The organism is Modestobacter sp. SYSU DS0875, from assembly GCF_054050915.1.
In genome coordinates this window covers 55,863-112,680 of the sequence record NZ_JBJHAH010000005.1, presented here as the reverse complement: position 1 = coordinate 112,680, position 56,818 = coordinate 55,863, and the positions used below count along the sequence as shown (strand labels likewise).

The window sequence follows — 56,818 nt, the reverse complement described above, 5'->3', positions numbered from 1 at the left end:
CGGCCGAGCGCCACCGCCGTCAGCGAGGCCGCCCCCACGACCAGCGGCGCCTGCACCTGCCGGCGGCCGCCGGCGACGGCGGTGACCGTGGCGGCCAGGACCACCAGCACCAGGCGGGTCACGTCCGGCCCGGTCGCCGCCAGCCACACCGACGGCACGAAGGCGACCACCAGCCCCGGGCCCCACGCCGGCCATGAGGCCCCGGTGGCCAGCCGCCGCCCCGAGTACAGCCACAGCACCGTCGCGGCCGGCAGCGTGTACGCCTCCGGCACGCCGACGCCGGCCTGCCCCGCGGCTGTCCAGGCCGCCAGCACCAACGCGACGCACCCTCCGGCCCGGACCGGAGCCCGATCGGTCACCGAGCCGGAGGCGACGAAGCCCGCGCCGACCACGGCGAGCCCCACGGCGAGGCCGGACAGCCCCGACCCGCGCCCCAGCTCGGCGAGCCCGGCGACGGCGACCGCGGCCGCCGTCCAGGTCAGCGGCAGCTCCGACCGGTGCCCCCGCAGCGCGGTGGCGCTGCCGGCGGCGAGCAGGACCAGCACCACCAGCAGCCAGCCGGCCACCGCCGGCCCGAGGGTGCCGTCGGCCTCGGCCAGCAGCACGGCGGCGGCCAGGCAGCCCACCGCGACCGGCAGTGCCCCGGGGCGGTCGGTCGGCTGCCGGGCGGCGACCACGACCGCCGGCACCGCGGCGGAGGCGAGCAGGGCGGCCAGCGCCGACCAGTGCCCCGACCCGAGCAACTGCACCACGGCGGTGCCGGTGAGCACCCCGGCGGTGGCGAGACCGGTGGGGCGCAGCAGGGCAGCGGGTTCCGGGGAGGCCACCGCGCCGATCACCGCCGCGAGCGCGAGCCCCAGGTACCCGCTGGTCATCACCCCGACCAGCCCGGCCGCCTGCAGCACGCCCGAGACGGCCGCTCCGGCCACCAGCCCGGTGAGCACCGGAACGGCCGGCCGGGGACCGAGCATCGACCGCAGGCCCCGGCGGCGGAGGGCCAGCAGCGCGCCGGCCGCCAGGAGCATCAGTGCGGCCGGGGCCAGGGCCGTGCCCACCGCCTCCGTCGTCCAGACCACGGCGGCGCCCTCGACCACCCCGGTCGACCACCAGGCCGCGGCCGTCACCAGCGTGACCACCGCGACGGCGTGCCGCGCGGCGAACGTGACCGTGAGCCCGGCGACGGCGGTGGCCAGCACGGCGGTCGCGTGCGGGGCCAGGGACAGGCCGGACCCGGTGAGCGCGCTCAGCACCGCGCCCTGCCCGGCTCCCCAGGCCGCGATCGGCCAGGTGAGGGTCGTCCGGCCGATCAGGCCGACGACGGCGAACACCGCGGCGAGCAGGGCGAGCAGCACCCCGGTCGGGCCACCGGGGCCCTCCCCGGCCGACCACGCGCCCACCGCGGCGAGCACCACCGCGGCGGAGGCGAGCGCCTCCTCGCTGCTGCGCAGGCCCCGGCGCCCGGCCCGCAGCGAGCCCAGCGTCGCGACGACGGTCAGCAGGGTGACCACGAGCAGGCCCGGGACCGAGCCGGCGTCGGTGAGCGACGCGGCGCCGGCGGCCACCACGGCCACCGCGCCGGCGCCCAGGAGCACCTGCTGCGGGGCGACGTCCCCGGTGCCGGTCTCCGCCGGGGTCGGGCGTGACGGCAGGGGCCGCCCCAGCGGGGGCGGGTACTCGACCTCCGGCCTCGGCACGGTGGTCCTCCTCCCGCTGACGGCTGCCCTCACGCTACGGCGGCCGCCGCCGCGCGGCGGCCTGGACCGGGGGTGACGCCGAGGTCACCCGGTAATGGGGTCGGCGGATGGCGGTCGAGCGCCTACCATGGGATCAGTGATCACGACGACCGGCCTCGAGCTGCGCGCCGGCGCCCGGATCCTCATCAGCGACGCCGATCTGCGGGTCCAGCCCGGTGACCGCATCGGGCTGGTCGGGCGCAACGGTGCCGGCAAGACCACCACCCTCACCACCCTGGCCGGGGAGCGGGTGCCGCACGCCGGCAAGGTCGACGTGACCGGTGAGCTCGGATACCTCCCGCAGGACCCCCGCAGTGGGGATCTGGACATCACCGCCAGCGACCGGGTGCTCTCCGGTCGCGGTCTCGACGTCCTCAAGGCCCAGCTGACCAAGGCGCAGATCGCGATGGCCGAGCCGGCCGACGACGCTGAGCGTGACCGGGCGGTGCGCCGCTACGGCCGGCTGGAGGACCAGTTCGCCGCTCTCGGCGGGTACGCCGCGGAGTCCGACGCGGCCCGCATCTGCACGAACCTCGGCCTGCCGGACCGAATTCTCGAGCAGCCGCTGCGCACCCTCTCCGGCGGCCAGCGCCGCCGGGTGGAGCTGGCCCGGATCCTGTTCTCCGACGCCGACACCCTGCTGCTCGACGAGCCGACCAACCACCTGGACGCCGACTCGATCACCTGGCTCAAGGGCTACCTGGCCAGTCACCGCGCCGGCCTCGTGGTGATCAGCCACGACGTCGAGCTGCTGGAGGCCGTGGTCAACAAGGTGTGGCACCTGGACGCCAACCGGGCGACCGTCGACATCTACAACCTCGGCTGGAAGCGGTACCTGGACGCCCGGGAGACCGACGAGCGCCGCCGCAAGTCCGAGCGGGCGAACGCCGAGAAGAAGATCGACGCGCTGACCAGCCAGGCGGACAAGATGCGCGCCAAGGCGACCAAGGCCAAGGCCGCGCAGAGCATGGACAAGCGCGCCGCCCGGCTGGCCGCCGGCCTGGCCGAGGTGCGGGTGCAGGACAAGGTCGCCAAGCTCCGCTTCCCGACCCCCGCCCCGTGCGGGAAGACCCCGCTCACCGCTGAGGGGATCAGCAAGAGCTACGGCTCGCTGGAGATCTTCACCGGCGTCGACCTGGCGATCGACCGGGGCACCCGGGTCGTCGTGCTCGGCTTCAACGGCGCGGGCAAGACCACGCTGCTGCGGATGCTGGCCGGCACCGAGAGGCCGGACACCGGCGAGGTGAAGGCCGGGCACGGGCTCCGGGTGGGCTACTACGCCCAGGAGCACGAGACGCTGGACATGGACCGCACGCTGCTGGAGAACATGCGCTCGGCGGCCCCGGACAGCACCGACACCGAGCTGCGCCGGATCCTGGGCGCGTTCCTCTTCTCCGGCGAGGCGGTCGACCAGCGCACCGGCACGCTCTCCGGTGGCGAGCGGACCCGGCTGGCCATGGCCACCCTCGTCGTCTCCGGCGCCAACGTGCTGCTGCTGGACGAGCCGACCAACAACCTCGACCCGGCCAGCCGGGAGCAGGTGCTCGAGGCGCTGCGCACCTACGGCGGCGCGATCGTGCTCGTCACGCACGACGAGGGCGCGGTGCGGGCGCTGAACCCGGACAAGGTGATCATCCTGCCCGACGGCACGGAGGACACCTGGAGCGAGGACCTCGCCGACCTGGTCACGTTGGCCTGACGACAGCCGCGGGAGCATCGCAGGGAGCGCCAGCGACCGAGGAGCGGACTGCGGCGCGGAGTCGGGCCCGGGTCTCGCGCCTGACGACAGCCGCGGGAGCATCGCAGGGAGCGCCAGCGACCGAGGAGCGGACTGCGGCGCGGAGTCGGGCCCGGGGTCTCGCGCCTGACGACAGCCGCGGGAGCATCGCAGGGAGCGCCAGCGACCGAGGAGCGGACTGCGGCGCGGAGTCGGGTCGGGGTCTCGCTCGCGTAACGGCTCACTCTTGGTCAGCGGAGCATCCTCGGCCCTGACCTGCGGCGCTTGTCGAACTCGGCTGCGCGCGGTCTTGTTGCGGTGGCCGACCTCCGTCGGGTGGGTGATCATCGGTGCTGGGACGCCGAGGTCACCGGGACACGGCGCCGGGGGATCAGCGGGAGACCACCGACGGCGTCGGTGGTCACCTGACACGGAGGGGAGTCATGGCCGACTCGAGCACTGCGGACCTGAGCAAGGGCAAGCGCATCACTGGCGACGACCGGAGTTCGCTCGCCGACGAGCTGCGCGCCCGGTACGACGGCGGGGAGAGCATCCGGTCGCTGGCCAGCTCCACCAACCGCTCCTACGGGTTCGTGCACCGGCTGCTCTCGGAGTCGGGGGCCACGCTGCGTGGCCGGGGTGGCGCCAACCGGAACGCGAAGAAGTCTGCGTGACGTCGGCCCCGGCAACCGGGGCCGACGCCGACGGGTGGGTGCGGACGGCGCGCGACGGCGCCGTCCTCACCGTCACCCTCGACCGCGCCGACCAGCTGAACGCGCAGACGCCGGCCACCTGGGCGGCGCTGCGTGCGGTGGGGGAGTCCCTGGACGACGCCGTGCGGGTGGTGGTCGTGCGCGGTGCCGGCCGGTCCTTCTCCGCCGGGCTGGACCGCACCCTGTTCGACCCGTCGGCCACCACCGGCGGCGGGCTGGGGGAGCTGGCGGCCCTGCCGGCCGAGCTGGCCCAGGACCGGATCCGCGGCTACCAGGCCGGGTTCCGCTGGCTGCGGTCGCCAGGGATCGTGTCGGTCGCCGCGGTGCAGGGGCACGCGATCGGCGCCGGCGCCCAGCTGGCGCTCGCCTGCGACCTGCGGGTGGTCGCCGACGACGCGCAGCTGCGGCTTCCCGAGGCGAGCCTGGGGCTGGTGCCCGACCTCACCGGCACCAGCACCCTCGTCGAGCTGGTCGGCTACAGCCGGGCGGTGGAGATCTGCCTGACCGGGCGGGCGGTGGGCGCGGCCGAGGCGGTGGCCACCGGGCTCGCCAACGTCGCCGTCCCGGCCGAGCAGCTGGACGCGACGGTGAGCGACCTGGTCGCGGCGCTGCTGGCGCCGGACGCCGGGGCCGCCCGGGAGACGCTGGCGCTGCTGCGCTCGGCGGTCCGCAACGGCCCCGAGGTGCAGGACGCCGCCGAGCGGGCGGCCCAGGTGCGCCGGCTCGGCGCGCTCGCCGCCGGCTGAGCGACTGGACCGCCGAGGATCCGGAGGGGTCCTTCGTCGGACGCCCGCTCCGGAACAAGCACCGCCGGGCGCCTGTTGCCCCGCTTGATCACGCCGTCACAGCACGGAAGGCGGTGCCGCGGTGGACGGCTCGATGACCTCCATGGCCGCGATGCGGTCGTTCAGCCGGGACTCCTCGGTCACCGCCCGGGAGATCCCGAAGGGCACGGTGGGGCGGATCCTCGCCATCGCCGGGCCCTATCGGCGTGAGCTGATCGCCTTCCTCGCGCTCGTCGTCTTCTCGTCGGTGATCGGCGTGGTCACCCCGCTGCTGGCCGGGGACATCGTCAACCGGATCGCCGGGCTGGAGGGCACCGCCGGCGGCGTCGTCCGGATCGCGCTGGTCATCGCCGGCCTGGCGGTGCTGGACGCCGGGAGCTCGCTGGCCCAGCGCTGGTACTCCGCGAGGATCGGCGAGGGCGTCATCTACGACCTGCGCAGCCGGGTCTTCGGTCACGTGCAGCGCATGCCGGTCGCCTTCTTCACCCGCACCCAGACCGGCGCGCTGGTCAGCCGGCTGAACAACGACGTCATCGGCGCGCAGCGGGCGTTCACCTCCACGCTCTCCGGCGTCGTCTCCAACGTGATCGCCCTGGTGCTCACCGCCGGCGTCATGCTGACGCTGTCCTGGCAGATCACCCTGCTGTCCATCGCCATGGTGCCGCTGTTCGTGGTCCCCGCCCAGCGGGTCGGGAAGCGGCTGCAGTCGATCACCCGGGAGTCCTACGGGCTCAACGCGTCGATGAACGCCACGATGAGCGAGCGGTTCAACGTGGCCGGCGCGCTGCTGGTGAAGCTGTTCGGCCGCCCCGAGGCCGAGGCGGAGTCGTTCCGCGGCCGGGCGGCCCGGGTGCGCGACATCGGCGTGCTCTCGGCGATGTACGGCCGGGCGTTCTTCACCGCGCTCACCCTGGTCGCCGCGCTGGCCACCGCCCTGGTGTACGGGCTGGGTGGCTGGCTGGCGTTCACCGGCTCGCTGTCCGCCGGTGACGTCGTCGCCCTGGCCCTGCTGCTCACCCGGCTGTACGGCCCGCTGACCGCGCTGGCCAACGTGCGGGTCGACGTGATGAGCGCGCTGGTCAGCTTCGACCGGGTGTTCGAGGTGCTCGACCTGCAGCCGATGGTGGCCGAGGCGCCGGACGCCGTGCCGGTGCCCGCCGACGACCGCTCGGTCGAGTTCGACCGGGTCTCCTTCCGCTACCCGGCCGGCGCGGAGGTCTCGCTGGCGTCGCTGGAGGACGTCGCCGTCCCCGAGCACGGCGGCTCGGCGGACGTGCTGCACGACGTCTCCTTCCGGGCCGAGCCGGGGCAGCTGGTCGCGCTGGTGGGCAGCTCGGGGGCGGGCAAGTCGACGATCGCCGCGCTGGTGTCGCGCCTCTACGACGTCACCGGCGGGGCGGTGCGGGTCGGCGGGGTCGACGTCCGGCAGGCCACCAGCGACTCGCTGCGCGACGCGATCGGCGTCGTCAGCCAGGACGCGCACCTGTTCCACGACACCATCGGCGCGAACCTCCGGTACGCCAGGCCCGACGCGACCGAGGAGGAGCTGTGGTCGGCGCTGACCGGGGCGCGGATCGCGGCGCTGGTGCACTCCCTGTCCGACGGGCTGGACACCGTGGTCGGCGACCGCGGCTACCGGATGTCGGGCGGGGAGAAGCAGCGGTTGGCGATCGCCCGGGTGCTGCTCAAGGCGCCGGGCATCGTGATCCTGGACGAGGCGACCGCGCACCTGGACAGCGAGTCCGAGGTCGCCGTCCAGCGCGCGCTGGACACCGCGCTGGCCGGCCGCACGTCGCTGGTGATCGCCCACCGGCTGTCCACGATCCGCAACGCCGACCAAATCCTGGTGGTCGACGACGGCCGGATCGTGCAGCGCGGCACCCACGAGGAGCTGCTCGCGGCCGGCGGTCACTACGCCGACCTGTACCGGACCCAGTTCACCGACGGCGGGCCGCGAACCGTCGAGGTCGGCTGACGACTAGCGTCACTCCTGAACCACGAGCACCACGTCCCAGGAGTTGAGCGTTGAGCGCAGGCCATCCCCACGACACCCAGATCCGGGCTCTCTACGCCCGCTTCCTGGCCGGGTGGAACCAGCGCAGCGGCGCCACGGTCTCCTCGGTCTTCGCCGACGACGGCGACCTCATCGAGCTCGACGGCACGATCCACAGCGGACGGCTGCAGATCGCGTCGGACATGCGACGGCTGTTCGCCGAACGGGCCACCCCGACGTTCGTCGGGATCGTCCGATCGCTGCGCCCGCTCGGTGACCACATGGCGGTGCTGTACGCGGTCGCGGGCATGGTGCCGCCCGGCGCCCAGGCGCTGGAGCCGGCGTTGCACACCGTGCACTCCCTGGTCGCCGCCGAGGAGCACGGTCGCTGGCGGATCGCCGTCCTGCAGAGCACCCCGGCCCGGTACGGCGGCCGCGCCGACGTGATCGCCGCCCTCACCGCGGAGCTGGAGGCGGCCCGGCAGGGGGGCTCCGCGTGACGGTGCTGACGTCCGTCGCCGACCTCCTGCGCGATCCGGCGCCGGTGCTGCTCGACGTGCGCTGGCAGCTGGGGTCGGACACCGGTCGCGACGAGTACCTGGCCGGCCACCTGCCCGGTGCGGTCTACGTCGACCTCGACACCGAGCTCTCCGGGCCGGCGTCCCCCGAGGCCGGCCGGCACCCGCTGCCGTCGGTGCAGTCGCTGCAGTCAGCCGCGCGGCGGTGGGGGATCTCCGCCGGTTCGCGGGTCGTCGTCTACGACGCCGGACCGGGGATGGCCGCCGCCCGGGCCTGGTGGCTGCTGCGCTGGGCGGGCCTGACCGAGGTCACCCTGCTGGACGGCGGGCTGGCGGCCTGGACCGCGGCCGGCGGCCCGGTCGAGGCCGGCGACGTCGTGCCGGTGCCCGGGGACGTCACCCTCGCCGGCGGTGGGATGCCGGTGCTCACCATCGACGAGGCGGCGGCCCTGCCGGGCGAGGGAGTCCTGCTGGACGCCCGGGCCGGTGAACGCTTCCGCGGCGAGGTCGAGCCCATCGACCCGCGCGCCGGCCACGTGCCCGGTGCGGTCAGCGCGCCCACGACCGAGAACGTCGGCGACGACGGCCGGCTCGTTGCAGCCGCTGTACTGAAAGAGCGGTTCGCCCGGCTCGGCGTCACGCCGGGCTCCCGGGTCGGCGTGTACTGCGGCTCCGGGATCACCGCCGCGCACCAGGTGGCCGCACTCGCCGTCGCCGGCATCGACGCCGCGCTGTGGCCCGGCTCCTGGTCGCAGTGGTCGCACGACCCCGCCCGCCCGGTCGCCACCGGCGGGTGACGGTTCCGGCCGGGCCGGGGCTGGAGCCGCCATACTCGGCCGATGCAGAACGCGACCACTCGAGACTCCGGAACGCTCCTGCTCGCTGCCGTGGCCGGCGCCGCTCACCTGGTGGTCGGGTACTTCTACCTGGTGAGCGGTCTGGCGGTCCCGCTGTACGCGCTGCTGCCGCTGTGGCTGGCCTGGCTGGCGCTGGCGGTCTGGCTGGTCCGGCTGGCTGCTGCCCGGTCCTGGTGGACGCCGCTGGTGCCGCTCGCCGCTGCCGTCCTGCTCGTGCTGTCGCTGGTGGTGGGTGGCAACCTGCTGGGCTGGCAGGCCTGAGTCAGCGGGCAGGTGGCGGGTGGTCACTCACGCGTGTCGGGGGCGGCCGAGGCGGCTCGGACCTCTGCCGCGTGCGTGCGCAGGGCGTTGAGCACCGCGCGGTTGACGACCAAGTACAGCAGGAAGAAAAATGCCGCGATCAGCACGGGGTAGATGGCGGCGACGGCGAACGACAGCATGACCCCGGACCCTATCGGGCCGGGGAGGCGCCACGGTCCGCCCCGGCGAGGGCGGCGTCGTAGCGGTCAAGCAGGACGGCGGCGATCCGGTCGTCGGGCAGCAATGGCGCCGTGACGCAATCGGCCCCGGCTCCCTGCAGCTTGTCGTGGAAGTGGCCCGGGGCCAGCAGGTAGGCCGCGACCACCACCCGTTCCGCGCCGGCCCGGCGGGCGGCCGCGACCGCATCCGGCACGGTCGGCCGGGCCGCCGAGCCGTACCCGGTGGTCACCGGCCCTGCCCAGTCACGCTGCAGCAGGTCGGCCGTGCTCTCCACGTCGGCGACCGAGCGGGCGTCGCTCGACCCGGCCGCGGCCAGCACGATCGCCGTCAGCGGGTCGCCGGGATCGGTGCCCGCCTCACGCAGCCGGTCGGTGAGCACTGCGGCCAGCCGCGGGTCCGGCCCGAGCGGGCGGGCGGCCACCGCCTGCGGGTGTGCCTCGACCGCCCCGGCGATGTCCACGTGCACGTGGTAGCCGCCGGACAGCAGCAGCGGGACCACGACCGCCGGGGTGCCGTCGTCGGCGAGGCCGCGGACCACGTCGACCACGGTGGGCGGCTGGACGTCGACGAACGCCGCCGTCGTCCGGGTGCCCGGTCGCTGCGCCCGGGCCGCCAGGGCGAGCTCGGCGATGAGCCGCCGTCCGGTGGGGTTGCGGGTGCCGTGCGCGCAGGCGACCAGGACGGGGTGCGGGGGTGCGCTCACGACGGGCTCCTCAGGGGTGGTCACAGCGCGCGGGTGACGCCGCCGTCGACGGCGATCATCGTGCCGGTGACGTAGGAGGCGGCGGGGGAGAGGGCGAAGGCGGCGACCCGGCCGAACTCCTCCGGCCGCCCCACCCGGCGCAGCGGGATCGCGGCCTCCGTGCGGGCCCGGGCCGCCGCGGGGTCGCCGGAGCCGGCCTCGATCTCGGTGACCCGGTCGGTGGCGATGGGGCCCGGCAACAGGCCGAACACCCGGATCCCACGTGGGCCGAGCTCGTCGGCCAGCGCCTTCGCGGTCATCGCCAGCCCCGGCCGCAGCCCGTTGGAGATCGCCAGGTGGCCGATCGGCTGGCGCACCGACGTCGACAGCACGAAGCCGATCGCCGCGCCCTCGGCCAGGTGCGGCACCAGCGCCCGGACCAGCCGCAGCGGGCCGAGCAGCACGCTGTCCACACCTGCGCGCCAGGCGTTCTCGCCGACCTCCAGCACGGAGCCCGGCGCCGGCCCGCCCACCGAGATCAGTGCGCCGTCGACCCGGCCCAGCCGGTCCAGCACGGCGCCGACCAGCGCCTCGGCGGCGTCGGGCCCGGCCAGGTCGGCCGGGACGCCGAACGCCGCCGGCCCTCCACCCAGGGAGGACACGGCGGCGTCCACGGACTCGGCGCTGCGGGAGCTGATCAGGACCCGGGCGCCGTCGTCGACCAGGGCCCGGGCGGTGGCGAACCCCAGCCCCCGGCTCGCGCCGGTGAGCAGGATCCCGCGACCGCCCAGGCCCAGGTCCACGGCGAGGTCAGCCCTGCCGGAGCGACCGGAGGACGTACTGCATGATCCCGCCGTTCCGGTAGTAGTTCGCCTCACCGGGGGTGTCGATGCGCACCCGGGCGTCGAACTGCACGTCACCCGCCTGCACCTTCACCGTGCGGGGGATCGAGCCCTCGTTCAGCTCGGTGATCCCGGTGATGGTGAACTCCTCGTCGCCGGTCAGGCCCAGCGACTCGCGGTTCTGGCCCTCCGGGAACTGCAGCGGCAGCACGCCCATGCCGATCAGGTTCGACCGGTGGATGCGCTCGTAGCTCTCGGCGATGACCGCCTTGACCCCCAGCAGCGCCGTCCCCTTGGCCGCCCAGTCGCGCGACGACCCGGAGCCGTACTCCTTGCCGGCCAGCACCACCAGCGGGATGCCCTGCGCCTGGTAGGCCTGGGAGGCGTCGTAGATCGACGTCGTCTCGCCGGTCAGGTGGTTCTTGGTGACCCCACCCTCGGTGCCCGGCACCAGCTGGTTGCGCAGCCGGATGTTGGCGAAGGTGCCGCGGATCATCACCTCGTGGTTCCCGCGACGGGACCCGTAGGAGTTGAAGTCGCGGCGCTCGATGCCGTGCTCCTGCAGGTACTTCCCGGCCGGGCTGTCGGCCTTGATGGAACCGGCCGGCGAGATGTGGTCGGTGGTCACCGAGTCGCCCAGCACCGCGAGGGTGCGGGCGCCGGCGATGTCCTGCACCGGGGTCGGCTCGGCCGGCATGCCGTCGAAGTACGGGGGCTTCCGGACGTAGGTGCTCTCCGGGTCCCAGGCGAAGGTGTCCCCGGTCGGCGTCGGCAGGTTCTGCCACTGCTCGGTGCCGGCGAACACGTCCTGGTAGCTGTCCCCGAACTGCTCGGCCGAGACCGACGCGTCGATGACCCGCTGCACCTCGTGCGGCGAGGGCCAGATGTCGCGCAGGTAGACGTCCTGGCCGTCGGTGCCCTTGCCCAGCGGCTCGGTCGTCAGGTCCAGGTCCATCGTCCCGGCGAGCGCGTAGGCGATCACCAGCGGCGGGGACGCCAGGTAGTTCATCTTGACGTCGGGGTTGATCCGGCCCTCGAAGTTGCGGTTGCCCGAGAGCACCGAGACGACGGCGAGGTCGGCCTCGTTGACCGCCTTGCTGACCGGCTCCGGCAGCGGGCCGGAGTTGCCGATGCAGGTGGTGCAGCCGTAACCGACCAGGTAGAAGCCGAGCTTCTCCAGGTACGGGGTGAGCTGGGCCTTCTCGTAGTAGTCGGTGACCACCTTCGACCCCGGGGCCAGCGTCGTCTTGACCCACGGCTTGGTGGTCAGGCCGAGCTCGACGGCCTTCTTGGCCAGCAGCGCGGCGCCGATCATGACCGAGGGGTTCGAGGTGTTGGTGCAGGAGGTGATCGCGGCGATCACCACGTGCCCGTGGTCGACGAACGTCTCCGTGCCGTCCTCCATCACGACCTTGGTCGGCTTGTTCGGCCGGTCGGGGAGGACGTCGTCGGCCACGAACGGGTGGGGCTTGGCGTTCTCGTCGGCCTGCCCGCCCGCGGGGGCGGACATGGCGGCCGGCGGGTCGCTGGCCGGGAACGACTCGGCCGAGGCCTCGTCGGCGGGGGAGACCACGCCGTAGGGCTGCTCGTTGGACGGGACGCCGGGCTTGCGGTCCTCGCCGCCGAGCTCGTCGTCGGCCACGTAGGCCGGCAGCGCCTCGCGCCAGGCCTCCTTGGCGTCGGTCATCGCGACCCGGTCCTGCGGGCGCTTCGGACCGGCGATCGAGGGGACGACGGTGGCCAGGTCCAGCTCGAGGTACTCGGAGAAGGCCGGCTCGCGGGCGTCGTCGTGCCACAGGCCCTGGGCCTTGGCGTAGGCCTCGACCAGCGCGATCTGCTCGGCCGAGCGGCCGGTCAGCTCCAGGTAGGTGATCGTCTCGCCGTCGATCGGGAAGATCGCCGCGGTCGAGCCGAACTCCGGGCTCATGTTGCCGATCGTGGCCCGGTTGGCCAGCGGGACGGCGGAGACGCCGGCGCCGTAGAACTCGACGAACTTCCCGACCACGCCGTGCTCACGCAGCATCTCGGTGATGGTGAGCACCAGGTCGGTGGCGGTCGCGCCGTCGGGCAGCTCGCCGGTCAGCTTGAAGCCGACCACGCGGGGGATGAGCATCGACACCGGCTGGCCGAGCATCGCCGCCTCGGCCTCGATGCCACCGACGCCCCAGCCGAGCACGCCCAGGCCGTTGACCATGGTGGTGTGGCTGTCGGTGCCCACGCAGGTGTCCGGGTAGGCGACGACGCGGTCACCCTCGGGGCGGGGGAAGACGACGCGGGCCAGGTGCTCGATGTTGACCTGGTGCACGATGCCGGTGCCCGGGGGGACGACCTTGAAGTCGTCGAAGGCGCCCTGGCCCCAGCGGAGGAACTGGTAGCGCTCGCCGTTGCGCTGGTACTCGATCTCGACGTTGCGCTCGAAGGACTCCGGGGTGCCGAAGACGTCGGCGATGACGGAGTGGTCGATGACCAGCTCGGCCGGCGCGAGCGGGTTGATCTTCTGCGGGTCGCCGCCGAGGTCGGCCATCGCCTCGCGCATGGTGGCGAGGTCGACGATGCAGGGGACGCCGGTGAAGTCCTGCATGACCACGCGGGCCGGGGTGAACTGGATCTCCTGGTCGGGCTCCGCGTTCGGGTCCCAGTTGGCCAGGGCGCGGATGTGGTCGGCGGTGATGTTCGCGCCGTCCTCGGTACGGAGGAGGTTCTCCAGCAGGACCTTCAGGCTGAAGGGGAGCTTCTCGCTGCCCTCCACCGCGTCGAGCCGGAAGATGTCGTACTCGGTGCCGTCGACGTCGAGTGTCGACCGGGCTCCGAAGCTGTCCTTGCTGGCTGCCACTGCTTGCGCCTCACCCTCGCTGGTCCTGCGCGCGTTGTACTGCGCCTCGATGTGCCACCCGTCATCTTCCCAGGCCACTGCGGCGGATGCGGAGCAAGGCCACCCTTCCCTCACCCTCGGTGAGGGGTTCGCCGCGTGGTGGCCGGTCGAGCGGGCTCCTACCGTGGGACAGCGTGACCGTGCCCGAGCCCCTCCCGGACTGGCTGACCCGCGCGCGGCAGGTGTGCGTGCTGACCGGTGCCGGGATCTCCACCGACAGCGGCATCCCCGACTACCGGGGGCCCGACGGCGTCTGGACCCGGGATCCCGACGCCGAGAAGCTGGTCACGCTCTCGTACTACCTGGGCGACCCGGCGATCCGCCGCCGCTCCTGGCTGATGCGCCGGGACCTCGCGGCCGCCGACGTCCGGCCGAACGCCGGGCACGCGGCCCTGGCCGACCTGGCGCGGCAGGGCCGGCTGCGGGCGCTGCTCACCCAGAACATCGACGGTCTGCACCAGGCGGCCGGAGTGGCGGGGGTGCTGGAGCTGCACGGCACGGTGCACGAGGTGGTCTGCACCGCCTGCGGGGCGCGGACGCCGACGCCGGAGGTGCTGGCCCGGGTCGACGCCGGGGACGCCGACCCGGCCTGCCTCCGCTGCGGAGGCGTGCTCAAGACGGCGACGGTCTACTTCGGTGAGGCGCTGGACGCCGAGGTCCTCGACGCCGCCGCGCAGGCCGCCGGCGACTGCGACGTGTTCCTGGCCGTGGGCACCTCGCTCGGCGTCCACCCGGCGGCCGGGCTGGTGGAGGTGGCCGCCGCGCACGGCGCCCGGGTCGTGATCGTGAACGCCCAGCCGACGCCCTACGACGGCCTGGCCGACCTCGTCGTCCGGGAGCCGATCAGCGAGGCGTTGCCCCGGCTGCTGGCCGGCTGACCGCCCTCGGCCCCGCGCATCCGGGCTCACCGTGTGTGCTCCTGGCTCAGCGCAGACGGTGAGCCAGGAGCACGCACGATCAGCCTTCCTGATCCCGGGAGCGCACGCCGAGACCAGGTCGGGGTGCGCTCAGATGAGGTCGGGCTCCATCGTGCGGCGCACGGTGCGCGGGTCGACGGTGCTCACCGACGGCGCGCCGAGGGCGCGGCTGATCCCGCGGGCGGTCGCGGCCAGCACCGGGATGAGCGCATGGCTCTTCACCGTCTCGCGCTGCACGGTCACCCCGAGCGAGGCGACCACCTCGTCGCCCGGGCCGCGGACCGGTACGGCCAGGGCCAGCGCCCCGGCGGGCGGCAGGTGGTTCTCCGCGATCGCGACGCCGGTGCGGCGGACCTCGGCCAGCACCCGGCGCAGCTTGTCGACGTCGGTGATGGTGTTCGCGGTGTACCGGCGCAGCGGGCTCGCGAGCACCTCGCGCTGGACCTCCGGGTCGGCGTAGGCCAGCAGCACCTGGCCGGTGCCGGTGGCGTGCAGCGGCCAGCGCCCGCCGAGCCGGGACAGCACCCGGATCGCGCCGCGGGCGCGCAGCGCCTCCACGTAGACCACGTCGTGGCCGTCGCGGACGGCCAGGTGGATGTTGGCCCGGGTGGCGTGGTGCAGGTCGTCGAGGAAGGGCAGCGCCAGCTCGCGCAGCTGCAGCCCGTGCGGCGCCAGGGCACCCAGCTCGAGCAGGCGCAGGCCGATGGCGTACCGGCCGTCGGGGCCGCGCTCCAGGGCGCCCCACTGGCGCAGCTCGCCGACCAGCCGGTGGGTGGTGGTCAGCGACAGCCCGGTGCGGCGGCTGATGTCGGACAGCGAGAGGGAGGCGTGCTCGGGCCCGAAGGCGGCGAGCACCGCGAGGGTGCGGCCGGCGGCGGTGGCCGGTGAGGCGGGGGCGGCGCCCCCCGGGGCGGTGGCGCCCGTCGCGGACGGGCGGCTGGGGCGGCGGGCCCCGTCGGTGGTGGTCGAGTGCAGCGGCATCGTTGCCGGCATGTCGTCCTCCTGGCTCGGACCGGGGTGGGCAGACCGGCGGTGGCGGGTGGCGGTGATCACAATCTCCGGCCGTTCCAGGGTGCTTGTCAAGCACCGCCGATCGGACGGCGCTTCCGCCGGGGGGAAGCCATCTCGATCCGCCGACGGCGCCCGGACCACGATCATCCACAGGGCTGAGGTGACCCCGGTCACCCGCCAGACCGCGGCCCGACCGGTCACCCCGACGTCTTCGGGGTGACCGGCGGAGCTCCACCCGAGGAGGACCGTTCCGATGTCCCGTCAGAGGCAGCAGCGCCGCCGCCCCGCCCCGCGCCCCGTCTGCGTGAGGGTGGCGTGATGGCCACCCTCGCCGACGTCCTGGACCCCACCGGCCTCAGCGCGGTGCGGGTGGCCAGCAGCTCGCTCGCGCCCCGCCGCGCCGACCTGGCCGGCGCCCGCATCGGGCTGCTGGAGAACACCAAGCACAACGCCGCCCTGCTGCTGGACGAGATCGCCGGCCACCTGGAGCGCGAGCGGGGTGCGACCACCGTGCTGCGCCGCACCAAGACGGCGTTCGCGCTGCCGATGCCCGCCGAGCTGCTCGAGGAGCTCACCCGCGAGTGCGACGTCGTCCTGGTCGGGGTCGGGGACTGCGGGTCGTGCAGCGCCTCGGCCGTCGCCGACGGGATCGCCCTGGAACGGGCCGGCGTGCCGACGGCGGTCATCTGCTCCGACGCCTTCACCGCCACCGCCAGCGGCATGGCCGAGGTGCAGGGCGACCCCGACTACGCCTACCTGACCACCCCGCACCCGGTCGCGATCCTCACCCCGGACGCGGTCGCCGAGCGGGCCACCGGTCTGGTGCCGGAGGTGGTCGCCACGGTGACCGCCGCCGAGGGCGCCTCGGCGCCGCGCGAGCGCGCCTCGTGACCGCGGTCGAGTCCCGCCCGGCCGTCGACGCCGACCCGGACGCCGCACGGCTGGCGATCGAGCACTGCTACGAGCAGGGCTGGTCCGACGGGCTGCCGCTGGTGCCGGCCACCCGGCCGCTGGTCGACGAGTTCCTCGCCACCGTCGACCGGGCCCCCGACGAGGTGATCGGGGAGATGCCGCACCTGCACCGCACCGTCACCGTCGAGCTGGCCGCGATCAACGCGGCCATGGCCGGCTGCCGGCCCGAGTACTTCCCGGTGGTGCTCGCCGCCTGGGCGGCGGTCCAGCGCGACCGGTCGGCCACCGGGGGTGGCTGGCAGAGCACCAGCGGGCCCTCGCCGCTGCTGGTCGTCAACGGGCCGGTCCGCGCCGAGCTGGGGATCAACTCCGCCGGCGGCGTGTTCGGGCCCGGGTTCCGCGCGAACGCCACCATCCCCCGGGCGCTCGGGCTGATCGTGCGCAACGCCTTCGGCGTCGTCCCGCACGGCTTCGAGCAGGCGACCCAGGGGCTGCCCGGCCGCTGGCAGGTCTGCCTCGGGGAGAACGAGGAGGAGAGCCCCTGGGAGCCGATGTCGGTCGAGGGCGGCGTGCCCGCCGGCACCAGCGCGGTCTCCGCGATGCTCACCCGCACCGTCGAGTACGTCGACAACCGGCACACCGCCGACCCCGAGCAGCTGCTGGCCGACTTCGCCGACACCATCTCCCGCAGCGGGGCGCTGATCTTCAAGAACGCCCCGGCCGGGATCGTCTTCTGCCCCGAGCACGCCCAGCTGCTCGCCGGCGCCGGGATGAGCCGGGCCGACGTCCGCGCCTGGCTGGTCGAGCGGTGCGGGCGCAGCAAGGCCGACCTCGCCCGGGTCGGCAAGGACGGCGTCGGTGACAACGGCGTCCGCTTCGCCGACGGCAGCACCGCACCCGACGCCTTCGACCCCCTCTTCGCCGCCGCCGGCCCGGAGGTCCTGCCCATCGCCGTCGCCGGCGCCCGCAACGCCGGCATCTCGATGGTCGTCCGGGTCTTCTCAGGCTGGTCGGGCAGCTCGGTACCGGTCGAAGGCGCCACCACCACCGCACAAGGGAGTGCTCAGTGACCCGACCCGAAGTGACCCAGCCCGACCCGTTGCAGGACCCGTTCGGCGCCGTCGGCGACCGCTGGATGACCGGCCGCACGGCGCTGGTCACCGGCGGTGGCCAGACCAGCACCGAGCAGCCCGGCGTCGGCTTCGCCATCAGCCGGGTGCTCGCCGCGCACGGTGCCCGGGTCGCCGTGCTGGACCGCGACCGGGCCGCCGCCCAGCGCACCGTCGACCGGATCGCCGCCGACGGCGGGGAGGCCGTGGTCGTCGTCGCCGACCTGCTGGACGACGACGAGTGCCGGCGTGCCGTGGAGGAGACCGTGGCCGCGTTCGGCTCGGTCGACACCCTGGTGAACAACGTGGCCGTCGGCGACCGGGCCGGCGTCTTCGAGGTGACCCCCGAGCGGTTCCACCAGCTGATGGACCTCAACCTGACGACCGCCTGGCAGATGACCCGGCACGCCGCGCCCCGGCTGCCGCGCGGCGGGGCGATCGTGAACATCAGCTCGGTCGGCGTGCGCGCCCGCGGCCCGGCGATGGTCTACAACCTGGCCAAGGCCGGGCTGGAGAACCTCACCGTCGGCGCCGCCAACACCCTCGGTGACCAGGGGGTGCGGGTCAACTGCGTGCAGGTCGGCGCGATCTGGGGCGCCTTCGCCGCGGCCAACATGTCCGAGGACATGCGTGAGATCCGCAAGGGCTTCTCCGCGCTGGGCACCGAGGGCACCCCCTGGGACATCGCGCAGGCCGTGCTCTTCCTGGCCAGCGACCACGCCCGCTGGGTCTCCGGGCAGATCCTGTCGGTCGACGGCGGCCCGGCCGTCGGGAAGCCGCCGCGGGCCCGGCCGCCCGCGCCCGCGCAGACGGAGGTCCCCGAGACCGCCACCCCCGAGGGCGTCCCGGTGGCCGTCTCGGGAGCCCAGGCGTGAGCGCGGACCGGGTCGCCCTGGTCACCGGCTGCGGCAAGCCCGACGGCATGGGCCAGGCCATCGCGCGCCGCCTCGCCGCGTCCGGGCACGCCGTCGTCGTCACCGACCTGCAGCCGGCCGGCGTGCCCAACGCCCGGCAGGAGCAGCGCGGCGCCGGCTGGGGCGGGGTGGAGGCGCTGGCCGCGGAGATCAGCGCCGCCGGCGGGGACGCCCTCGCCGTGCTCGGCGACGTCAGCGACCCCGGCGACGCCGCGGCCATGGTCGCCGCGGCGGTCGACCGGCACGGCCGGCTCGACGTCCTGGTCAACAACGCCGCCGCCCCGCAGGGCCCGGACCGGGCCGACGTCGCCGACGTGCCGATCGAGGTGTTCGACCGGGTTCTCGCGGTCAACCTGCGCGGCCCCTGGCTGATGAGCTCGGCCGCGGTGCCGGTCATGCGCGCGCAGCGGTCGGGCCGGATCGTGAACATCTCGTCCATGGCCGGGCTGACCGCCGCGCCGTTCTCCGGTGCCTACTCCGCCTCCAAGGCCGGGGTGATCGGGCTGACCCGCGCGCTGGCGATGGACCTCGGGCCCTGGGGGATCACGGTCAACGCACTCTGCCCCGGCCTGGTCGCCACCAGCCGGGCGTTCCTCTCCGCAGCGCCGGACGCCGACGAGGCGGCGCTGATGGAGCAGCGCGGCCGCAACATCCCCGTCGGCCGACCCGGGCAGGCCGAGGACATCGCGGCCGCGGTCGCCTTCCTCGCCTCGCCCGAGGCCGGCTACATCACCGCCCAGGCCATCCCCATCGACGGCGGCGGGATGACGCCGTTCCCGCTGCGCCGTCCCGAGCCGGCCGTCCCGGCCGGTGGCTGACCCGATCCTGGAGGCACCCGTGTCCCTGTTCGACGACATCGTCGACCCCACCCGCGGCCCGGCCGGCAGCGTCAAGGGCCGGACGTCGCTCGCCGCCCGCCCCGGTGACCTCGCCGGGCTGCGCGTCGGTCTGCTGGTGAACACCAAGCGCAACGCCGAGCAGTTCGTGCGGGAGGTGGCCGCGCTGCTGGAGTCCCAGCACGGCGCCCGCATCGCGATCCAGCGGACGAAGCCGAGCATCGTGCACCCCGCGCCGGAGGAGATGCTCGCCGAGCTGCGCGCCGAGGCCGACGTCGTGGTCGTCGGGGTGGGCGACTGCGGCTCGTGCAGCGCCTCCGCCGTCGCCGACGGTCTGCAGCTGGAGGCCGCCGGCATCCCCGCCGTCGTCCTGGTCAGCGACGCCTTCCGGGTCAGCGCCGACGCGATGGCCGCCCTGCAGGGCACCGCCGGCTACGAGTACGTGACCACCCCGCACCCGGTGGCCAGCCTGTCCAGCGAGGGCGTGCGGGCCCGCGCCGAGCGCGCCGTCCCCGAGATCGTCACCCTGCTGACCCGTCCGGTCACGGCGGCCGCGTCATGACCGCCGCCCCGGAGGCCCCCGCCGGCCTGCAGGTGGTGCGGCAGGCGATCGAGCACTGCCACGCGCAGGGCTGGACCGACGGGCTGCCCGTCGTGCCGGCCACCCAGGCCGACGTCGCGGAGTTCCTCGCCACCGTCGACCGCGACCCGGACGAGGTGATCGGTGCCCAGGAGCACCTGGACCGCCGGGTCACCGTCGCCCAGGCCGCGGTCAACGCGGTGATGGCCGGCTGCCTGCCCGAGTACTTCCCGCTGGTGCTCGCCGCCTGGGAGGCGGTCCGGGAGGAGCCGTCGTCCCGCGGTGGTGCCTGGCAGTCGACCAGCGGACCGGCGCCGCTGCTGGTGGTCAACGGGCCGATCCGCACCGAGCTCGGCGTCAACTGCGCCGGCGGCGTGCTGGGGCCGGGCTTCCGGGCCAACGCCACCGTCGGCCGGGCGCTCGGGCTGCTGGTGCGCAACGGCTACGGGATCAAGCCGCAGGAGCTGGAGCAGGCCACCCAGGGCGTGCCCGGCCGCTGGACGCTGTGCATCGGGGAGAACGAGGAGCTCTCCCCCTGGGAGCCGTTCAGCGTCGCCGGGGGAGTGCCGGCCGGCACCTCCGCGGTCTCCGCGATGCTCATCCGCGACGTCGAGTACGTCGACAACCGGCACACCGAGGACGTCGAGGCGCTGCTGCGCGACTTCGCCGACACGCTGGCCCGCACCGGCGCCTACCTGGGCATGAAGCACTCGACCGGCGGGCTGGTCCTGGGCCCCGAGCACGCGCAGGTGCTGGCCGCCGCCGGGTACTCGCGGGCCGACGTCCAGCAGTGGCTGTTCGAGCACGCCGTCCGCCCGCAGGCCGACCTGGTCGCCGCCGGCAAGGAGTCGCACGACGTCGACCCGGGCCCGGACCCGATGCCGATGATGCCGTCGGCGGCCGAGATCCCGATCGTCGTCGCGGGCGCGGCCAACGCCGCCATCTCCGCGGTCTTCCGTCCCTTCGGCTGGGCCACCTGGTCCGGCCGGTCCGTCCCCGTCCCCCATTCCTGCCCGAGCCCCAGCCGTACCGAGGAGAGCGCCCCGTGACCGTCGACGAGAAGCAACTGGACCAGCTGCGGCAGACGCTGCAGGCCGACGACTACCGGCTCGACGTCGACCTGGCCGGCGACCGGGCCGACGTCCGGATCGTGGCCGGGCCGGACGCCTGCGAGGAATGCCTGGTGCCCAAGCCGCTGATGCAGCAGATGCTCGCCCCGGTGCTCGGCGTCGACCCGGCCAGCATCGAGCTCACCTACCCGGTCGACGGGCACTGAGCGTGGAGGTCAGCCTCGAGGGCAAGGTCGCACTGGTCACCGGCGTCGGGCCGAACATCGGCAGCGGCATCGCGCTGGCGCTGTCCCGGTACGGCGCCAAGGTGGCGTGCAACGACGTGGACGACGACGTCATCAAGACCGCCATGGCGCGGATCGAGCGCAACGGCGGGGAGGCGATGGCCGCCCCCGGCGATGTGACCGACGAGGCCGCGGTGCAGGGCTACGTCGACGCCGTCCTGGAGCGGTGGGGTCGCATCGACATCCTGGTCAACAACGCCGCGATGCTCGGCGGCAAGGGCGTGCTCGACGAGGACGCCGGCACCTTCGAGCGGTCGATCAAGGTCTCCGGGCTCGGCTACTTTCTGAACACCAAGATCGTCGGCCGGGCGATGGCCGAGCGCGGGATCCGCGGCTCGATCGTGTGCATCTCCTCCTCCAACGGCTGGAACGGCTCGGCCGGGGTGATCGCGTACGCGTTCAACAAGGGCGGGGTGAACAACTTCGTCCGCGCCGCCGCGATGGACCTCGCGCCCTACGGCATCCGGGTCAACAGCTACACGCCGACCGCGCCGACGATCGACAACCCGGAGCTGCTCGCCGAGCTGGCCGCGCGGGGCATCCCCGCCGACATGCTCAACGCCGGCCGCAAGGGCGGCTCCGGCGGTGGCGGGCTGGGCGGCGGTGCCGGCGAGGAGGCGTGGCGCCGTCCGGCGCGGTGGACCGGGGAGCGGCCGCCGCTGGTGCCGATGGGCAGCACCGGCACGCCGACCGACATCGGGCACGCCGTCGCCTGGCTGTGCTCGGACTACGCGCGGCTGATCACCGGCACCGACCTGGTCGTCGACGGGGGAGCGCGGGCGAAGAACTTCGCCTACTTCCCGGCCGACCCCGAGGAGCTCGCCGGCCCGGTGCCGTTGATCCCGCTGGACCAGACCCCCGCCGGCTGACCTGCCGCAGCCCGCGGGCGCACGAGAGGGCGGGGCCCGGACCGGTGACGACCGGTCCGGGCCCCGCTCTCGTGTGCGCTGCCGACGGGCGGAAATGGCCATCTCCGCCCGTCCACTCTGGGCGAAGATGGCCATTTCTGCCCCTCAACCGGCCAGGGCGGCGCGGACCCGGGCGACGACGGCGTCCAGGTCGCGCAGGTCGGTCGCGCTGAGCCGGATCACCCGCCAGCCGGCCGCCTCCAGGCACCGGATCCGCTCGTCGTCCCGGACGATCTGCGTGCCGTCGAAGTGGTGCGCGCCCTCGTACTCGACCGCCAGCCGCGCCTCCGGGAACGCGAGGTCGGTGCGGGCCAGGAACCGCCCGGCGATCCGCACCTCGTACTGCGGCACCGGCGTCAGCCCGGCGACCACCAGGGCCACCCGCACCCGCGACTCCGGCGGTGACTCCGCTCGCGGATCGACCAGCCCGAACGCCCGGCGGACCCGGACGACGCCCCAGCGGCCGGTGCCCGCGGCGAGCAGTTGCGCGAGGTCGGCCTGGTCGACGGTGCCGGCGCGGACCATCGCGTCCAGCGCGGCGACGGCCGTGGGCAGCGGCTCCAGTGCGGCGACGTCCCAGGCGGTCCGCCGCGGCGTCGTCACCGGGACGTCGCCGTGGCGGGCGACGTCGTCCGGCCCCAGCACCGCGCGGTGCACCCGGACCTCGCGCGGCCCCTTCCACTCGACGCCGGGCGGCCGGACGACGGTGACCGGATCGTGCGCGCCGGCGAACGGTGCACCGTGCCAGGCTGCAGCCGAGTGCCCACCGATGGCCGCGCCGGCCGGCAGCAGCAGTGCCACGCCCGTGCACCGCAGCTGGTGGTCGAAGGGCAGCGCCGGATCGGCGTACACGCCGTGCACGACCCGCCGCCAGCTCAGCTGCCGCAGTTGCTTCGCGGTGACGAGCCCTTCGGCGATCGCGTGGCTCCCGATGAACACACCGGTCAGGTCCCTGGACACCCGGGGATGGTGCCGGACCTCGGGGTCACTGCCCGCCGGTCATCCACAGGTCAGGGCGGAGATGGCCGTATTCGCCCCGAGCAGCCGGGGCGGAGATGGCCATCTCCGCCCGTCAGGGGACGAGGTCGGTGAGGCGGGGGGAGGGGAGGCGGTTCTCCGGCGCGTAGACGGGCGAGCTGGTGAGGAACGGGATCGCCGCGGCGCGCGCGGAGTCGATCGGCTCGTCGGGGAAGGCGGCCAGGGTGGTCTCGAAGCGCTCCCGGACGCCCTCGCGGAACTCCGGGTGGGTGAGGATGAACAGGTCGCCCCGGCGGATGCCGTTGAGCACCCGCTCGCCGGCCTCCACGTAGCTCATGTACGGCTGGGTCTTCGCGTACTCGAGGAACTCCGCCGGCGGCGGGGTGTAGCCGCTCTCGCCGTACTGCTCCGGCCGGGCGGCGACGGCGCCGGCGATGTTGCTGTGCACCGGCCCCGGGCAGTACGCCGAGACGCCGATCCCCTCGGGGGCCAGCTCGATCGCCAGCGCCTCCGACAGCGCGATCACCGCCGCCTTGGTCATCGAGTACAGCCCCGCGACGATCGGCAGCAGCCCGGCCATCGACGTGGTCGTGACGATGTGCCCGCCCTCGCCGTGCGCCCGGATGTGCGGCACGAACGCCCGCAGCCCGTTGCCGACGCCCTTGATGTTGACGTCGATCAGCCAGTCCCAGTCGCTGGCGGTGGCCCCCATGACCGGGCCGGTCAGCCCGATGCCGGCGTTGTTGACCAGCACGTCGACCCGGCCGTGGCGCTCGACGGTGGTGGCGGCGGCCGCCTCCACCGCGGCCGCGTCGGTGACGTCGAGCTGCACCGCGTCGACCGCGAGCCCGGCGGCGGCGAACTCCGCGGTCGTCTCGTCGATGTGCTCCTGACGGCGGCCGCTGATCACCACCGTCATGCCGGCCCGGGCCAGGGCGAGCCCGATCCCGCGGCCGATGCCGCTGGACCCGCCGGTGATGAAGGCGACCTTGCCCTCGACGTCCTGCATGGAGATCTGTCCTGTCTGTGAGAGGGAGGTTCAGCGCCCGGGCGGGAGCAGCCCGAGCAGCCGTGCGGCGTTGGACTTGTAGATCAGCGGCTTGACCTCGTCCTTCAGGCCGATGGTCTCCGCGTCCTTCATCCACCGCTCCGGGGTGATCACCGGGAAGTCCGAGCCGAACAGCACCTTGTTCTTGAGCAGGCTGTTGGCGTACCGGACCAGCTGGGGCGGGAAGTACTTCGGCGACCAGCCGGACAGGTCGATGTACACCCGTGGCTTGTGGGTGGCCACGGCCAGCGCCTCGTCCTGCCAGGGGAAGGAGGGGTGGGCCAGGATGATGTCCATGTCGGGGAAGTCGACGGCGACGTCGTCGACGTCCATCGGGTTGGCGTACTTCAGCCGGATGCCACCCCCGCCGGGCGTGCCCGCCCCCACCCCGGTCTGGCCGGTGTGGAACAGCGCGATCAGCCCGTGCTCGGCGATCACCTCGTACAGCGGGTAGGCCGTGCGGTCGTTGGGGTGGAAGCCCTGGGTGTTGGGGTGGAACTTGAACCCCCGGACGCCGTGGTCGGTGATCAGCCGGCGGGCGGCCCGCACGCCGGCGGCGCCCCGTGCTGGGTCGATGCTGGCGAAGGGGATCACCACGTCGGCGTGCTCGGCGGCGAGCTCGGCGACCTCCTCGTTGGTGGGCACCAGCTCCTCCCCGGTCTGGGAGATGCTGTCCACGCCGAAGGCGACGCAGGCCATGTCCCGTTCCCGGTAGTACTGGGCGAGCTCGGGCAGCGTGTACTGCGGCATCGAGCCGATGCCGAAGTAGGCGCCCATGTCGTCGGCGCTGCTGCCGGCCGGCGGCGGGGCGGAGACCGACCGGTGCACGTGCGTGTGCACGTCGATCGCGGTGATCCGGTCCAGGTCGATGCGCGAGGTCCAGGTCACGACCGCAGGTCCTCGGTGTAGGGCGCCTCGGTGTGGGCGCGGACCTGGGCGGGCGTGACGCCGGGGGCGCACTCGACCAGCCGGAGCGTGCCGTCGACGACGTGGAAGACGGCCAGGTCGGTGTAGACGCGGGTGACGCAGGCCTTGCCGGTCAGCGGCATCGTGCACTCGGGGACGACCTTGGAGCGGCCCTTGCGGTCGCAGTGCTCCATCGTCACCCACACCTGCGGGGTGCCGGCCACGAGGTCCATCGCCCCGCCGACGGCGGGGTTGCGGCCGGGCACGTACCAGTTGGCGAGGTCGCCGGCGGCCGACACCTGGAGCGCCCCGAGCACGGTGACGTCGAGGTGGCCGCCGCGGATCATCGCGAAGGACATCGCCGAGTCGGTGATCGCCGCCCCGCTCATCAGCGTGATCGGCTGCTTGCCCGCATCGGTGAGGTCGACGTCGCCCTCGCCGTCGGGGGCGGGGCCCAGGCCCAGCACCCCGTTCTCGGCGTGCAGCACGACCTCCACGCCCGGCGGGATGAACCTCGGCACGGCCAGCGGGATGCCGACGCCGAGGTTGACGACGTAGCCGTCCTGCAGGTCCTGCGCCAGGCGCTCGGCGATGGCCTCGCGGGTGCGGCCGGTCACCGGCGGGGTCTGCGTGGCGGTCATCAGCGGGTCCTCGCGATCAGCCGGCTGTCGTCAGGGGTGGTGGTGCGGGCCGGGCTGGTCGGGATCACGTCGTCGACGAAGACGCCGGGCAGGTGGACGTCGTCCGGGTGCAGCTCGTCGACCTCGACCAGCCGGTCGACCTCGGCGAAGGTGTGCCGGCCGGACATCCCGGCCAGCGGGTTGAAGTTCCGTGCCGACAGCCGGAAGCGCAGGTTGCCCTTGCGGTCCCCGGAGTACGCCTTGACCATCCCGAAGTCGGCGACGATGCCGGTCTCCAGCACGTACTCGCGCCCGTCGATCAGGCGGTGCTCCTTGGCCGGCACGTGCTCGGCCACCCCGCCGTCGGGGGAGTAGCGCAGCGTGAAGGTGCCGTCGGCGAGCATCGTCCCCGCACCGGACGGGGTGAAGAAGGCGGGGATGCCCGAGCCGCCGGCCCGCAGCCGCTCGGCCAGGGTGCCCTGGGGCACCAGCTCCAGCTCCACCTTGCCGGCGAAGTACTCGTCGTAGAACTCCTGCAGGATCGGGAAGGACGCCGTCACCCGGCGGAGCCGGCCCTCGTGCAGCAGCCTCCCCACGCCGGTGAAGTCGTGGCCCACGTTGTTCACGTAGACGTGCAGGTCGCGCTTGCCCAGCTCGCAGAGGGCGTTCAGGAGCAGGTCCGGGCGGCCGGAGCTGCCGAAGCCGCCGACCGCGATGGACGCTCCTGACGGCACTCTGTCGACCACGGACAACACGTCCTCGCGGAACTTGTCGATCACGCCGTGTCCCCTTCTCACGCCAGTCCCCGTTGGTGCGGCTGGCTCGTGCACTGGTGCGATCCCGACGGCGGGCCCGCGCGCTGGGCGGGACGGCGATGTGTCGAGGGTCACCCGGACGCCGTCGAACGTATGGACGCCGTTCGGTACCCGAGAAGGCGTATTCCACCCGGGGGAAGGCGGGGCCCCGCCGCGCCGGGGAGCGGACCGGGGGGTCCGTCCGGCTCGTCTTCCGCGGGTCGGAATGGTGTGTGGCCCACGCCACGTCTGCGGCGGCAGTGTCCCCCTCGGCTCCGGGCGTCGCCCCGGGGTACCAGCGAGGCTCTCGCCCCCCGGCCAGCGCCCGTACCACCAGTCGTCAGCACGGAAGGGGCCCCAGATGAGCATGACCACACGCGCCGCGGTCTGTCGGGAGCCGGGCAAGCCGTGGGAGATCACCGAGCTCGAGCTCGACGACCCCCAGGCCAACGAGGTCCGGATCAAGTTCATGGCCGCGGGGATGTGCCACTCCGACGACCACATCCAGAAGGGCGACGCGATGATGCGCTTCCCCGTGGTGGGTGGCCACGAGGGCGCGGGCATCGTCGAGGCCGTCGGTGAGGGCGTCACCCGGGTGAAGGTCGGCGACCACGTCGTCTGCTCCTTCATCCCCGCCTGCGGCAAGTGCCGCTACTGCTCCACGGCCCGGCAGAACCTCTGCGACGAGGGCAAGAACGCCTCCACCGGGGAGTTCCCCGACGGCACGTTCCGCTTCCACCAGAACGGTGAGGACTTCGGCGGCCTGTGCGTGCTCGGCACCTTCTCCGAGCGCGCCGTCGTCAGCGAGTTCAGCGTCATCCCCATCCCCGAGGACATCCCCTTCGAGGTGGCCTCCCTGGTCGGCTGCGGTGTCCCCACCGGCTGGGGCAGCGCGGTGCACGCCGCGGGCGTGCGCGCCGGTGAGACCGTCGTCGTCTACGGCGCCGGCGGGGTGGGCAGCAACGCGGTGCAGGGCGCCCGGTACGCCGGCGCGCAGCGCGTCGTCGTGGTCGACCCGGTGGAGTTCAAGCGGGAGATGGCCACCGTCTTCGGCGCCACCCACACCTTCGCCACGGCGAAGGAGGCCCAGGAGTTCGTCAACGAGGTCACCTGGGGCGAGCTCGCCGACCACGCGATCATCACCGTCGGTGTCCTCCACGACGAGGTCATCGCCGACGCGCTCCAGGTGGTGGGCAAGACCGGTCAGGTCACCGTCACCGCGGTCGGCAACGGCTGGGTGAACGAGCACCCCGGCGCCCTCATCGGCTACCAGCGGCGCATCCAGGGCGCGATCTTCGGCGCCTGCAACCCGCTGTTCGACGTCCCCCGCCTGCTCAGCCTCTACCGGTCCGGTGATCTGAAGCTCGACGAGCTGATCACCCGCACGTACCGCCTCGACGAGGTCAACCAGGGCTACCAGGACATGTTGGACGGCAAGAACATCCGCGGCGTGATCATCCACGAGCACTGAAGGAACCGGACATGACGATCGCTCCTCCCGGCCCGCAGGCCGGCTCGCCCCTGCTCATCGACGACGCCCAGCTGATCGGCGGCGACTGGGTGCCCGCCGCCGGCGGGCAGACCATCGACGTGATCAACCCCGCCACCGGTGAGGTGCTCGGCCGGGTGCCGCGCGGCGGCGCCGAGGACGTCGACGCCGCCGTGCGCGCGGCCGAGGCGGCCTTCCCCGCCTGGCGGGACACCAACGCCACCGCCCGGGGTGCGCTGATCACCCGCTGGGCCCAGCTGATCGACCAGCACGCGACCGAGCTGGACCAGCTGGAGTCCCAGGAGGTCGGCCGGCCCAGCTGGGGCCCGCCGCCGATGTCCCGGATCCTGAACTTCGTCGCCGGCCAGGCCGACAAGGTGCAGGGCGTGACCCTGCCGACCTACACCCCCGACGCCATCGGGCTCACCCTGCGCGAGCCCTACGGCGTGGTGGGCGCGGTCATCCCGTGGAACGCCCCGGCGCCGATGTTCGTCAACGACGTCGGCCCGGCCATCGCCGCCGGCAACACGATCGTGATCAAGCCGGCCGAGGACGCGCCGCTGACGGCGCTGGCGCTGGCGAAGCTGGCGCTGGAGGCGGGCATCCCGCCGGGCGTGGTCAACGTCGTCACCGGCTACGGCCACGAGGCCGGCGCCGCCGTGCCCGCCCACCCGGGCATCCGTCGGATGAGCTTCACCGGCTCCCCGGACACCGGCGCCCTGGTGATGGCCGCCTGCGCCAAGAACCTCACCCCGCTGCACCTGGAGCTGGGCGGCAAGTCGCCGCAGGTGATCCTCTCCGACGCCGACCTGGACGCCGCCATCCCGGCGATCGCCATGGGCATCACGATGAACACCGGCCAGATCTGCGCCGCCGGTTCCCGGGTCGTGGTCGAGCGCTCGATCCACGCCGAGGTCGTGCAGCGGCTGGCCGAGCAGATGTCGAAGGTCAAGGTCGGCCCCTGGTACGAGCAGGTCAACATGGGCCCGCTGATCAACGGCAAGCAGCACGAGCGGGTCCTCAAGTACATGCAGCTGGGCCAGGAGGAGGGCGCCGAGCTCGTGCTCGGCGGCGGTCGTCCCGCCGGAGAGCAGTACGAGCGCGGCTTCTTCGTCGAGCCCACGCTGTTCGACAACGTCGACCCGGCGATGCGGATCCACCAGGAGGAGATCTTCGGCCCGGTCCTCGGGGTCACCCCCGTGGCCGACGAGGCCGAGGCCCTGCAGGTCGCCAACGGCACCGACTACGGGCTGGTCGCCTCGGTGTGGACCAACGACGTCGGCAAGGCAGTCCGGTTCTCCCGCGGCCTGCAGGCCGGCCAGGTGGCGGTCAACGCCGCACTCGGCGCCGGCGTCATCGGCGGCCCGTTCGGCGGCTACAAGCGCAGCGGCTTCGGCCGCACCATGGGCGCCGACGCCGTCCTGGACTACACCCAGGTCAAGACCGTCTCCCTGCGCGGCACCGGTGCCTGACCTCCGCGCTCCGGGCTCGGCCCGACCCGCCCTCGGCTCGTTCCACCCCGCCCTCGTCCACCCTGCTTGGGAGGCATCCCGATGAGCATCACCACGCACGCCGCCATCGCCCGCGGGCCGCACATCGGCTGGGAGATGGTCGACCTGCAGCTGGACGACCCCAAGGCGCACGAGGTGCGGGTCAAGTTCGCCGCCTCGGGGCTCTGCCACTCCGACGACCACATCACCCAGGGCGACGCCCCGGTGCGCTTCCCGATGGTCGGTGGCCACGAGGGCGCCGGGATCGTCGAGTCGGTCGGTCCCGACGTCCGCCGGGTCAAGCCCGGTGACCGGGTGATCTGCTCCTACATCCCGGCGTGCGGCGCCTGCCGGCCCTGCTCCACCGGGCACCAGAACATGTGCGTCAAGGGCCTCAACGCCGGCAGCGGCATGTTCCTCGACGGCACCTTCCGGTTCCACCTCGGCGACGAGGACCTGGGCGGGTTCTGCTCGCTGGGCACCTTCTCCCAGTACGCGGTGGTCTCGGAGTGGGCGTGCGTGCCGCTGGCCGACGACATCCCCTTCGAGGTCGCCAGCCTCGTCGGCTGCGGCGTCCCCACCGGCTGGGGCTCGGCGGTCTACGCCGCCGGCGTCAAGCCCGGGGACACCGTCGTCGTCTTCGGCTCCGGCGGGGTGGGCAGCAACGCCGTGCAGGGCGCCCGGTACGCCGGGGCCAAGAACGTCGTCGTCGTCGACCCGGTCGAGTTCAAGCGGGAGATGGCCACCGTCTTCGGCGCCACGCACGCCTTCGCCTCGGCGAAGGAGGCGCACGACTTCGTGGTGGAGACGACGTGGGGGCAGCTGGCCGACCACGCCATCCTCACCCCGGGCGTGGTGACCGAGGAGATCGTCAACTCCGCGCTGGCGATGACCGGCAAGGGCGGCAAGGTGACCATCACCGGCGTCGGCAAGCTGACCGAGAAGGCCGTGCACTTCCACGCCGGCGCGCTCATCGGCTACCAGCGCCAGGTCCGCGGCGCGCTCTTCGGCGACTGCAACCCGCTCTACGACATCCCGAAGCTGCTGGGCCTGTACCGCGCCGGTGACCTCAAGCTCGACGAGCTGGTCACCCGCACGTACCGGCTGGACGAGGTGAACCAGGCCTACCAGGACCTGAACGACGGCAAGAACATCCGCGGCGTCATCGTCCACGAGGACTGACCCCGCGCCGGATGCCCCTCCCACGTCCGGTGCCGCCCGGCTCCTCCCGGGCGGCACCGGTCACCCGGCGCACCCGCGCGCCGGCCGAGCTCGAGGAGAGCGATGAGCGACAGAGTGCGCGCGGTGGTCCAGACCGGGCCCCGGAAGATGGAGCTGCGCGACTTCCCCCGCCCGGTGATCGGTGCCGACGACGGTCTGCTGCGCGTGGAGGCCAACGGCATCTGCGGCAGCGACGTGGAGACCTACAAGGGTCACATGTCGATGGGCCGCGGCGACTTCATCCCCGGTCACGAGCCGATGGGGATCATCGAGGAGATCGGTGACCGGGCGGCCGAGCGCTGGGGGGTGCAGGTCGGCGACCGGGTGGCGCTGGAGGTCATCGTCCCCTGCCGGGCCTGCGAGAAGTGCCTCACCGGGCGCTACCAGGCCTGCCCGAACCGGACCCTGGGGCACGGGGTCACCGGGGTCGACGTCGAGCCGAGCCTGTTCGGCGGGTTCGCCGAGCACCTCTACCTGACGCCGAACTCGGTCCTGCACAAGATCGACAAGACGATCCCCGCCGAGATCGCGGTCATGTTCAACCCGCTGGGCGCCGGCGTGCGCTGGGCGGTGCACCTGGGCGGCATCGGGCTCGGCGACACCGTCGTCGTGCTCGGCGCCGGCCAGCGCGGCATCGCCTCGGTGATCGCGGCGAAGGCCGCGGGCGCCGGCACGGTCGTCGTGACCGGCCTGGCCGCCGACGAGCACAAGCTCGCACTGGCTCGCGAGTTCGGCGCCGACCACACCGTGGTGGTGGGGGAGGACGGCGAGGACGTCGTCGAGCGGGTCCGGGAGATCACCGGCGGCGAGATGGCCGACGTCGTCCTGGAGCTCACCCCGATGGCCGCCGGGCCGGTCACCGACGCGCTGAAGGTGGCGCGGTTCGGCGGCACCGTGGTGCTCGCCGGGCTCAAGGGCGGGCGGGAGATCCCGCTGAGCACCGACCTGATCATCAACCGCGGGCTCGTCGTCAAGGGCGCGTTCGGCGTGGACTTCGCCGGTCAGGAGGCGGCCATCGCGCTGATCGAGTCCGGGCGGTTCCCGCTGGAGAAGCTGCACACCCACACGTTCGGCCTGGACGACACCGCCCTGGCCATCGAGACGCTCGCCGGCGAGGTGCCGGGGGAGTCCCCGGTGCACGTGTCGGTCCACCCCAACCTGTCCGCCTGAGGAGGCACCCGTGCTCGTCGACGCGCACGCCCACCTGCTGCCCCGCGACTACCCGGCCGATGCGCCGGAGTGCTTCCCCCGGATGGAACCGGTCGACGGCGACACCGCCCGCACCCTGGTCTTCGGCCAGATGCGGTTCACCGCCCGGGACGCCTTCTTCGACGCCGAACGCCGCATCCAGGAGCAGGACGCCTCCGGGGTCGACGTCGAGGTGCTCAGCCCGATGCCGCCGCTGCTGCGCTACGACCTCCCCGCCGACGACGGGATGTCCCTGGCCCGCTGGGTGAACGAGGCCACCGCGCTGCTCTGCGCGGAGGTGCCGGACCGGCTCAAGGGGCTGGGCATGGTGCCGCTGCAGGACCCCGACGCCGCCACCGCCGAGCTCAAGGCCATCAAGGACCAGGGGCTGCTCGGGGTGGAGATCGCTTCCAACATCCTGGGGAAGTCGATCGGCCACGAGCAGTTCCTGCCGTTCTTCACCGAGGTCGAGCGGCTGGGCCTGTCGGTGTTCGTGCACGCCATGCCCAGCCCGTCGGAGCGGCTGCCGATGTCGGCCATGGGCACCTACGTCGTCGGTGTGGAGGGCGCCTTCGCGGCGGGCTCCATGGTGACCGGCGGGACGGCGAAGGCCTGCCCGGACCTGCGCATCTCCTTCAGCCACGCGGCGGGCGGCTTCCCGCTGATGCTGCCCCGGGCCCAGTACTTCTGGAGTGGTTCCTGGAACGAGGAGCCGGTCGACCTGACCCGGGCGGTGATGCACGACGACGGGCCCTCGCCGGTCGAGCTGGCCCGGCGGTTCTGGTACGACTCGATGGTCTTCGACCGCCGCGCACTGCGGTTCCTCGTCGACTACCTGGGCGCCGACCGGCTGCTGGTGGGCTCGGACTTCCCGGCGATGCTGCGCGAGGAGCCGGCCGGGCGCACCCTGCGCACGCTGGACCTGCCACCGGAGGACCTCGCCGACGTGATGAGCGGCAACGCCTTCCGCTGGCTGGGGATCGACCACCCCTGAGCCCCCCGCCTCCCACCGGCTGACCTCCCGCCCTCCCACCGACTGGCCTCCCGCCCTCCCACCGGGCCCCGTCCGCGTCCCGCGGGCGGGGCCCGGTGCCGTCTCCGGCCGGTTCCGGGTCGTGCTCCGGCCCCGGGTGCGTCCGCGGCCCGGGTCGACCCGGCTGACCCGAGGTCGAGCCGTGGCACGGCGCGGCTCCACCTCGGGTGGTGCGGCAAGACCCGCGTCGGCGAGGTCGCCCGGGCTCCCGCGGCGCCCGGGGAGCAGACCGGCACGACCCTCTCCTGCCCCCCTCGTGACCCGCCCGGGACCGCCCTCGTGACCCGCCCGCGGCCGCCCTCGTGACCGCCCTGTGACCCCGCCGCGGAACGGAACGGGAGTGGCCGCGCAGGGGGCCAACTTCTCTCCCGTACGGCGGAAGCGACGGGCCGGGTGTGGCCTCCACCACGGGAGATTGGCACCAGGGCAGTGAGCCCGGTCACTGGCCGTGCTCACTGCAGCAGCGCCCAGGCTCACCGGCGAACGGCCGGATCCGCGCAGCCAACGACGCCTTCTGAAGCGGGAGCACCCACGTGAGACGAATGATGAGACTGGCCCCGGTCGCCGCGGCCCTGATGCTGGTCACGGCCTGCGGTGGCGGTGACGACGGTTCCACCACCGGGAACACCGGTGGGAGCGCAGCGGCCGCCGGCGAGCCGGTGAGCGGCGGTGAGATCACCGTGCTGGAGGACGCGGCCTTCGCCGGCTCCTGGCCGGCCGGCCTGGACCCCGCCACCAACACCACCGGCGGCTCGAACATCGCGATGAACCAGGCGATCTTCGGTGGGCTGTTCCTGCTCACGGCCGACGACGACGGCTCCAACGCCGAGGTCACCCCGAACCAGGCGGAGAGCTACGAGATCTCCGAGGACGGCACGCAGTTCACCATGACGCTGCGCGAGGGCATCGAGTTCAGCGACGGCACGCCGCTGGACGCCGAGGCCGTGCGCTGGAACTGGGAGCGCGACCTCGCCAACCCGTGCACCTGCAAGCCGACCTGGGAGCTGGCGGAGAACGGGATCGAGGTGCTCGACCCGCTGACCGTCCGGCTGACGTTCGCCCAGCCCTACCCGGCGGTGCTGGCCTCCTTCCCGGCCGCCAACGTCAACTGGATCGCCAGCCCCACCGCCGTCCAGGCGCAGGGTGAGGACGACTTCGCGATCAACCCCGTCGGCGCCGGGCCGTTCACGGTCGTCTCCAACCAGCTGAGCTCGCGGCTCGAGCTGACGAGGAACGAGAACTACTTCAAGGAGGGCCTGCCCTACCTCGACGGGCTGACCTTCCAGTCGATCGGCGGCGACCAGCCGGCCTACCAGGCGCTGCAGGCCGGTCAGGCGCAGGCCTACGAGGGCCTCAACACCACGCCGCTGCTGGAGCAGGCGCAGGCCACCGACCAGCTGCAGGTCACCATCCAGCCGGCCACCTCGCCGTACGTGATCCAGCTGAACACCGCGATCGCGCCGTTCGACGACGTCAGGGCGCGGGAGGCGATCTACCGGGCGACCGACTTCGAGGCCATCAACCAGGGCATCTTCGGCGGCAACTACGAGGTCAGCCAGAGCTTCACCGGCCCCGGCGGCAAGTTCTACGAGCCGGAGGTCGAGGGCTACCCGGAGCACGACGTGGACCGGGCGACGGAGCTGGTGGAGGAGCTGGGCGGGCTGACCGTCCGGCTCGGCACGATCAGCAACTACGTCGCCACCCAGATCGTGACCGCCCTGCAGACGCAGTGGCAGGAGGCCGGTATCGACGTCGAGATCAACGACTACCAGCTCTCCGGGGTCATCTCGGAGTTCACCGGTGGCGAGTGGCAGGCGATGCTGCAGACCGCCGGCGCCTGGGACCCGGCGGCCGGCGTCGGTGTCGGCTTCCGGTTCACCTCCGGCGTCCCCTACAGCGGGGTGAACGACCCCGAGCTGGACCAGCTGCTGGAGGACGCCGCGGCCACGGTGGACGAGGACGAGCGGGCCGACCTCTACCGGCAGGCCGGTGAGCTCCTCGCGGAGAACTTCTACGCACCGTTCGGCCTGGCGTTCGCGCCGGCCAACCTCGCGGTGCAGGGGGTGCACGGTCCGGGTCTGACCACGAAGATCCCGGCGATCCTGGTGAACTCCGGGGTCATCTGGGACGAGGTCTGGCAGGAGCAGTGACGACGGCAACCAGCGCTCCGCGGGTCCCGGTCTCCCGGGACCCGCGGGTCTCCCCGCTCAGCCGGGTGACCGGCTCACCGATCCTGCGGCTGGTCGTCAAGCGGCTGTTGATGGCGATCCCGATCATGCTGGGCGTCACGATCCTGACGTACTGGGTGCTCAGCCTGATCCCCGGCAACGCGGCCCAGCAGCTGCTGGGCCCCGAGGCCACCGCGGAGGACATCGCCCAGCTCGAGGCGCAGCTGGGGCTCAACGAGTCCGGCGTCTCCCGGTACCTGGACTGGCTGGGCGGCGCGCTCACCGGCGACCTGGGCAACTCGATGGTCAGCCGGCAGCCGGTCAGCGACATCCTGGCCAACCGGCTCCCGGTCACCGGCGAGCTCGTGGTGCTGGCCTTCGTCGTCTCCCTGGCGCTGGCGATCCCGGTGGCGCTGCTCGCCGCGTACAACCCGAACGGCCTGATCGACCGGGTGAGCATGTTCATCAGCACCATGGGGCTCTCGGTGGCCAACTACGTGCTGGCGCTGATCCTGGTGCTGGTGTTCGCCGTCCAGCTCGGCACGCTGCCGGCCATCGGCTTCGTGCCGCTGTCCGAGGGCGTGTGGCCCAACCTGAGGGCGCTGATCCTGCCGTCGGCGGCGATCGGCATCCCGCTGTTCTGCTTCTACGCGCGCTTCCTGCGGGGCGACCTGGTCGACCAGATGCAGCAGGAGGAGTACGTCACCACCGCCCGCGCCAAGGGGATCGGGCCGTGGCAGGTGCTCATCAAGCACGCCTTCCGCAACTCGTCGTTCGGGCTGATCACCGTGGTCGGCCTCAACCTCGGGGCGCTGATCGGCGGCACGGTGATCATCGAGCAGATCTTCGCGCTACCGGGCATCGGCCAGATGCTGCTGCAGGCCATCAACACCCGTGACGTCGTCGTCGTGCAGGCCGCGGTGGTGATCTTCGCGCTGGTCGCGGTGATCGCGAACCTCGTCGTCGACCTGCTCTACGCCGTCCTGGACCCGAGGATCCGCCATGACAGTCGTTGAACCAGCGGCCGCGTCCGCCGTCGGCCCGGACGTCGACCTCGAGGAGGTCGAGTCCGGCCGCCGGCGGCGCCGCCCCGCCAACCTGGGCACCTGGATCCCCGCCGGGATGATCGGCTTCATCGTGGTGGCCTGCTTCCTGGGGCCGCTGCTGCTGGGGCTGCCCCGCCCGGTGGGCGGCAGCGTGCTGGAGAGCTACCTCCCGGCCGGCTCCCCGGGCCACCTGCTGGGCACCGATCCCAACGGCAACGACATCCTGTCCCGGCTGCTGCACGGCGGGCGGGCGTCGCTGCTGATCGCGACCACGGTCAACGTGCTGGGGCTGGTCATCGGCGGCACGCTCGGCGCGCTGTCGGGCTACGTCGGCGGCCTCCTGGACACGCTGGTCATGCGGGTGCTCGACGTGCTGATCGCGTTCCCGTCGCTGGTGCTCACCCTGGCGGTCGCCCAGGCGCTCGGCCCGAGCATGACCAACACGATCTTCGCGCTGACGTTCTTCAGCATCCCGGCGGTGGCCCGCATCGCCCGGTCGGCGGTGCTGCGCCTGCGCGAGCAGCCGTTCATGGCGGCGGCCCAGCTGGCGGGGACGCCGGGGTGGCGGGTGCTGTTCAAGCACCTGGCCCCCAACATCGCCCCGCAGCTGATCACCTTCGCGATGCTCGGCATGGGCATCGTGATCATCATCGAGGGTGCGCTGAGCTTCCTCGGTCTGGGCATCCCGGCCCCGGCTCCCAGCTGGGGCAACATGGTGGCCGACGGCCAGCTCAGCCTCTCCGCGACGCCGATGCTCGTGGTCTGGCCCAGCCTGGCGCTGTTGGTCACCGTCCTGTCCTTCAACCTGCTCGGGGAGAACCTCCGGGCGCGATGGAGCGGTCGATGAACGGCGAGCGGACGGCGGCCCTGCGGGTCGCGGACACCCAGGTGACCTCGGGGGTGATCGCCTCGGACCAGCAGGCGGGCGCCACCGGTGTCCTCGGTCGGCCGGACCCGGTGCCGGGGGAGCCACTGCTGCAGGTGTCGGACCTGCGGGTGCAGTTCACCCGCGGCGGCCGGTGCGTGCGGGCGGTCAACGGCCTGTCCTACGAGCTGGTGCCCGGCCGGATGATGGCGATCATCGGCGAGTCCGGCTCCGGGAAGAGCGTCAGCTCCCGGGCCCTGATGGGGCTGCTGCCGCCCACGGCGCAGATCACCGGCTCCATCCGGTTCGACGGGCGTGAGCTGCTCGGCCTCGCCGAGGGCGAGTTCCGCAAGCTGCGCGGCGGCGACATCGCCATGGTGTTCCAGGACCCGGCGCGGTCGCTGAACCCGACGATGAAGATCGGCGCGCAGATCGCCGAGGCGGTCCGGGCGCACTGCGACCTGGACAAGAAGGGTGTACACGCGCGGGTGGTGGAGCTGCTGCGGCTGGTGCGGCTGCCGGCGCCGGAGCGGCGCTTCCACGAGTACCCGCACCAGCTGTCGGGCGGCATGCGGCAGCGGGTGATGATCGCCATCGCGCTGGCCGGTGAACCGCGGCTGCTCATCGCCGACGAGGCCACCACCGCGCTGGACGTCACCACCCAGGCGCAGATCATGGACCTGCTGGTCGAGCTGCAGGAGCGGCTCGGCATGGCGGTGATCATGATCAGCCACGACCTGGGCCTGGCGGCCAGCTACGCCCAGGACGTCGTGGTCATGTACGCCGGCCGGGCGGTGGAGCACGCGCCGACCCGGACGCTGTTCGCCAACGTGCGGATGCCCTACACGCGGGCGCTGCTCGGGGCGATCCCGGCGCTGGACCGGGAGCCGCACTCGCTGCTGCCGGTCACCCCGGGGCAGCCGCCGGACCTCTCGGCCCTGCCCAAGGGCTGTCCCTTCCGGCCGCGCTGCTCGAACGCCACCGACCGGTGCGTGGAGCAGCCCGCCCTCATCGAGCACGAGCCCCAGCACTCCTGGGCCTGCTGGCACCCCTGTGGGACCGAGAACGGAGAGCAGCGATGACCGCCGTCGACGAGCGCGTGGCGGGCGAGCAGGTGGAGGCCAAGGCGCCCCTGCTGCGGGCCCGCGACCTGGTGCAGGAGTTCCCGGTGCGGGCGGCCGGTGGGATCAAGGGCGGCGTCGTGCACGCGTTGTCGAACGTCTCCTTCGACATCTGCGTCGGGGAGACCCTCGGCGTGGTGGGGGAGACCGGGTCGGGCAAGTCGACCCTGGCCCGGTCGGTGATCCAGGCGCCGCGGCCCAAGTCCGGCAGCGTGGAGTTCCAGGGCCAGGACCTGATGACGCTCAAGCGGGGCGACCTCAAGGACGCCCGCCGGCAGATGCAGATGGTCTACCAGGACCCGTTCGGCTCGCTGAACCCGCGCTGGCGGGTCACCGAGCTGGTCGAGGAGCCGATGATCGGCTACGGGGCGGGGAACGCCGACTGGCGGCGCGCCCGGGTGGCCGAGCTGCTGGACCTGGTCGGCCTCGACCCCTCGTCCTACGGCAAGCGGCGGCCGCACGAGCTGTCCGGTGGCCAGTGCCAGCGGGTCGCGATCGCGCGGGCGATCGCGCTGAACCCGGCGCTGATCATCTGCGACGAGGCGGTCTCCTCCCTCGACGTGCTGATCCAGGCGCAGGTGCTCAACCTGTTCGAGAAGCTGCGCCGCGAACTGGACCTCGCCTACCTGTTCATCAGCCACGACCTGGCGCTGGTGAAGCAGGTCAGCGACCGGGTCGCGGTGATGTACCTGGGGCAGCTCGCCGAGGTCGGTCCGGCCGGGGGGATGTACCGGCAGCCGCTGCACCCGTACACGGCCGCGCTGCTGGACTCCATCCCGCGGGTCGATGCCGCCACCGGCCTGGCTCACCGGCCGACGGCGCTGCCCGGGGAACCGCCGTCGCCGATCGACCCGCCCAGCGGGTGCAGGTTCCGCACCCGCTGCCCGAAGGCCCAGCAGCGCTGCGCGGACGAGGCGCCGCAACTGCGCGAGCTGCGGCCCAGGCACCAGGTGGCCTGCCACTTCCCGCTCGCCGGGCTCGAGGAGAGCCTCCACCGGCCGGCCGGGGCGACGGCGGCCACCACCGCGGGGCCGGCCACGCCGGCGAGCTGAGCCGGGACCGTTGCACCGCACGAGGGGACGCCCGCCGCGTGGCGGGCGTCCCCTCGTCGCGTTCCCCCTGGCCGGTTAGCGTGACGGGGACCACGTCAGCGGTCGGCAGCGCAGCCGGCCCCGGCCACCGGGAGCCGCCATGCGCGTGCCCTTGACCACCCGTGACTTCCTCGACCGGGCGGAGTTCGCCTACGGCGACCGGGTCGGTGTCGTCGACGAACCGGCCCAGCCGGCCCCCTCGCTGGGCCGGACCACCCACCGCGAGTTGGCCCGCCGGGCCCGCGCCGTCCAGGCCGGCCTCGACGCGCTCGGGGTGGGGGAGGGCGAGCGGGTGGCGGTGGTCAGCCACAACTCCGCCCGGCTGCTGGAGCTGCTGCACGCCGTCCCCTCCTCGGGGCGGGTGCTCGTGCCGGTCAACTTCCGGCTGCAGGCCGAGGAGGTGCGCTACATCGTCGACCACTGCGGCGCCGAGGTGCTGCTGGTCGATCCCGAGCTCGCCCCCGCCCTGGACGGCATCCGCACGCGGCACCGCTTCGTGCTCGGGGAGGACTACGACACCGGGCTGCTGCGGCCGGACACCGAACCGCGCCCCTGGGCCGGGCCCGACGAGGACGCCACCGCCACGATCAACTACACCAGCGGCACGACGGCGCGGCCCAAGGGCGTGCAGCTGACCCACCGCAACGTCTGGCTCAACGCGGTCACCTTCGGCATGCACATGCAGGTCAGCGACCGCGACGTCTACCTGCACACGCTGCCGATGTTCCACTGCAACGGCTGGGGGCTGCTCTACACGGTGGCCGGGCTCGGCGGCACGCAGGTGGTGCTGCGCAAGGTCGACGGCGCGGAGATCCTCCGCCGGGTCGAGCAGCACGGCGTCACCCTGATGGCCGGGGCGCCGGCGGTGTGGAACGCGGTGCTCGACGCGGCCGCCGGGTGGGACGGCCCGGTCCCGGGGCGGGACCGGGTGCGGATCGTCGTCGCGGGCGCGCCGCCGCCGTCCCGGACGATCGCCCGGGTCACCGACGAGCTGGGCTGGGAGTTCAACCAGATCTACGGCCTCACCGAGACCTCGCCGCTGCTCACCGTCAACCGGCCGCGCGCCGAGTACGACGGGCTGGACGCCGAGGAGCGGGCGCGGGCGCTGTCCCGCGCGGGCGCGCCGGCGCTGGGCACCCGGATCCGCACCAGCGACAGCGGCGAGGTGCTCGCGCAGGGCAACACCGTGCTGGCCGGCTACTGGGCTAACCCGCAGGCCACGGCCGACGCGCTCGACGGCGGGTGGTTCCACACCGGTGACGGCGGCACGGTCGACGACGACGGCGTGCTGACCATCTCCGACCGGAAGAAGGACGTGATCATCACCGGCGGGGAGAACGTCTCCTCCATCGAGGTGGAGGACGCGGTCTTCAGCCACCCCGCCGTCGCCGAGGTCGCGGTGATCGGGGTGCCCGACGACCGGTGGGGCGAGATGGTCACCGCACTGGTGGTGCTCGCCGAGGGGGCGCAGGTCACCGAGGCCGAGATCATCGCCCACTGCCGCAGCCGGCTGGCCGGCTACAAGACACCCAAGCGGGTGGAGTTCCGCCCGGCCATCCCGCGCACCGCGACCGGGAAGGTGCAGAAGTTCAAGCTGCGCCAGGCCTACTGGGATCCCCAGGACCGCCAGTAGAGACCCTGCTGCCCCACCACTCGCAGGCTCGCGGCCAGCCCCTGCCGAGCCGTTCCAGCACGTCACGGCGCTCGGCGGCGGCACCTGCAGCGGGTCGTGCCAGCACGTCACCTCGCGTCGGCGCCTCACCCCGAGGGGGGAGGTGACCCGGGCGAGCTCAAGGCGTTCACCCGATCCGGTCGATGACCCGGTCGAGAGCACACCCGGACGGGTGTGCCTGGACCGGTCGAGACCGGCGCCGATCCCTGGTGCCGGGCAACGCGAGGAGTCGGGGCAGTGCGCCAGCGGATCGGAACGAAGCTCAGCACGCGGGGACGCCGGGTGCCGCGCGTCCTCGGGGTCGCCGCCGCGGTGGTCGTGTGCCTGCTGGTCGCCCCGGCGGCGGCCTCGGCCGCGCCGGCCGACCCGGGCGACGCCCGGATCAGCGCCGCCGAGCGCGCGCGGCAGGACGCCGCCGCCCAGGTCGGCGCGATCACCGCGCAGCTCGCCCAGGCGGAGGCCGACGCGGCCGCCGCCTCCGCGGCCGCGCAGATCGCGCTGCAGGACTACGAGGAGGCGCAGGCCGCCTACGAGCAGGCGCGCGCCGAGGCCGACGCCGCCGCGGCCGCTGCCGCGCAGGCCGTCGCCGAGCTGGCGCAGGGCGAGGCGGAGGTCGCCGCCTTCGCCCGGGCGAGCTACATCCAGGGCAGCACCTCCTCGGGGACGATGGCGCTGCTGTCGTCCGGTGGGCCGGCGCAGCTGCTGGAGCGGGCCGCCCTGCTCGACGCGGTCGGCGAGCACCGCACCGACGTCGTCGCCGAGCTGACCGTGCTGCAGGAGCAGTCCGCCGCGGCCGACGCCGTGGCCCAGCGGGCCGTCGGTGCGGCCGACGGGCTGCAGCAGGAGGCGGCCACCCTGCTCGCCGACGCGCAGCAGCAGGAGGTCGCCGCCCGGGCGCAGGCCGCCGCCCTGGTCGAGCAGCAGGACGCCGTCGAGCAGCAGCTCAGCGCGGCACAGCAGACCCTCACCGGGCTGCAGGACGCCCGCGCCGCGGCTCAGGCGTACGCCGAGCAGCAGCGCACCGCCGCGGCCCGCGCCACGGCCACGCCGTCGCGGAGCACCCCGTCGTCCGGGGGTTCGTCCTCGGCCGGGAGCTCGTCCGGCGGTTCCTCCTCGGGTGGCAGCTCGTCCGGGGGCTCGTCCTCCGGGGGTGGGGCGTCGTCCGGTGGGGGCTCGTCGTCCGGTGGGGGCGGCACCGCGCCGGTCGGCGGGACGACGGCGGGCGCGCCGTCCGGCTCGGCGGTGCAGACCGCGATCTCGGCGGCCCGCAGCCAGCTCGGCGTCGCCTACTCGTGGGGTGGTGGCGGCAGCAAGGGCCCCAGCTACGGGATCCCGCCGGACGCCGGCGTGTGGGGCTTCGACTGCTCGGGGCTCACCGAGTACGCCTACGCCCAGGCGGGCATCCGGATCGGTGGCACCAGCCGGGAGCAGTACAACCGGCTGAGCGCCCACCGGGTCGCCGTCGGCGACCTGCAGCCGGGCGACCTGCTGTTCTGGGACGACGGCCGGGCCAACCCGACGTCGGGGGCGATCGTGCACGTGGCGCTGTACATCGGCGGCGGCCAGATGATCGAGGCGCCGGACCGGGGGCAGACGGTGCGGATCTCCTCGGCGCGCACGTCGAGCTCGACGTACTTCGGCGCGGTGCGGCCGACCGGCTGAGCGGGTTGCCGTACCGGAGGGAGAAGGGCGTCGGGCAGCCACGGGGGGAGCTGCCCGACGCGAGGCTCAGGCTAGCAGGGCGAGGAACGCAGAGGGGGGCTCTCCACTCCGGTGGATGGAACGACCGGACCACCCTGCCGGGCACCACGTCACCCGGGCCGCGACCGGTGCGGGTCGGGGCCCCGCACAGCTGCTTGTAGGACACTGGCCGGGTGACCGCCGCCAGCAGCGCGCCTGCCCAGCAGCAGCCCACCCCGCCCTCCGTCGACGCCGCCCGGCTCGAGCGGGCCCTCTTCGAGATCAAGCGCGTCATCGTCGGCCAGGACCGCCTGGTCGAGCGGATGCTGGTCGGCCTCCTGGCCCGCGGGCACGTGCTGCTCGAGGGCGTGCCCGGGGTGGCGAAGACGCTGGCCGTGGAGACGCTGGCCACCGTCGTCGGCGGGCGCTTCTCGCGGCTGCAGTTCACCCCCGACCTGGTGCCGGCCGACATCGTCGGCACCCGGATCTACAAGTCCGGGCAGGACTCCTTCGACACCGAGCTCGGCCCGGTGTTCGCCAACTTCGTGCTCGCCGACGAGATCAACCGGGCGCCGGCCAAGGTGCAGTCGGCGCTGCTGGAGGTCATGGCCGAGCGGCAGGTGTCCATCGGCGGGGTCACGCACAAGCTGCCCGACCCGTTCCTGGTGCTCGCCACGCAGAACCCGATCGAGAACGAGGGCGTCTACCCGCTGCCCGAGGCCCAGCGCGACCGGTTCCTGCTCAAGGTGCTCGTCGACTACCCGAGCCCGGAGGAGGAGCGGGAGATCATCTACCGGATGGGCTCGGTCCCGCCGGTCGCCGAGCGCGTGCTCGAACCCGACGACGTCCGCCGGCTGCAGAAGACCGCCTCGGAGGTGTTCGTCCACCACGCACTGGTCGACTACGTCGTCCGGCTGGTGGTGGCCACCCGCGCCCCGGTCGAGCACGGCATGCCCGACGTCGCCGGGTGGGTGTCCTACGGCGCCAGCCCCCGTGCGTCGCTGGGCCTGATCGGCGCGAGCCGCGCCCTGGCGCTGATCCGTGGCCGCGACTACGTGCTGCCGCAGGACGTCCTTGACGTCACCGGTGACGTGCTCCGCCACCGGCTGGTGCTCTCCTACGACGCACTGGCCGACGGCGTACCGGCCGACCACGTGGTCCGGCGGATCGTGGAGAGCGTGCCGCTGCCGCAGGTCACCCCCCGGCAGCGGGCCGGCGGCTTCGGCCCCGGCGTGCCCGGCGGCCCGACGGTGCCCGGCTTCGGCCCGGCCGGTCAGCCGCCGCAGGGCCCGCCGCCCGGCTGGGGTCAGCCGCATCCCCAGGCCCAGCAGCAGCCCGGCCCGCAGGGCTGGGGGCAGCCGGGTCAGGGTCAGCCGCAGCCGTGGGGGCAGCCGTCGGCGCCCAACGGCCATCACATGTCGGGACAGCAGGCCCCCGGACCGCAGGACACCGGCTCGACCGCGGCGCAGGGTGAGCGGCCCGACGGCGCCGGGCCGCAGCGCGGGTGACCGGCGTCCCGGCGCCCCAGCCGGACCGCGGCGCCCCGCCGCACTTCGGCAGCGGCCCCTCGGAGGTGTTGCTGCGCCGGCTGGAGCTGACCGTGCGCCGGCGGCTCGACGGCCTGCTGCAGGGTGACCACCTCGGCCTGGTGCCCGGCTCGGGCAGCGAGGCCGGTGACTCCCGCAGCTACCACCCCGGTGACGACGTCCGGCGGATGGACTGGCCGGTCACCGCCCGCACCCAGGTGCCGCACGTCCGGGAGACGATCGCCGACCGGGAGCTGGAGACCTGGGCGGTGGTCGACCTGTCGGCGAGTCTGGACTTCGGCACCGGGCAGTGCGAGAAGCGCGACCTGGCGATCGCCGCGCTGTCCGCGGTCAGCCACCTGACGGTGCGCGGCGGCAACCGGCTGGGCGCGATCGTGACCACGGGGGAGCGGGTCGTCCGGTACCCGGCGGCGCCGGGGCGGCTGGCCGCCGACCGGCTGCTGCGCTCGGTGGTCGCCACCCCCCGCGCGTCCGGTGGCCGCCGCGGTGACCTGGCCGCGGCGCTGGAGCTGCTGCGCCGGCCGCAGCGCCGCCGCGGGCTGGTGGTGGTCATCTCCGACTTCCTGGGCGACGCCGAGTGGGAGCGGCCCTTGCGCGGGCTGTCCGCCCGGCACGAGCTGCTCGCCGTCGAGGTCGTCGACCCGCGGGAGCTGGAGCTGACCGACGTGGGGCTGCTCACCGTCGTCGACCCGGAGAGCGGGCGCACCCTGGAGGTGCCCACCGGTGACGCGGCGTTCCGCCGTCGCTTCGCCGAGGGCGCGGCCGCCCAGCGCGCGGAGATCGCCGCCGGGCTGCGCCGGACGGGGGCGGCGCACCTGCGGTTGCGCACCGACCGCGACTGGCTGGCCGACGTCGTCCGTTTCGTGGCAGACCGCCGGCGCGCCGGCTCTGGAGGAGCTTCCCGATGACCCTGCAGTCGCCGCTGTGGCTGCTCGCCCTGCTGGCCGTGCTCGCCGTCGTCGGTCTGTACGTGGTCCTGCAGCTGCGCCGCGCGCGGTACGCGGCTCGGTTCACCAACGTCGCGCTGCTCGGCTCGCTCGTGCCCAAGCGGCCGGGGTGGCGTCGGCACGTCGCCTTCGGCCTGGTCGCGCTGGGCCTCGGCGTGCTGGTGTTCTCCCTCGCCCAGCCCAGCACGGAGGTGCGGGTGCCGCGCGAGCGGGCGACGGTGGTGATGGCGGTCGACGTGTCGCTGTCGATGCGCGCCGCCGACGTCGAACCCGACCGGTTCCAGGCGATGCAGGTGGCGGCCAAGGAGTTCGTCGACGTGCTGCCGGCCCGGATCAACCTGGGGCTGGTCGCCTTCGCCGGCACCGCGAGCACGCTGGTCACCCCGACCACCGACCGCGCCGCGGTGCGGACGGCGATCGACAACCTGGAGCTGGCCGAGGCGACCGCCATCGGGGAGGCGGTGTTCACCTCGCTGACCGCGATCAGCAACTACCAGGCGTCGCTGGAGTCCGAGGGTGCGTCGGTGCCGCCGGCGCGGATCGTGCTGCTGTCCGACGGCTACAGCACCATGGGCCGCGACGAGACCCAGGCGATCGACGCGGCCAACGCCGCCGAGGTGCCGGTGTCGACGATCGCGTTCGGCACCGACTACGGCACGCTCGACCTCAACGGCGAGGTGGTGCCGGTGCCGGTCGACCGCGCGACGCTGGAGCAGATCGCCGAGGAGACCGGCGGGAGCTACAGCCAGGCGGCGAGCGCCGCGGAGCTGGAGGAGGTCTACGAGGACCTGGGCAGCCAGATCGGCTACACCAGCGAGCTGCAGGACATCAGCCCGTGGTTCGTCCGCGGCGGGCTGCTGTTCACCTTCCTCGGCGTCGTCGGCTCGTTGCTCTGGACCAACCGCCTGCTCTGAGGCCCTCGAGGCTCAGCGGGTGGGCTGCAGCGCCGGGGTGCCGCTGCCCGCGGGCAGCACGGTCACGACGTCGGGGTCGTGCCGGCCGCGGCCGGCCCGCTCGCCGTGGCGCCCCGGGAGGTGCGAGGTGCCGGAGTGGGTGGCCGGTGCCGGGAGTCCGGCGGCGCTGCTCCGGGCCCGGAGGTGGATGCCGGCGATCATGCACCGCACGGAGCCGCCGGCCAGCTCGACGGTCGGCACGGCCGTGGGCAGCAGCTGGGTCGTCGCCTCGATCCGCCGCCGCTGCGCGGGGGTGAGGCTGGCGGCGGCCCGTGCCGACAGTGCCAGCACCGGCCCTTCCCGGCCGGCCAGCTCGATGGCGTTGCCGGCGAACTCGTGCACCTGGCGCTCCGAGAGCGCGATGACCTCCCGGCCGGTCGCGCTGAGCCGGTCGGCGACGCGGGCCCGGTCGGCGGGCGAGGTGATCATGTCGAGTCCGACGAGCGCCACCGACGTGCCGACCGCCATCAGCACGTTGGTGTGGTAGACCGCCCGGCCGGCGGCGTCCGCGGCGTCGAACAGCACCGGCTCGTAGCCGAACGAGGCGCAGAACCGGTCCAGCGCGCGGGGGTGCGCCCGCAGGGAGCGGGCGGTGTAGGCGATCCGTTCCTGGTGGTCGAGGACCATGGCGCCGGTCCCCTCGAGGAACATCCCCTCGCGCTCCAGCTCGGAGAAGTCCACCACCTGCTCGACGTGGTACCGCTCCTGCAGCAGCCCCACGACATCCGCACGGCGCTCCCTGCGGCGGTTGGGGGCGAACATGGGGAAGAGCGCCACCCGCCCGTCGGGGTGGGTCGTCAGCCAGTTGTTCGGGAAGACGCTGTCCGGGCGGTCGGCGTCGTGGTCGTCGAAGAGGTGCACCGTGACGCCGACCGCGGTCAGGGCGTCGGCCAGGGCGGTCACCTCGTCGCGTGCCCGGGCGGCCACTGCCTCGGCGCCCAGCGCGGGTTCGGTCTGGAAGGCGTTGTCGACCCGGGTCAGCTCGTTGGGCCGGAACCGGTGCGGACGGACGAGCACGACGGCGCGCGGGGCGTGTGAGGACATCGGTCTCAGCTTCCGAACGGGGACGACCGTCGGGCGAGGGCCTTCGGATCGTCGGTCTCGGCGGCCAGGTCGGCGTCTTCGACCCAGGGAGTCGGGGATCGATCCTGAAGATCGATGGGGTGGCGTCCGCGAAGCTACCGCAGCACCGGGCGCTCGTCGGCACGATGAGGCATCGTGCTGCCGTTCTGCCCGGGGTCAGCGGGTGGGGTCGAGGACGAGCTTGCCGGTGGAGCGGCGGGCGAGCAGGTCCTGGTGCGCCTCGCGGACGGCGGTCAGCGGGTATCGGCCGCCGGCGACCGGGCGCAGCGTGCCGGCGGCGACGAGCGCCAGCAGGTCGGTGATCGCGGCGTCGAGCATCTCCGGACGGCGGAAGCAGTGCGCCAGCCAGAACCCGGCGACGGCGCGGCTGGTGCCCATCAGCGCCTGCGGGTTCACCGGCTTGGGCGGCACCCGGCCGGCGGTGCCGTAGGCGGCGAGCCGGCCGAACGGGGCGAGCGCGGAGAGGGCGCCGTCGAAGACGGTGCCGCCGGTCATCTCCAGCACGACGTCGACCGGGCGGCCGGCGTTGGCCTCGCGCAGCGCGGCGGTGAAGGTCTTCGGGTCGTCGTCGGCGAGCGCCGGGTCGACGGTGGCGTCCGCGCCGAGGGACTCGGCCAGCGCCCGCTTCTCCGGGCTGGAGGCGGTGGCGATCACCCGGCCGGCGCCCCAGTGCTTGGCCAGCTGGATCGCCAGCGTCCCGACCCCGCCGGCCCCGGCGATCACCACCACGGCCTCGCCGGGGGAGAGGTGGGTGGAGGTGCGCAGCAGGTGCCAGGCGGTGGCGCCCTGGAGGACGACGGCGAGGGCCTGCTCGTCGGTGACCTCGTCGGGCACCGGCCAGGTGAGCCGGGTGTTGGCCGCGACCCGCTCGGCGTAGCCGCCGCCGGCCAGCAGCCCGACGACCCGCTGCCCGCCGCCGGCCGGGGTGCCGACGAACTCCGCGCCGGGGACCAGCGGCAGCTCCTGCGGGGCGAGGTAGCTGTTCTCCGTCTGGTGTGTATCAGCGAAATTGACGCCGGACGAGCTGATGTCGAAGAGCTGCTCCCCGTTCCCGGGGACGGGGTCGGGGAGGTCGACGACGTCCATGACCTCGGGGCCGCCGAAGCGGGTGATCTGAACTGCTCTCATGGGCAGCACGCTATGGCCTGGCGTATGGACGGACGTGTCCGACGTCGGCCGAGTCAGAGACGGTCGGTTCAGTGGCCAGTTCTCGTGGACGTCGGGACAGGTCCCGACCGAGTGGTCTGGGGATTGAGCCTTTGCGCAAGTCGACAGGGCACGTAACTGTGAGTAGTGGACGGTAGAGGAAGCCCGTTTTCGCCGCGTGTCGCGACTGCAGCTCTATCGAGCGCTGACAGTGTCCCCCCGTGGGAGACATCGCCGTCGCGACGTACCCGCGCGCGCATCTTGACGGCGTGGACCAGGTAGTGCATGTCGTCGACTCGACGCACGTGGAGCATGCCCTCGAAGCACTCAGCTTGTCCGAGCCGCGTGCCGTGCTGGTCCTCATCGGAGGTGCCGGGGACTTGTCGGAGGCGCATGCGGCCGCCGTCAGGGTCCTTCTCGATCGCGGAGTTCTGCCGGCAGCACGCAGCGCCGGCGCGCTCGTCATCTCCGGCGGAACCAGTTCCGGCGTCATGCAGCTCATCGGCGAGGTTTCGCTCGGGTGGCCCGGCGTCGAGCTGCTGGGAGTGGCCCCGAGACGCCAAGTCAGACACGTCATGGAAGCCGTCGAGGACGACGACGGTCGGGTCGTACTGGACCCCAACCATCACAAGTTCGTGCTGACCGCCGGTGAGACGTGGGGCTCGGAGACCAATGTCCTGCTGGCTCTGGCCAAGGAGTTGACGGCCGAACGCGAGCAGGGCGTCGTCCTGCTGGCCAACGGAGGTGACGTCTCGCGAAGTGAGGCGGCCGCCTTCATGGCGGCCGGGTGGCCGGTGCTCGCGCTCGCAGGCACCGGTAGAGCAGCTGACCAGCTGACGTCAGCTGTGCAGCGCCGGGGCGGTTGGCGGGCTCGCTGGCTGGAAGTGCTGGGCTTCGAGCCATCCTTCGATGACAGATGGGAAGGGCTGCGTTCGGCTGACGTGGAAGTCCACGACATCTCGCACGATTCGGTGGAGCTGTTGAATCGCCGCATTCGGTGGAGGCTCAACCGCGACCGTGTCACCCGCTCTGCATGGGCCCGCTTTGGTGCCTTCGACAGTGCGGCCCGATCGGAGCAGGCGTGGACCCGCCGGTTCCAGGGAGCCCTGGCTGTGGGGGCGTTGCTGCTCGCGGTCCTCTCGGTCGCATACGGAATCCTGGGTGGCTTCGGACCTCTGAAATGGATCCTTCTGGCGCTACCGCTGTTTCTGGCCGTGGGCAGCACCCTGTCGGACACCCTGGTCCCGAGCAGGAACTGGCTGGCTCTGCGCCACGCGGCGGAATCGGTCCAACATGCCATCTACCGTCGACAAGCTGCTCGACTTAATGGTGACGCGGACGCTGATGCAGCATTGGTGGCGCTCCTAGCGGTGGTGGATCAAGACGTTCTGCGTGCCGGTGTTCCTCTGGGGGTCATCACCGAGTCTGCGGGTCGACCTGCGTCACTCCCTCAAGCTCTCAACGAGTTCGCCGACCCGACAAGGGCCGCATACGTGACTGATCGTGTCGTGGGACAGTTGCGCTACTACCGGACGACGGCCCAGAAGCTGCGACGTAGAGAACTGTTGACTGTAGGCACGTCTGCCGCTCTCGCGGGAAGTGCTACCGCAGTCGCTTCAGAGACCTTTGCTGCCGTTTGGATCCCGATTCTCATCCTTGCCGCGTCTACGATCGTGATCTTGCGGCAGAGGGCTCGGTGGCAGGACAAAGTCAGCCTGTGCTCTGCGGCTGTCGCAGAACTAGACAGTGTGCGGACCAGGGCTGTGGCCTTAGATGACGGACAATCACCCATCATGCCGCTGCGGGAAGTGATTCTGGAGACGGAGGCGGTCTTGGAGCGCGAGAATGCCGACTGGCATCAGGCCATGAACCGATCCCTGCTGGACGCGTCGCGGTATCAGCACCCTCTGGCCAATGGCCTGAAGTGAGCGCGTCAGAAGTGGTCAGCGGACCGCACTCGATCTACCAAGCGAGGCAAGCGGGGTAGCTGGTCTTGGGTCAGCGTGATAGCGGGCCGCCCGTACCTAGCTGCCACGCGAGCCTCCCAGAGGCAATGCGGCGAGCGTCGGCTACGCGACGTAGAAACAAAGACGAACACGTCGCAGCGCCGGATAGCCCACCAGGCGAGCACCTTCCAATACGGACGAACCGGAATCCGTACGAGTTCATACTGAGGAAGTTCGGCAGCCAATCTCTCAAGCTGTCGCACAACAGCCGTGTCGTGAGTGGCGCGGGCGACGAAGACCCGTGCGCGTCTCATCTCGGAGAGTCTGCCCCTCGATCGGGTCGGGGGCGGGAGCGACCGCGCGGTTTCCGTGAATGTCGTGGCCTGAGCGTGACCCCGTGGTCTCAGGTCAGTTGGGCGACTGCGGCTGGTGCGTGTCGGCGAAGTTGACGCCGGCGGCGGAGACGTCGTAGACCTGCTGGCCGGGACCGGCCTCCGGCTCGGGGACGTCGACGACGTCGAGGACCTCGGGACCGCCGAAGCGGGTGATCTGCACAGCTCGCATGGCCGGAGGTTAAGGGGTGCTGGCGCGGCGACTTCTCCGACCATTTACCGGTCCGGCCGACCGCGGTGATTCAGGGAGCGGCGAGGCCGTCCGGCGGCACCAGGCCGGCCTCGTGCGCGAGGATGGCGGCCTGCACCCGGTTCCGGACGTCGAGGCGGGTGAGGATGGCACTCACGTAGCCCTTGACGGTCCCCTCGACGACGTAGAGCCGAGCAGCGATCTCGGCGTTGGACAGGCCGACGCCGATGAGGCTGAGCACCTCGCGCTCCCGGTCGGTCAGCGCGGAGATCCGCGCCCGGGCCGCCGCCGCGCCGGGGGAGAGGTGGCTGCGCCGCAGCGCGGCGCTGACCTTGCCGGTCACCGCGGGGGAGAGGTATGCCGCGCCGACCGCCGCGGCGCGGACCGCGGCGATGAGCTCGCGCGGGTCCGAGGCCTTCAGCAGGAACCCGCTGGCGCCCGCGTCCAGGGCTCGGGCGATGTACGCGTCCTCGCCGAAGGTGGTCAGGACGACCACTGCCGTCGCCGGTGACACGGTGTGGATCTCGATGGCTGCAGTGAGACCGTCCAGTCCCGGCATCCGGACATCGAGCACGGCCACGTCCGGGCGGTGGGTCCGGACCAGGTCGATCGCCGTCCGACCGTCGGCGGCCTCGGCCACCACCTCGATGGCCGGCTCGCTGCTGAGGATGGCGCGGACACCGGCCCGGACCATGGCCTCGTCGTCGGCGATGACCACCCGGGTCCGCGGGCTGGGGCCTTCGGGGGCGCCGGTCACGGGAGGGCCCCGGTGTCCTCGGACAGCCGGTCGGTGGACACCAGCACGCCGTCTGCGTCGAAGCAGAGCCGGAACAGGTCGTTGGACAGGTCGAAGGGGTTCGCGGTGGTCCGGTAGTACTCGCAGGTGGCACCCGAGGGCACCGACGGCTCGGGGACGACCGGCAGCGTCTCGGTCATCCGGGCCGGCGGCAGGAGGTCGGCGATCTCCGCGCGCTCCTGGCCGGGGGTCATCCTGGCGTAGTCCTGGGGGTCCAGGGCCAGCGTCGTCGTGGTATACGTCCGCAGGCCCAGGAACGCCGCGGCCAGGGCGACCACCAGCGCGAGCGGCACGTAGGCGGCTCGCCACTGCTGGCTGCGCACGCGGTTCCGCACCTGGTGCTGACCGTTGTCCGGCGCGGACCACCCAGGCACCTGGTCGGCGGTCGGCTCCCCGGGCTCGGCCCCCCGACTGGGCAGCGTGGCCACGACCGAGAACACCCCGTCCCGTGGCCCCGAGCGCAGCGACCCGCCGAGCAGACGCACCCGTTCGTGCAGCCCGAGCAGCCCCCGGCCCCGTCCCACCCCCGACTCCACCTCGGGGCGCGCTGCCGGGGTCAGCGGGTTGCACACCTCCACCCGGGTCACGTCCGCCCCGTAGGCGACCGAGACGGTCACCGGCGCCCCGGGTGCGTGCTTGATCGCGTTCGTCAGCGACTCCTGCACCACCCGGTACGCGGCCCGGTCCACCATCGTGGCGAGGTCCGCACGCTCGCCGGTGCACTCGAGGGTCACCGGTGCGCCGGAGTCCCGGGCCCGGTCGACGAGCGCGCTGATGCTCTCCTGCGCCGGGTCGCCGGTGACCGGCTCGGCCACCTCGCGGAGCATGCCGATGGTCTCGTGCAGCAGACTGGTCGCGTCAACGGCGGTGGCCCGCAGTTGGGCCGCTGCCTCACGGGTGGAGGGGTCCAAGGACGCCTTCATCTCCAGCGCACCGGCCTGCAGGGCCAGCAGGCTCAGGAAGTGCCCCAGCGAGTCGTGCATGTCCTCGGCGATGCGCGCCCGCTCACGCAACCGGGCCTGCTCGGCGACGACTCGCTGGGCGCGCTCCAACCGCGCCGCCCGCTCCCATCCGGCGGAGGCGAGATCGGCCCGGAGCCGCAGGTGCCGCCCCAGCCACCACGGCAGGACGACGGCCAGCTCGACGACCAGGGTGAGCAGCCACGTCCAGCCTTCCCCCTGGGCCGTGGCCACGGCGAGGCCCAGGGCAGCGATCGCGGAGAAGGTGGTCAGCGCTCCCCGGGTGTCGACGGCCCGCCGCCCGGCCAGGAAACCCAGGACTGCCATGGGCACGACTGGCCAGGCGTTGAGCAGCTCGTCTTCGGAGGTGGCCGGCAGCACGCTGAGCAGCGACGCCAGAACCAGCGAGACCAGCGGCGACCGCCTGCTGGCGGCCACGCCCGCAAGGATGACCACCACCGTGGCGACGGTCAGGGAGTTCGACGGGCCGCCCACGACGAGGGGGCCCACCAACAGCGCCGCCCAGAGTGCGTCGATGCGGTCGGCGCGGTTCACGCGCGCCGTGGATCCGCGGACCGCCCTCGTGATCATGGCCGGCACGCTACCGCCGCGATCGGCCCGCTCCCCGGGAACGCTGACGAAAGTAAGGGTCACTGCTGCCGATCGGCAGCAGCGACCTGGTGAGGGCCGTCCCTAGCGTCGACGGCATGGAGATGAGCCCGGCATGATCTCGCTGCAGAACCTGACGAAGAGGTACGGCGACCAGACAGCCGTCGACGACCTGACCCTGGAGGTCCAGGCCGGCCGGGTGACCGGCTTCCTGGGCCCCAACGGGGCCGGCAAGAGCACGACCATGCGGATGATCACGGGGCTGGACCGGCCGGACTCGGGCGCGGCTCTGGTCAACGGCCGTCCCTACGCCTCGCTGGCAGCTCCGTTGCGGGTCGTCGGCGCCGCTCTGGACGCCCGGGCCGCGCACCCCGGCCGGACTGCGGTCGCCCACCTCCGCGGGATGGCGCGCAGCAACGGCATCCCCACCTCGCGGGCCGCCGCGGTGTTGGAGCGGGTCGGGCTCGCGGACGTGCAGGGCAAGCGGGTCGGTGAGTTCTCCCTCGGCATGGGGCAGCGCCTCGCGATCGCCGCAGCCCTGCTCGGTGATCCGGCCGTCCTGTTGCTCGACGAGCCCGTCAACGGCCTCGACCCCGATGGCGTCCGGTGGATCCGCCAGCTGATGCGGGGGCTGGCCGACGAGGGGCGGACCGTGCTGGTGTCCAGCCACCTGATGAGCGAGATGGAGGACACCGCCGACCACCTCATCGTCATCGGGCGCGGGAAGCTGATCATCGACGCGCCCATGCAGGAGGTCATCGCGACCAGCACGTCCAACGCCATCCGGGTACGCAGCCCGGAGGCGGCTGTCTTGCGCCGTCACCTGGACCAGGCCGGCATGCGCGTGACCGATGCCGACGACGCCCTGCTGGTCACCGGCGGTTCGCTGGACGAGATCGGCGAGCTGGCGTTCCGGAACGGCGTGCGGATCTACGAGCTTGCCTCCCGGCTGGCCACCCTCGAGGACGCGTACATGGAGCTGACGGCGTCCTCGGTCGTGTACGGGACGTCCAACGCGGCGCAGCAGTCCTCGACTCCGGCCACCCAGAGCTAGGAAGGGATCTCCGTGTCCACCTCCACCACGACGGCCGGCCAGGACGTCTCCGACCACCTCGCCCCGGCCGACGCCGGCGCCGGTCTCCGAGGCGCCATCGCCTTCGAGCGCATCAAGCTGCTGTCCCTCCGCTCCACGCTGTGGAGCGTCGTCGTCGCACTCGCGCTGATGGTGATCATCGGCGTCGTCGTCGGGATGTCCATGGCGGCCAGCGGTGACAATGGGTTCGACGTCACCCGGCCGGCGCCACACGCGGCGATGGACGGGCTGGCGCTGGCGCAGTTGCCCGTCCTCGCCATAGCGACCCTGCTGATCGCCAGCGAGTACTCCACGCGGTCGATCATCACCACGTTGCAAAGCGTGCCGCTCCGTGGCCGCATGCTGCTGGCCAAGCTGGTCGTGGTGCTGGTGCTCAGTTTCCTGTCCGGCGTCCTGCTGTGCCTGGTCGGCACGGCCGCGGTCGCCCCGCTGGCCGGGGACTACGGCGACTTCGTCCTGAGCGACCTCGTGTGGACGACGGTGGGTGCCGGCGGCTACTTGGCTCTCCTCGGGGCCATCACCCTGGGGCTGGGCACCCTGCTCCGCAGCGCCGCCGGGACGATCACCGCCATCACGATGCTGCTGCTCGCCGTCCCGCCGCTGTTGCGGGTCACCACCCTCGACTGGCTCAACGACGCCAGCGATTACCTCCCCGACACCGCGGGGAACGTGCTCCTGACCCAGGACAACGACCCGTACGGATGGATCACGGCGGTCCTCGTGCTGGTCGTCTGGGCCGGGCTGTGCCTGGGCGCCGGGTACGCCCGGCTGCGGACCCGTGATGCCTGACCTGCTCGGCCCGGCGGCGCGGCTGTCGCCGTCCTTTCGTGCCCGCCGACCCGGGTACCCCGCACGCAACCCCGGTCGCCGTTCGACCGGCACGAGCGGGAGGTGCGTCGTGCTCGATGCGCTGAACACCTTCATCGAGGTGAACGCCGCCGCCGTGTGGGTCTGCCGGTGGTGTTCCTGCTCGCGGTGTTCGACGGCTTGCTGCCACCGGTGCCCAGTGAGTCGGTCGTCATCGGTCTGGCCGCCTTCAGCGCGGCAGGAGTAGGTCCGAACCTCGTCCTGTCGGCTCTCGGCGGTGCGTCCTGGGCGACGTACTCGGTTGGCGTGGGGGCGCTGGGTGGCCGATGGGTGGAGGACCAACCACTTCTCGGGGCTGTGGCCGGGATCGCCTTCGCCGCCACCCTCGGCTTGGTCATCGACCGCCTGGTGCGCCGCCGGACACAGCCCGGCGCCGGGCGGGTGGCGGAGCAGGACCAGGCTGCCGCAACCTCGCAGCCCCGCACCTGATCGAGCGAGGGCACGGCGGGAGCCACCCGTCACGCAGTCATCGGATGCCCATCGGGCCGGACGAGGACGGTCGTGACGACCAGCCCGTGACGCACGGCCCACCGTCCTCGGAGCTGGACCCCGGGCCCCTGGTCGGGCAGTGGGCCGGGCACCAGCAGCGTCGCCACGAAGTGCCCGGCGTAGGCATCGATCTCGACGTCGGAGAAGTCCAGCCACCGTCCGGCGCGCCCGAACCAGGCCTTGTAGACCGCCTCCTTGCAGCTGAACAGCAGCCGGTCCCAGGGGACTTCGCCGTCCGCGGCGGCCCACAGTTGCAGCCGGGCCCGCTCCGCTGCAGACGTGACACTCGGCAGCACTTCTGAAGGCAGGGTCTCATTCGGTTCGGCGTCGATGCCAAGGCTTGCCGCGGCCACACCGCCCTCGGCGGCCAACCTCCCGCCACCCGCGTCACCAACCTCTCGGGTCAGTACAGCTAGATCTCGTCCAGCCAGGGGTGGCCGGGGTGTGCGAGGTGAAGGGCTTCGACCAGCCATGCGCGGTCTGAGCCGTCGAGCAGGGGGAGGCAGGCGTTGAAGTCCTGTTGGTCCTTGGTGCGTAGCGCTGGCGCCCTATGCAGCAACTGGACCTCGGGTCGCAGGTAGCTGATGCCGTCAGCGGTCCAGAGGATGTCGTCGAGCGGTCGCGTGATGCGGTCGTCGCGCTTGTACGTCCACGTGGTGGTCGTTGCGTTCATCAGGAGGACGTCGTACTCCCAGGGGGGCGACCCCGCTGCTGCGCAACCAGAGGTTGCCGCAGCTCATGGGCACGGGTTCCTCCGCGGGATCGAGCACTGGACGGAGCGCACCGCTGTCGGCGGCCCACACGTCCAGCCGGCCGGCGAGGTGTCGGTGCAGGTCGGCTACGTCCGAGCGGGGGATGCTGGGGTAGATGTCGGCATGGTCGCGCGAGACGCCGGTGAAGGCCTCGACGGCCCACCCGCCGGCGATCCACCACCGCCCGCCGTACCCCGCAAACAGCGCGGCGGCGTCGGCAGGAATGCGGCGGAGCCACGGCCCGTAGAGCCGGAACAACTCCTCCTGGTCGATCATCGCGCCACCGTACGGGCGGAAGACTGCTCCTGGTTCAGTTGACTCGTCGGGCGGGCCCCCACGCCGGAGCATCGGCGGCGTGCCTCCCGTGAGGCGATGGCCGGGGGCGTACCGCTGCCCCGGCCGCACGGCAGGTGAAGCGTCGTGGTTGAAAGCCTGCGGGTAGTCCAGGCTCACGGACCTCTCACGACAGCCGGTGGTGGGTGTCGGCGAAGTTGGCGCCTGCGGAGCTCACCTCGTAGAGCTGCTCGCCGTCCCCGGGGGTGGGATCGGGCAGGTCGACGACGTCCATGACCTCGGGGCCGCCGAAGCGGGTGATCCGCACAGCGCGCACGGGGCGACGCTAGAGAGGCACCCGAGCACGTCGGGATGCCGTCGATCCCGGCGGCGCCACCGCGCCCCGTCCGGGTCGCGCCGTCCGGGTCGCGCCGTCCGGGTCGCGCTCCGGCTCCCTGTGCCGGCCGCGACAGCAACCGAGGAGTCGGCGTGGTCGACGCCGTCGCAGGCAGCGGACGGGCTGACCGCTCATCGCGGGGCCATCCGGAAGACAGGCCAGCCGATCTCGGTGCGCCAGGCAGCCGGGTCGGCGGTGTCGCGGGGGCCGACCAGGTAGGTCTCCCGTACCGGCCC

Annotated in this window: 55 protein-coding genes (2 of these 55 only partly in view); 35 read left to right on the top strand and 20 right to left on the bottom strand. The window is 73.3% G+C overall.

The annotated features are described in order from the left end of the window. Window positions 1–1,694 carry the 5' portion of an SCO7613 C-terminal domain-containing membrane protein gene (locus ACI79Y_RS04320; RefSeq protein ID WP_457157286.1) on the bottom strand. 139 nt of this gene lie to the left of the window's left edge, so the window shows 1,694 of its 1,833 coding nt (coding positions 1–1,694); it begins with the start codon at window positions 1,692–1,694; the stop codon falls past the left edge of the window. A gap of 136 nt (window positions 1,695–1,830) precedes the next feature. On the opposite strand from ACI79Y_RS04320, the gene ACI79Y_RS04315 reads away from it, so the two are divergent. The 7 genes from ACI79Y_RS04315 to ACI79Y_RS04285 all read left to right on the top strand — a co-directional run bounded on the left by ACI79Y_RS04315 (window position 1,831) and on the right by ACI79Y_RS04285 (window position 8,577). Then, window positions 1,831–3,432, top strand: a complete 1,602-nt coding sequence (locus tag ACI79Y_RS04315) for an ABC-F family ATP-binding cassette domain-containing protein (protein WP_457157285.1) — start codon at window positions 1,831–1,833, stop codon at window positions 3,430–3,432. 461 nt (window positions 3,433–3,893) lie between these two features. Further along, window positions 3,894–4,124, top strand: coding sequence for a helix-turn-helix domain-containing protein (locus ACI79Y_RS04310; RefSeq protein WP_457064284.1), 231 nt, complete (start codon window positions 3,894–3,896; stop codon window positions 4,122–4,124). Further along, window positions 4,121–4,909, top strand: a complete 789-nt coding sequence (locus ACI79Y_RS04305) for an enoyl-CoA hydratase/isomerase family protein (protein WP_457157284.1) — start codon at window positions 4,121–4,123, stop codon at window positions 4,907–4,909. The genes ACI79Y_RS04310 and ACI79Y_RS04305 overlap by 4 nt, the downstream gene beginning before the upstream one ends. A gap of 133 nt (window positions 4,910–5,042) precedes the next feature. Then, window positions 5,043–6,923, top strand: coding sequence for an ABC transporter ATP-binding protein (locus tag ACI79Y_RS04300; RefSeq protein ID WP_457157283.1), 1,881 nt, complete (start codon window positions 5,043–5,045; stop codon window positions 6,921–6,923). A 50-nt stretch (window positions 6,924–6,973) separates the two neighbouring features. Then, on the top strand, window positions 6,974–7,441 hold the full coding sequence (locus ACI79Y_RS04295; protein WP_457157282.1) for an SgcJ/EcaC family oxidoreductase: 468 nt from the start codon (window positions 6,974–6,976) through the stop codon (window positions 7,439–7,441). Then, the gene (locus tag ACI79Y_RS04290) at window positions 7,438–8,256 is read left to right on the top strand and encodes a sulfurtransferase (protein ID WP_457157281.1); all 819 of its coding nucleotides are present in this window, start codon (window positions 7,438–7,440) and stop codon (window positions 8,254–8,256) included. Before ACI79Y_RS04295 ends, ACI79Y_RS04290 begins: the two co-directional genes overlap by 4 nt. Window positions 8,257–8,298: 42 nt before the next feature. Then, window positions 8,299–8,577, top strand: a complete 279-nt coding sequence (locus tag ACI79Y_RS04285; protein ID WP_457157280.1) for a hypothetical protein — start codon at window positions 8,299–8,301, stop codon at window positions 8,575–8,577. Between the two features lie 23 nt (window positions 8,578–8,600). Here ACI79Y_RS04285 and ACI79Y_RS04280 read toward each other — a convergent pair whose 3' ends face one another. Genes ACI79Y_RS04280 through ACI79Y_RS04265 form a run of 4 tightly spaced genes read right to left on the bottom strand, consistent with a single transcriptional unit; the run spans window position 8,601 to window position 13,153 of the window. Further along, window positions 8,601–8,756 (bottom strand): hypothetical protein, encoded by a 156-nt coding sequence (locus ACI79Y_RS04280; RefSeq protein ID WP_457157279.1) that lies wholly within the window; start codon window positions 8,754–8,756, stop codon window positions 8,601–8,603. Between the two features lie 11 nt (window positions 8,757–8,767). Beyond that, entirely contained in the window at window positions 8,768–9,499 is a 732-nt protein-coding gene (locus ACI79Y_RS04275; RefSeq protein ID WP_457157278.1) for a sirohydrochlorin chelatase, read from the bottom strand. Between the two features lie 20 nt (window positions 9,500–9,519). Further along, the gene (locus ACI79Y_RS04270; protein ID WP_457157277.1) at window positions 9,520–10,281 is read right to left on the bottom strand and encodes an SDR family oxidoreductase; all 762 of its coding nucleotides are present in this window, start codon (window positions 10,279–10,281) and stop codon (window positions 9,520–9,522) included. Between the two features lie 7 nt (window positions 10,282–10,288). After that, on the bottom strand, window positions 10,289–13,153 hold the full coding sequence (locus ACI79Y_RS04265) for an aconitate hydratase (RefSeq protein WP_457157341.1): 2,865 nt from the start codon (window positions 13,151–13,153) through the stop codon (window positions 10,289–10,291). A gap of 173 nt (window positions 13,154–13,326) precedes the next feature. Between ACI79Y_RS04265 and ACI79Y_RS04260 the strand changes: the two genes are divergently transcribed. Continuing rightward, the gene (locus ACI79Y_RS04260) at window positions 13,327–14,070 is read left to right on the top strand and encodes an SIR2 family NAD-dependent protein deacylase (RefSeq protein WP_457157276.1); all 744 of its coding nucleotides are present in this window, start codon (window positions 13,327–13,329) and stop codon (window positions 14,068–14,070) included. Window positions 14,071–14,199: 129 nt separating this feature from the next. Here ACI79Y_RS04260 and ACI79Y_RS04255 read toward each other — a convergent pair whose 3' ends face one another. After that, entirely contained in the window at window positions 14,200–15,102 is a 903-nt protein-coding gene (locus ACI79Y_RS04255) for an IclR family transcriptional regulator (protein WP_457157275.1), read from the bottom strand. Window positions 15,103–15,438: 336 nt separating this feature from the next. Here ACI79Y_RS04255 and ACI79Y_RS04250 point away from each other — a divergent pair, with 336 nt between their 5' ends. The 8 genes from ACI79Y_RS04250 to ACI79Y_RS04215 are packed head-to-tail and all read left to right on the top strand — an operon-like array spanning window position 15,439 to window position 21,694. Next, window positions 15,439–16,011 carry a UGSC family (seleno)protein gene (locus tag ACI79Y_RS04250; RefSeq protein ID WP_457157274.1) on the top strand — a complete coding sequence of 191 codons (573 nt, stop codon included), beginning with the start codon at window positions 15,439–15,441 and terminating at the stop codon, window positions 16,009–16,011. Next, window positions 16,008–17,102 (top strand): hypothetical protein, encoded by a 1,095-nt coding sequence (locus ACI79Y_RS04245; protein ID WP_457157273.1) that lies wholly within the window; start codon window positions 16,008–16,010, stop codon window positions 17,100–17,102. The genes ACI79Y_RS04250 and ACI79Y_RS04245 overlap by 4 nt, the downstream gene beginning before the upstream one ends. Continuing rightward, window positions 17,099–18,016 carry an SDR family NAD(P)-dependent oxidoreductase gene (locus ACI79Y_RS04240; RefSeq protein WP_457157272.1) on the top strand — a complete coding sequence of 306 codons (918 nt, stop codon included), beginning with the start codon at window positions 17,099–17,101 and terminating at the stop codon, window positions 18,014–18,016. Before ACI79Y_RS04245 ends, ACI79Y_RS04240 begins: the two co-directional genes overlap by 4 nt. Further along, a complete protein-coding gene (locus ACI79Y_RS04235; protein WP_457157271.1) occupies window positions 18,013–18,873 on the top strand; it encodes an SDR family NAD(P)-dependent oxidoreductase in 861 nt (286 codons plus the stop codon). Before ACI79Y_RS04240 ends, ACI79Y_RS04235 begins: the two co-directional genes overlap by 4 nt. 19 nt (window positions 18,874–18,892) lie before the next feature. Further along, window positions 18,893–19,453 carry a UGSC family (seleno)protein gene (locus ACI79Y_RS04230; RefSeq protein WP_457157270.1) on the top strand — a complete coding sequence of 187 codons (561 nt, stop codon included), beginning with the start codon at window positions 18,893–18,895 and terminating at the stop codon, window positions 19,451–19,453. Beyond that, window positions 19,450–20,520, top strand: coding sequence for a hypothetical protein (locus ACI79Y_RS04225; protein WP_457157269.1), 1,071 nt, complete (start codon window positions 19,450–19,452; stop codon window positions 20,518–20,520). Before ACI79Y_RS04230 ends, ACI79Y_RS04225 begins: the two co-directional genes overlap by 4 nt. Beyond that, entirely contained in the window at window positions 20,517–20,747 is a 231-nt protein-coding gene (locus ACI79Y_RS04220) for a hypothetical protein (RefSeq protein ID WP_457157268.1), read from the top strand. The genes ACI79Y_RS04225 and ACI79Y_RS04220 overlap by 4 nt, the downstream gene beginning before the upstream one ends. Before the next feature lie 2 nt (window positions 20,748–20,749). Then, a complete protein-coding gene (locus ACI79Y_RS04215; protein WP_457157267.1) occupies window positions 20,750–21,694 on the top strand; it encodes an SDR family NAD(P)-dependent oxidoreductase in 945 nt (314 codons plus the stop codon). A gap of 144 nt (window positions 21,695–21,838) precedes the next feature. Here the strand turns inward: ACI79Y_RS04215 and ACI79Y_RS04210 are convergent, their stop codons facing one another. The 5 genes from ACI79Y_RS04210 to ACI79Y_RS04190 all read right to left on the bottom strand — a co-directional run bounded on the left by ACI79Y_RS04210 (window position 21,839) and on the right by ACI79Y_RS04190 (window position 26,064). Next, window positions 21,839–22,693: a DUF559 domain-containing protein gene (locus tag ACI79Y_RS04210; RefSeq protein ID WP_457157266.1), complete on the bottom strand. Its 855-nt coding sequence runs from the start codon at window positions 22,691–22,693 to the stop codon at window positions 21,839–21,841. A 112-nt stretch (window positions 22,694–22,805) separates the two neighbouring features. Continuing rightward, window positions 22,806–23,720, bottom strand: coding sequence for an SDR family oxidoreductase (locus ACI79Y_RS04205; protein ID WP_457157265.1), 915 nt, complete (start codon window positions 23,718–23,720; stop codon window positions 22,806–22,808). Between the two features lie 30 nt (window positions 23,721–23,750). Next, window positions 23,751–24,647, bottom strand: coding sequence for an amidohydrolase family protein (locus ACI79Y_RS04200; protein WP_457157264.1), 897 nt, complete (start codon window positions 24,645–24,647; stop codon window positions 23,751–23,753). Next, window positions 24,644–25,306 carry a 3-oxoacid CoA-transferase subunit B gene (locus tag ACI79Y_RS04195; protein ID WP_457157263.1) on the bottom strand — a complete coding sequence of 221 codons (663 nt, stop codon included), beginning with the start codon at window positions 25,304–25,306 and terminating at the stop codon, window positions 24,644–24,646. Before ACI79Y_RS04195 ends, ACI79Y_RS04200 begins: the two co-directional genes overlap by 4 nt. Continuing rightward, window positions 25,306–26,064, bottom strand: a complete 759-nt coding sequence (locus tag ACI79Y_RS04190) for a CoA transferase subunit A (protein ID WP_457157262.1) — start codon at window positions 26,062–26,064, stop codon at window positions 25,306–25,308. Before ACI79Y_RS04190 ends, ACI79Y_RS04195 begins: the two co-directional genes overlap by 1 nt. A 376-nt stretch (window positions 26,065–26,440) precedes the next feature. Between ACI79Y_RS04190 and ACI79Y_RS04185 the strand changes: the two genes are divergently transcribed. The 15 genes from ACI79Y_RS04185 (at window position 26,441) to ACI79Y_RS04115 (ending at window position 45,551) form a co-directional block, all read left to right on the top strand. Then, window positions 26,441–27,550 (top strand): NDMA-dependent alcohol dehydrogenase, encoded by a 1,110-nt coding sequence (locus ACI79Y_RS04185; protein ID WP_457085389.1) that lies wholly within the window; start codon window positions 26,441–26,443, stop codon window positions 27,548–27,550. 11 nt (window positions 27,551–27,561) lie between these two features. After that, complete coding sequence (locus ACI79Y_RS04180; RefSeq protein WP_457157261.1) at window positions 27,562–29,040, top strand: aldehyde dehydrogenase family protein; 1,479 nt, start codon at window positions 27,562–27,564, stop codon at window positions 29,038–29,040. Window positions 29,041–29,121: 81 nt separating this feature from the next. After that, on the top strand, window positions 29,122–30,240 hold the full coding sequence (locus ACI79Y_RS04175; RefSeq protein ID WP_457085391.1) for an NDMA-dependent alcohol dehydrogenase: 1,119 nt from the start codon (window positions 29,122–29,124) through the stop codon (window positions 30,238–30,240). 102 nt (window positions 30,241–30,342) lie between these two features. Further along, window positions 30,343–31,449, top strand: coding sequence for a zinc-dependent alcohol dehydrogenase (locus ACI79Y_RS04170; RefSeq protein ID WP_457085392.1), 1,107 nt, complete (start codon window positions 30,343–30,345; stop codon window positions 31,447–31,449). A 10-nt stretch (window positions 31,450–31,459) separates the two neighbouring features. Further along, the gene (locus ACI79Y_RS04165; protein ID WP_457157260.1) at window positions 31,460–32,461 is read left to right on the top strand and encodes an amidohydrolase family protein; all 1,002 of its coding nucleotides are present in this window, start codon (window positions 31,460–31,462) and stop codon (window positions 32,459–32,461) included. Window positions 32,462–33,045: 584 nt separating this feature from the next. Continuing rightward, a complete protein-coding gene (locus ACI79Y_RS04160) occupies window positions 33,046–34,650 on the top strand; it encodes an ABC transporter substrate-binding protein (RefSeq protein ID WP_457157259.1) in 1,605 nt (534 codons plus the stop codon). After that, window positions 34,647–35,684 (top strand): ABC transporter permease, encoded by a 1,038-nt coding sequence (locus tag ACI79Y_RS04155; RefSeq protein WP_457157258.1) that lies wholly within the window; start codon window positions 34,647–34,649, stop codon window positions 35,682–35,684. Before ACI79Y_RS04160 ends, ACI79Y_RS04155 begins: the two co-directional genes overlap by 4 nt. After that, complete coding sequence (locus ACI79Y_RS04150; protein ID WP_457157257.1) at window positions 35,671–36,561, top strand: ABC transporter permease; 891 nt, start codon at window positions 35,671–35,673, stop codon at window positions 36,559–36,561. Before ACI79Y_RS04155 ends, ACI79Y_RS04150 begins: the two co-directional genes overlap by 14 nt. Continuing rightward, entirely contained in the window at window positions 36,558–37,661 is a 1,104-nt protein-coding gene (locus ACI79Y_RS04145) for an ABC transporter ATP-binding protein (RefSeq protein WP_457157256.1), read from the top strand. The genes ACI79Y_RS04150 and ACI79Y_RS04145 overlap by 4 nt, the downstream gene beginning before the upstream one ends. Next, the gene (locus tag ACI79Y_RS04140; protein WP_457157255.1) at window positions 37,658–38,752 is read left to right on the top strand and encodes an ABC transporter ATP-binding protein; all 1,095 of its coding nucleotides are present in this window, start codon (window positions 37,658–37,660) and stop codon (window positions 38,750–38,752) included. Before ACI79Y_RS04145 ends, ACI79Y_RS04140 begins: the two co-directional genes overlap by 4 nt. 139 nt (window positions 38,753–38,891) lie before the next feature. Continuing rightward, on the top strand, window positions 38,892–40,424 hold the full coding sequence (locus ACI79Y_RS04135) for an AMP-binding protein (protein ID WP_457157254.1): 1,533 nt from the start codon (window positions 38,892–38,894) through the stop codon (window positions 40,422–40,424). Window positions 40,425–40,745: 321 nt separating this feature from the next. Next, on the top strand, window positions 40,746–42,125 hold the full coding sequence (locus ACI79Y_RS04130) for a C40 family peptidase (protein ID WP_457157253.1): 1,380 nt from the start codon (window positions 40,746–40,748) through the stop codon (window positions 42,123–42,125). 212 nt (window positions 42,126–42,337) lie between these two features. Then, window positions 42,338–43,651: an AAA family ATPase gene (locus ACI79Y_RS04125; RefSeq protein WP_457157252.1), complete on the top strand. Its 1,314-nt coding sequence runs from the start codon at window positions 42,338–42,340 to the stop codon at window positions 43,649–43,651. Next, a complete protein-coding gene (locus ACI79Y_RS04120) occupies window positions 43,648–44,598 on the top strand; it encodes a DUF58 domain-containing protein (RefSeq protein WP_457157251.1) in 951 nt (316 codons plus the stop codon). The genes ACI79Y_RS04125 and ACI79Y_RS04120 overlap by 4 nt, the downstream gene beginning before the upstream one ends. Beyond that, the gene (locus ACI79Y_RS04115) at window positions 44,595–45,551 is read left to right on the top strand and encodes a VWA domain-containing protein (protein WP_457157250.1); all 957 of its coding nucleotides are present in this window, start codon (window positions 44,595–44,597) and stop codon (window positions 45,549–45,551) included. Before ACI79Y_RS04120 ends, ACI79Y_RS04115 begins: the two co-directional genes overlap by 4 nt. A 12-nt stretch (window positions 45,552–45,563) precedes the next feature. On the opposite strand, the gene ctlX is transcribed toward ACI79Y_RS04115, so the two are convergent. Together ctlX and ACI79Y_RS04105 are read right to left on the bottom strand one after the other, a co-directional pair. Beyond that, complete coding sequence (gene ctlX, locus ACI79Y_RS04110) at window positions 45,564–46,634, bottom strand: citrulline utilization hydrolase CtlX (RefSeq protein WP_457157249.1); 1,071 nt, start codon at window positions 46,632–46,634, stop codon at window positions 45,564–45,566. Between the two features lie 195 nt (window positions 46,635–46,829). Continuing rightward, window positions 46,830–47,801, bottom strand: a complete 972-nt coding sequence (locus tag ACI79Y_RS04105) for a quinone oxidoreductase family protein (protein ID WP_457157248.1) — start codon at window positions 47,799–47,801, stop codon at window positions 46,830–46,832. A 239-nt stretch (window positions 47,802–48,040) separates the two neighbouring features. Between ACI79Y_RS04105 and ACI79Y_RS04100 the strand changes: the two genes are divergently transcribed. After that, window positions 48,041–49,747, top strand: a complete 1,707-nt coding sequence (locus ACI79Y_RS04100) for a DUF4231 domain-containing protein (protein WP_457157247.1) — start codon at window positions 48,041–48,043, stop codon at window positions 49,745–49,747. Between the two features lie 426 nt (window positions 49,748–50,173). On the opposite strand, the gene ACI79Y_RS04095 is transcribed toward ACI79Y_RS04100, so the two are convergent. From ACI79Y_RS04095 to ACI79Y_RS04085, 3 genes are all read right to left on the bottom strand, one after another. Continuing rightward, window positions 50,174–50,329 (bottom strand): Zn-dependent oxidoreductase, encoded by a 156-nt coding sequence (locus ACI79Y_RS04095; RefSeq protein ID WP_457157246.1) that lies wholly within the window; start codon window positions 50,327–50,329, stop codon window positions 50,174–50,176. A 70-nt stretch (window positions 50,330–50,399) separates the two neighbouring features. Then, a complete protein-coding gene (locus ACI79Y_RS04090; RefSeq protein WP_457157245.1) occupies window positions 50,400–51,104 on the bottom strand; it encodes a response regulator in 705 nt (234 codons plus the stop codon). Then, complete coding sequence (locus ACI79Y_RS04085; RefSeq protein ID WP_457157244.1) at window positions 51,101–52,657, bottom strand: sensor histidine kinase; 1,557 nt, start codon at window positions 52,655–52,657, stop codon at window positions 51,101–51,103. Before ACI79Y_RS04085 ends, ACI79Y_RS04090 begins: the two co-directional genes overlap by 4 nt. Window positions 52,658–52,826: 169 nt before the next feature. Here ACI79Y_RS04085 and ACI79Y_RS04080 point away from each other — a divergent pair, with 169 nt between their 5' ends. The 3 genes from ACI79Y_RS04080 (at window position 52,827) to ACI79Y_RS04070 (ending at window position 55,100) form a co-directional block, all read left to right on the top strand. Continuing rightward, entirely contained in the window at window positions 52,827–53,765 is a 939-nt protein-coding gene (locus tag ACI79Y_RS04080) for an ABC transporter ATP-binding protein (RefSeq protein ID WP_457157243.1), read from the top strand. Between the two features lie 12 nt (window positions 53,766–53,777). Continuing rightward, complete coding sequence (locus ACI79Y_RS04075) at window positions 53,778–54,593, top strand: hypothetical protein (RefSeq protein ID WP_457157242.1); 816 nt, start codon at window positions 53,778–53,780, stop codon at window positions 54,591–54,593. A gap of 156 nt (window positions 54,594–54,749) precedes the next feature. Continuing rightward, window positions 54,750–55,100, top strand: coding sequence for a hypothetical protein (locus tag ACI79Y_RS04070; protein WP_457157241.1), 351 nt, complete (start codon window positions 54,750–54,752; stop codon window positions 55,098–55,100). A gap of 29 nt (window positions 55,101–55,129) precedes the next feature. Here ACI79Y_RS04070 and ACI79Y_RS04065 read toward each other — a convergent pair whose 3' ends face one another. The 4 genes from ACI79Y_RS04065 to ACI79Y_RS04050 form a co-directional block, all read right to left on the bottom strand. Next, on the bottom strand, window positions 55,130–55,513 hold the full coding sequence (locus ACI79Y_RS04065; protein ID WP_457157340.1) for a 4'-phosphopantetheinyl transferase family protein: 384 nt from the start codon (window positions 55,511–55,513) through the stop codon (window positions 55,130–55,132). Between the two features lie 237 nt (window positions 55,514–55,750). Continuing rightward, window positions 55,751–56,188 carry a hypothetical protein gene (locus ACI79Y_RS04060; RefSeq protein ID WP_457157240.1) on the bottom strand — a complete coding sequence of 146 codons (438 nt, stop codon included), beginning with the start codon at window positions 56,186–56,188 and terminating at the stop codon, window positions 55,751–55,753. 184 nt (window positions 56,189–56,372) lie between these two features. Next, on the bottom strand, window positions 56,373–56,522 hold the full coding sequence (locus tag ACI79Y_RS04055) for a Zn-dependent oxidoreductase (protein ID WP_457157239.1): 150 nt from the start codon (window positions 56,520–56,522) through the stop codon (window positions 56,373–56,375). Window positions 56,523–56,713: 191 nt separating this feature from the next. After that, window positions 56,714–56,818, bottom strand: partial view of a MerR family transcriptional regulator gene (locus tag ACI79Y_RS04050; RefSeq protein ID WP_457157238.1) — the 3' end only. It continues 693 nt past the right edge of the window; 105 of the gene's 798 nt are visible here — the last part of the coding sequence; its start codon lies beyond the right edge, outside the window; it ends in the stop codon at window positions 56,714–56,716.

Bases quoted from the DNA above. Each gene is read 5' to 3' on its own strand.
- ACI79Y_RS04310 (WP_457064284.1), top strand. From the start codon at position 3,894: ATGGCCGACTCGAGCACTGCGGACCTGAGCAAGGGCAAGCGCATCACT.
- ACI79Y_RS04300 (WP_457157283.1), top strand. From the start codon at position 5,043: ATGACCTCCATGGCCGCGATGCGGTCGTTCAGCCGGGACTCCTCGGTC.
- ACI79Y_RS04285 (WP_457157280.1), top strand. From the start codon at position 8,299: ATGCAGAACGCGACCACTCGAGACTCCGGAACGCTCCTGCTCGCTGCC.
- ACI79Y_RS04280 (WP_457157279.1), bottom strand. From the start codon at position 8,756: ATGCTGTCGTTCGCCGTCGCCGCCATCTACCCCGTGCTGATCGCGGCA.
- ACI79Y_RS04255 (WP_457157275.1), bottom strand. From the start codon at position 15,102: ATGCCGGCAACGATGCCGCTGCACTCGACCACCACCGACGGGGCCCGC.
- ACI79Y_RS04250 (WP_457157274.1), top strand. From the start codon at position 15,439: ATGGCCACCCTCGCCGACGTCCTGGACCCCACCGGCCTCAGCGCGGTG.
- ACI79Y_RS04225 (WP_457157269.1), top strand. From the start codon at position 19,450: ATGACCGCCGCCCCGGAGGCCCCCGCCGGCCTGCAGGTGGTGCGGCAG.
- ACI79Y_RS04205 (WP_457157265.1), bottom strand. From the start codon at position 23,720: ATGCAGGACGTCGAGGGCAAGGTCGCCTTCATCACCGGCGGGTCCAGC.
- ACI79Y_RS04195 (WP_457157263.1), bottom strand. From the start codon at position 25,306: ATGACCGCCACGCAGACCCCGCCGGTGACCGGCCGCACCCGCGAGGCC.
- ACI79Y_RS04185 (WP_457085389.1), top strand. From the start codon at position 26,441: ATGAGCATGACCACACGCGCCGCGGTCTGTCGGGAGCCGGGCAAGCCG.
- ACI79Y_RS04180 (WP_457157261.1), top strand. From the start codon at position 27,562: ATGACGATCGCTCCTCCCGGCCCGCAGGCCGGCTCGCCCCTGCTCATC.
- ACI79Y_RS04175 (WP_457085391.1), top strand. From the start codon at position 29,122: ATGAGCATCACCACGCACGCCGCCATCGCCCGCGGGCCGCACATCGGC.
- ACI79Y_RS04170 (WP_457085392.1), top strand. From the start codon at position 30,343: ATGAGCGACAGAGTGCGCGCGGTGGTCCAGACCGGGCCCCGGAAGATG.
- ACI79Y_RS04160 (WP_457157259.1), top strand. From the start codon at position 33,046: ATGAGACTGGCCCCGGTCGCCGCGGCCCTGATGCTGGTCACGGCCTGC.
- ACI79Y_RS04150 (WP_457157257.1), top strand. From the start codon at position 35,671: ATGACAGTCGTTGAACCAGCGGCCGCGTCCGCCGTCGGCCCGGACGTC.
- ACI79Y_RS04145 (WP_457157256.1), top strand. From the start codon at position 36,558: ATGAACGGCGAGCGGACGGCGGCCCTGCGGGTCGCGGACACCCAGGTG.
- ACI79Y_RS04140 (WP_457157255.1), top strand. From the start codon at position 37,658: ATGACCGCCGTCGACGAGCGCGTGGCGGGCGAGCAGGTGGAGGCCAAG.
- ACI79Y_RS04135 (WP_457157254.1), top strand. From the start codon at position 38,892: ATGCGCGTGCCCTTGACCACCCGTGACTTCCTCGACCGGGCGGAGTTC.
- ACI79Y_RS04115 (WP_457157250.1), top strand. From the start codon at position 44,595: ATGACCCTGCAGTCGCCGCTGTGGCTGCTCGCCCTGCTGGCCGTGCTC.
- ctlX (WP_457157249.1), bottom strand. From the start codon at position 46,634: ATGTCCTCACACGCCCCGCGCGCCGTCGTGCTCGTCCGTCCGCACCGG.
- ACI79Y_RS04105 (WP_457157248.1), bottom strand. From the start codon at position 47,801: ATGAGAGCAGTTCAGATCACCCGCTTCGGCGGCCCCGAGGTCATGGAC.
- ACI79Y_RS04095 (WP_457157246.1), bottom strand. From the start codon at position 50,329: ATGCGAGCTGTGCAGATCACCCGCTTCGGCGGTCCCGAGGTCCTCGAC.
- ACI79Y_RS04080 (WP_457157243.1), top strand. From the start codon at position 52,827: ATGATCTCGCTGCAGAACCTGACGAAGAGGTACGGCGACCAGACAGCC.
- ACI79Y_RS04060 (WP_457157240.1), bottom strand. From the start codon at position 56,188: ATGATCGACCAGGAGGAGTTGTTCCGGCTCTACGGGCCGTGGCTCCGC.